Origin of the sequence: Methanooceanicella nereidis, assembly GCF_021023085.1 — an archaeon.
GTDB lineage: Archaea > Halobacteriota > Methanocellia > Methanocellales > Methanocellaceae > Methanooceanicella > Methanooceanicella nereidis.
Genome location: NZ_PGCK01000004.1, coordinates 1 through 57671, shown reverse-complemented (window position 1 = coordinate 57671; position 57671 = coordinate 1). Strand labels below are relative to the sequence as shown.

Genomic DNA, 57671 nt, shown 5'->3' with positions numbered 1-57671 from the left:
TTTATCCTTCTTTTCGTATAGATCCCGTCTCCCTCGATTATCAGTAACGGCCTTACATATGCCTGTTTCATGGAGACTATCTGCTCAAAGAGGTTCCTGTTGGCATCGAAGATGGTGCTTAGAAAGTCATCCGCTGTCTTACGCTCCACGCATACGCGGTCGGATAAAATGTAATCTCCCACATCAAGCGTCTTCACTTTTATGCTAGCGTTCATGCTTTCAAGCTCTTTTACGACAGAGGACCGCATTTCCCTGGAATCCACATAGATCTCTATAGAATCCGATGGCTGTTCCCGGACGACATTCTCCGTCTCCTTTTTCTCTTCCTCTTTAAATTCCCCGAGCTTCATCTGTCCTGCAGGGACTACCATGTCATTTTCCCGGCCCGTCTCGCTCCCTCCGTCTATCCCCTGAGCAGGGTTTTCTATCTTTTCTACAATATCGCTCATATTCTGGCCGTCTTTCATGTTCTGCATGGTACGGTACATCTTTTTCTCTTTCCTCTGGCTGATAAAATAAGAGCCCTCGTCGCGGGTGCCCTTTGACATCAGGACTACTACCCGCCCGACAGCGTTCCTGCCGGTCCTGCCTCTCCTCTGTATGCTTCTGATCTCGGAAGGCACCGGCTCATAGAATAGTACCATATCCGTTGAAGGTATGTCGAGGCCTTCTTCGGCCACGGATGTCGCTATCAGGGTGTTATATTCCCCCGAGCGGAAAGCGTTGAGTATCTCCACCTGCTTTTTCTGGCTCAGTCCTTTATCGTTCAGTTTTGAAGCCTGGCCGACAAACCTTACGGGCTTGATTCCCGGCACACCTGCAAGGGTATTCGCCACTACGTCCGCGGTATCCCTGAAGTTCGTAAAGACGATGATCTTAGATGAAGGTTTATTAAAAAGCTGTTCAAGGACTATCTCCTTCACCTTTTCAGTCTTGGGGTTAGTCTCATCGGCATTATCAGCTACATAAATGGCTTTCTTGAGCCTTATGTCGTCCATCAGGCGCCTGGATGCCTTGCTGCCTCCCTTCCCCGATACTTCCTGCTTAAGCCTGTCGAAATATCTTTTTAAGGGGAGAACTCCCTGCGTCTGGATAAGGTCTACGGCATGCTCCACCTTCATGACCTCGGCGAGGATCGACACGGCCTTATAGCTTTCCGGGCTGCCTCCCTGTGCTATGTTCGCCTGAAGCCTTTGCTGGAGCATCAGCAGTTCCTTCTTATTGAGGTTAATATTACTGGAATAGATGACGCCCATCTCTTTCAGCTTTGTGAGGCGGTCGTCCATGATGGCCTCGAGCAGTATCCTGATCTCGTTGGCTTTATCCGGCACTCCGACCTTGACCCATTCGACATCCTTGTCATGGATATAAGGCGAGACGTCGGGATCGTCCTCCGTCTTTACCTCCACCCTTTCTATGAACAGGTTATTCTTTACCTCTAATATTTTATCGGGAGTGCTTCCCGGGGATGCCGTTATTCCCAGTACGAGCGGGTCGGAGGACTGCTCAAAGTATTTTTTAGCTATATACACATAAGAGTAATTACCTGTAGCCCTGTGGGACTCGTCGAAAACCACGAGCCTGACGTCTTTCAGGTCAAACCGCCTGCACATGATGTCATTTTCGATGACCTGGGGAGTAGAGACTATGACAGTGGACTCTTTCCATATCTCTTCTCTTTTCTCCGGGGATATGCTGCCGGTGAACACGGCTATCTTTTCCGGAGGCAAAGTCATTACCCTTCTGAAAAACGCGGCATGCTGCTCTACCAGCGGCTTTGTGGGAGAGAGTATCAGCACTTTGGATCCTTCGTGCCCGTAAAGCCTGTTGACCATGACGATAAGGGCTATTATTGTCTTGCCGAGGCCTGTCGGCAGCACGACTAAACATGACTTATCGAGTGCCCTGTCTGCCAGCGATAATTGATATGACCTGCTGGCGACTGTCTCCGGTACTATCAGAGGGTGGCTTATGAATTCCGACATGCCTGTGGCTATGTGGTTTCTCTGCCAATATATAACTTGCTAGAGCGCGATGAAATTATTATATCATCATGACCAGTGTCATGAAAGCGCCGGAAAGCAGCGGTATAGCGAGATTATCGTCTATGGTGAACCCGAGGATACGCCACGGGAAAGCATCTGCAATTACCGCGCCAATAGCTCCGGCAGCCGCGGCAAGTACGGTGATCGCGGGATAGAACAGGATCGCGATCGAGAAACAGATAGTGAACATGACCGCCATCAGTATGGGTGATTTAAAATTTTTTAACGAATAGGTAATGTCATCTATAGCTGTCTTGAAAATATTCTTCCCGGGCTTCGTGTCATAAGTACGGACTGCCGCCTTCCTGTTGCCTCGATACATGCTCAGTACGGCTCCCGCAAGGCCTGTCAGCGCATCGCCTATGTCGAGGAATAATAACGCTGCGACAGCGATATTCTTTTCGAACACGAGCACCGCTATGAACGTAGAGAGCAAAGCATAGAAGTAAGCTGCGACGGTGCCTTTCTCTTCATGGCCCCTCAGCAGGATCCCCGGAAATATGCTAATGCCTGACAGCCTGATAGCCTCGAGGACAAAAGCCACAGCTACGGCGATGCCAAGAAATATGATCATTATGTCCCGGGGGATGAAAAAATAATATAACAGAGGTATGAAGAAGCCGCTCGCGTGTATGGACTTCCTCGACACCTCTTTTAGAAAAAGGTCTTTGTCAAAGGGCATTATTATACTCTTTTCCCATACTCCGTTATGGGCTTGTTGCTCATGATGAGCCCGCCCAGTATGGGTACAAGGTCTTTTACAGGTGCCCTGACCTGGACCATCGAGTCCCTGTCCCTTATGGTGACGGTGTCGTCCTTCTCTATCGTGTCATAATCTATGGTCACGCAGAACGGGGTGCCCGCCTCATCGTTACGCCTGTACCTCTTTCCTATCGTTCCCGATTCGTCGTACTCGACGAAGAATCCGGCGCATTTAAGATCACGCGCTATGCTCTGTGCTTTGCCCGTAAGCGGCTCCCTGCTGAGAAGAGGCAATACGGCGACCGTTATCGGGGCCACGCCTCTTGCAAATCGCATGACGACGCGTTCCTCTCCGTCGGCTATGTCCTCATCGTAGGCGTGTTCAAGTACCGAGTACAGAGTCCTGTCAATCCCATAAGATGGCTCGACTACGTGCGGAATGATGTTCTCGCCGCTTACGTCGACCTCGACCGTCTTATGCTCGAAGAGGCTGCTGTCGATGATTATTTCCTCGCCGTCTATGTCAAGCTTCACTTCGGGCTTATCCAGCTCATCCTGTGACATAGATTTTAATGCGGCCATTATCTTGCCCGCCTTACCCTTATACCTGGGACCGATGACTCCCATGTTCGGGGTGACGACAGTCTTCATGACCTTCTTGGGGGTCTCATACGGCAGGAACACTGACAGGTCTACCTCGCTGCGGTTCTGGTGTGCGGTAAGGTCGTAGTTGGTACGGTCCGCTATGCCCACGATCTCTACCCATCCGAACCTGTCGAGCAGGACTTCCGCGTCCCAGCAGTCCGTGGCGTAATGCGCCCTTTCGTTCTTCAAATGCTGCCTGAACCTGAGGCGATTTTCGTCAATGCCCACGCTCACGAGGAACTGGTGTGTGAGCGCTACATAATAAGCGAGATACTGGTTGGCTATCGTGCCGTTAGCTACCGCTTCGCCTACGGTCATCTTCTTCGGCTCCGCGCCGGTCTCCTGGCAAGGCTCGTCATATAGCGGCAGCACAAGGTCCTTGACGGCATCGAAATTGGGATGCTTATCCTTGAACTCCGGGTTGACGAATACTTCCGCTTCAGCCTGTGTGAACTCCCTGAGCCTTATGACTCCCTGCCTGGGGGATATCTCGTTCCTGTACGACTTTCCTATCTGTGTGACGCCGAACGGGAGCTTTTCTCTGTAGAACCTTAACAGCCTCGGGAAGTCTACGAACATTCCCTGTGCGGTCTCCGGGCGCAGGTAGCCTCTCTTTTTCTGGCCGGGGCCTATCCATGTGGTGAACATAAGGTTAAAATCATAAACGTCGCCCAGCGCGCCGCCGCACTCCGGGCACTTGATGTTGTGCTTGTGAATGAGGTCGGTCATCTGCTGCTTGCTCAGGCCGTCCGGTATCTCCATCTGGCCCTTAATGATGTGGTCAGCCCTGAAAGATTCCTTACATTTTTCACAGGTGGTCATAGGATCAGCAAAGCCGCCCACGTGGCCTGACGCCTCAAAGATGGCCTCGACGCCTATGGTCGGTGCCTCGATCTCATAAAAACCCTCGCCGACGCAGTAAAACTTTCTCCACGCGTCCTCGATCTTCCTCTTTAATGTCGCGCCGAGAGGCCCGTAATCATAAAAGCCTGAGGCGCCTCCGTATATCTCAAAAGACGGCCATATGAACCCCCTGTTCTTGGCAAGCTCAAAGACCTTATCATACTTATCCATGTTCTCTCCTCTAGATGAAAGTTAACGCTCAAAAAATACTGTATTATCGGATATATCTTTTTGGATGGTAGAGAGAGTATACAATTTGTCATCATTGATCAATGTGTCTCATTTCCCCGATATTTGATATGTGCGAGATCATGGCCTTTAAGGCGAAAAGGATATGCCGCTTAATGCCCGATGGCAGCGACCTGCCCGTAAAAGGCATCTTTAAATAACGATCGATGGCCCCATTACAGAATTTTTAAAAGAACAATGACCTAAAAATACTGTCAAATAAAAAGATGACCGCCATTATGGCGGTACAAAATTTTTCCATAGCTTACACTATTGGAAAAATTTTTTCTCAACCCCCCACTTTGACTATAGCGAGCGCCGGGCCTTTTCCCCCTTGGCACGGCGCGTGTAAATGTAACAAGTGCGATCTTTGTGATAAGTATTATGTTACTTTATTACCGCAGGCTGTCTATATTACAGCTTTATCTTCAGAGTGGCTGCTGCTGAGCATCGTGCTCGGGTCGACGTTAAACATTTCCTTGAACGCGTTAGGGTTGAACCTTAACTTAAGCTTCGGCCTTCCCGGACCCTTGTTGTGCATGGATTCGGTGTATATGAGTCCCGCGCGGCGCATCTCGTATATGCGTCTGGAGAATGTCTCAACACTTGCGATCCCAAGTTTCAGCCCCGCTTCCCTTAAGTCCTTGTACAGGATATTGCTGTTAGCGCATGCCATTATGAATACGGACGTCGAGTCCCTGAAGGTATTCTTAATAGCGCTGAACCGTGGCTGGTTCACCTGGTCCATCATCTTTTCGAAGTCATTGGCGATATCTTCACCACATTGCTCCTTAATATTGGCTACTAATTCCTGAGAAGTGGAAATTTTTGTCATAATATATACCAAATCTTTTTTTACACTTAAATATTACGTTAATAGTAAAAAATTTCAAATAAAACTATTAACATTTTAAAAATTTTACTTAAATATTATAATTAATTTTACAACTTTTCCATATCGCCATTGCTTGTATATTAATCGGCAGTTTAAAAACCTATGGCTATAGAGGTACTAATCTCTTCATCTATTTAATTATTATGATTTGTTTGGCGAGAGGCATCATACAATAAATTTATATAATACCATATAAGCAAAAACTTAGAGATGATTATGGAACGGGGGCAGCAAAAAGCAAAAATGGACGTGAAACTTTTCGGGTATTATCCTGAGGCTCACTGTCTCACATGCCAGTCATTCCAGACATGCGGCGGGCAGTCGCACCTGGAAGATGAAGACAATGTAAAGAAATATTTACTGGATAAGTATGGCGACAGCATACAGGTATCGCTGGTAAACGTATTCTCTGAAGATGTTATGGGCTTCCCGGAGGTAACGGCATCCATCAAAAAGAACGGGCTCATGCTTCCGATAGTCATGATAGAGGGCAGGATAGTGCTGTTCGGCCATAAAGCCACCAACGAAGCCATATGCGAGGCAATTGATTCTGCGATGGCCGGCGCCTGAAATCAGGCCTTTTCTCGGGCATGGGCTAGTATAGCAACCTTTTCTTCGAATAATCGAAGGATTGTTGTTTTAATTTTTAAATAAGTATATTTTTTTATATATACTAATCAAGTAAGACAGCTTATGAAAACAGTCTCCATTGTCATCCCCACACTAAATGAAGAAGAGGGCATTGCCGAAGTCATCAATGCCATTCCCGTAAGAATCCTGAGAGATCAAGGTTACGATCCGGATATTGTCATTGTAGACGGCCGCTCGACTGACAGGACCGTGGAGATAGCGCGGTCGCTGGGAGCGCGCATTTTATACGATGAGCGGAAAGGCAAGGGGATGGCCATCGAGTCAGCTTTCAAACAGGTCCATTCTGATTATGTCATCATGCTTGACGGGGACAACACGTACCCTCCCGCGCATGTGCCGGAGATCCTCGAATGCTTAAAGTATTATGAGGTCGTGCTTGGCTCCAGGCTGTCGGGCAGGATCGATAAGGGCGCCATCACCCGGCTGAACCTTGCAGGGAACCATATGCTGACATGGCTGGCCAATCGCCTGTATAAGTCGAACATCACTGACCTATGCACAGGCTACTGGGGGTTCCGAGGATATGTCACGAACCAGATAAGGATATATGCGGCAGGGTTTGATCTGGAGGCCAACATTTTTACCGAGTGCGTAAAACACGGCTTTACAATAGGGGAGATACCTATCCATTACCGTGTCAGGAAAAGCATCTCAAAGCTCCGCCCCTCCGACGGCATAATGATAGCCGAGTCACTTGTGCTTAACGCGGGCGACCTTATAAGCGTCGCCGGCTCCATGTGGATGAGAAAGATGTACAGCAAGCATCTTATCTCAGGTAAAAGCCTTCGCAAAAGAAACGTAAAGATGAATGAAGCTTTTTCCGTAAAGCTCGGGACATATGGTAAAAAATAGCAGATATCAAATGTCATGTCCTGGTAATTGGATGGGTCATATTATCTTGACCTTTATGCTGTACATGGGGGTAATGCATTTTCATCTCAAAGAATATTCAAAGATCTCAAAGATTTTTTTAAAATGTAACGTTGAGTCTTTGAGAAGTCCTTTGGATATTTGAGATGAAAATGCATTATATCCGTTATACCATTGAACATCAATATCATCACTATTTAAGAAATAATCCCATTAACCAGAGAACATAAGATACACATTACTTAATATCTTATGATCATTCAATCACTCATACCGGCTTTCAATACGAAATTATATTAAATGGGAGAGCGGTAATATCTACGGTTATCATATCTATGGGCTGCCGCACGTTCTCAAAAACGGTTACGCGGCCGTAGGAGATGGATGCGAGGGATCACAATGGTTAAGATCATGGCAAAAAAGCTATCCAATAAGAAAGTGATGGGGACCGACGGGTCTGAGATGGGGATCCTGTATAATATTACCGTAGACCTAAGGACAGGCGACCTTGTCGACCTGCTTATACGTCCGGACATGACACTGAATGTCGAAAACTACCGCATGGAAGACGGGTTAGTGCACATACCTTTCACGGCTGTAAGGGCTGTAAAAGACTTTATTGTTGTTGATAAGAAAGCTTCGACCATTTAAGGCTCTAGTCCGGTCACATGAAAAAAAAATTTTTATTTTTACCCACGGCGCTACCATTTTATATTCTATTTCTGCTGGTGCCGTTCTTTCTCTTAGCGATCGTCGCCCTGTTCGGGTACGATGCCAGCTCCATGACCGAAAAAGTGCTGGGCTTGACGTCTCCGGTCTCTCTGGCGATATATCTGGCGATATTGCTCGGCAGCCTGGTGAACATCCCCGTATATGACTTTAAAAGCTCCTCAGACACCGAGCCAAAGTTTGTTTCATATATGGGCATGAGGTACCCGCTCCCGGTATGGCACGGTCATAAGACCGTGATCGCGATCAACCTGGGAGGATGCATAATATCCGGGGCACTGGGAATTTATCTGGCATGGACCATGCCGTTGTTGCCTCTGCTGCTGACCGTGATAATTGTGGCGCTGGCAGTATACGCCACCGCACAGCCAGTCAGGAGCGTCGGCGTTATTGTGCCGGTATGGATACCCCCTGTAGTGTCCATAATAACCTCGTTCATAGCCATATACCTGTACGCGGACGGCAACAATTTCTTCGACCTTGCCAGGATGGCTTTTCCTGCCGGTGTCTTCGGCACTATCGCAGGCGCGAACGTGCTTCATGCAAAGAGCATTCGAAGGCTTGGCGCCAGCGTGGTGAGCGCGGGCGGAGTGGGCACTTTTGAAAGTATACTTATCACGGGCATGATCTCCACGATCATCGCCGCCCTGCTCGGGGGAGCAGCTTAGCGGTATTTTCCCTCTTTTATTCTATCATCTTTTTCACCACTAAGGGCACGAAGGCGAACAAGGACCACAAAAAATTTTTTTTGTTTATGTTACCTTCTAAAAATGTTCTTTGTGGTCCTTGTTCGCCTTCGTGCCCTTAGTGGTAAAAAAGTAGCGTGACTTTATTGCCTTTGCGATCGACCTGGTCCATGATGAACTAACATCTTTAAAAAACTGATCGTGTTTTATATATGCCTTTCAAGCATTAAAATAAAGAAATGGAGGATGTAGAATCACTCTACATTGATCCTCTTTTTGCTCTTTGTTCTCTTTTCCTTCTTTAATGTGACCTCGAGGACGCCGTTCTTGTAAGTCGCCTTTGCGCTATCGAGGTCTACGTTCGCGGGCAACTCAACGGTCTCATTATAGCTTCTTGGCCCGCGCGAGGCCTTTATCAGAAGCTCACGCCCTGATACGTCAAGATCTACGTCTTCCTTTTCTATGCCGGGCATCTCGGCGACGATGTGTACCGTGTCCTCTGTGTCAAAAACGTCGATGAGCGGTCTTCTCTCGCCTATCTCCATCTGGGTCTTACCGGGGTATACGTTCCCGAACTCTCTGACCTCCGGCTCTTCACCGGGTCTCTGGCTGTATGAGAACCCGTATATGAACGGGGTTTCGGTACCCATTTTTGGCTCTGCGGCCTCCATTTCTTTTATCATCTGGTTGAATATCTCATCGAAGTCCCTGAACAGGTCAAATGGGTCTCTTCGTCTTCTCATTTTATTTTATCCTCCTGATCAAAAAAATATCCCGGATACCCTGCGGTATCCGCTCTGTCCTAAAATGCTGCCTTAGGCTCGATCTTCTTTTTCTCTTCCTTTTCCGGCTTTTTTTCAGCCTTTAAGGCACTGGACTCCTCTGCTTCCTCTTCGATGTCCGTCGTCAATCTTGCGAACTCATCCGCGAGTTTCTCATAACGGTGCATCATATCTCTTGAGGTGGTCGGCTTCACTTTCTTGAGCGCCGCATCGAAGTGCTTCATCGATATCTTGATCTTATCTGCGTTCTGCTTTGCCTGTTCGGGCGTCATCCCTGTGGTTATATGATCCCTTATGGCCAGCATCGACGCTTCACGGCAAACTGCCTCGATATCAGCGCCCACGTAATGCGGTGTGCGCCTGGCAAGATCCTCGACGTTCACGTCCTTGTCTATCGGCTTACCCTTCAAGTGTATCTTGAATATGTCGACACGCGACTTTTCGTCCGGCGGGGCTATGTAAAGGAGCCTGTCCAGCCTTCCCGGCCTCAGGAGCGCCGTATCCACCATGTCCGGCCTGTTCGTGGCCGCGAGGACGACTACGTTCTGTAGCTCTTCCAGCCCGTCCAGCTCCGTCAGCATCTGGCTGACCACTCTCTCGGTTACGTGAGAGTCAAAGCTCTGTCCCCTGGTAGGTGCGATGGCATCGATCTCGTCGAAGAATATTATCGTCGGCGCGTTCTGCCTCGCCTTGCGGAAAGTCTCCCTTACGGCTTTTTCCGATTCGCCGACATACTTCGAGAGCACTTCCGGCCCCTTTATGCTGATAAAGTTGGCCTCGGACTCGTTCGCCACAGCCTTAGCCAGGAGCGTCTTGCCCGTTCCCGGTGGCCCGAATATTAGAATGCCCTTTGGCGGCCTTGTATTGACCACCTGGAACACCTCTTTATACTTTAAAGGCCACTCGACCGATTCCCTGAGCTCCTGCTTAACCTTATCAAGGCCGCCAACATCTTCCCATTTAATGTTAGGGACCTCGACGAACACTTCTCTCATAGCCGAGGGCTCGACGTTCTTTAACGCCTCAGAGAAGTCCTCGTTCGTTATCTGCAGGTTATCAAGGATGTCCGAGGGGATCTCCTTCTCGATGTCGATCTCCGGGAGTATCTTACGGAGCGCATGCATGGCAGCTTCTTTACACAGGGCAGCCAGGTCGGCCCCTACGAACCCGTGGGTTATCTCGGCGAACCTGTCCAGGTTGACATTTCCGGCAAGCGGCATGCCTCTCGTGTGGACATGTAATATCTCGAGACGGCCGTTCTTATCCGGAACGCCTATCTCTATTTCCCTGTCAAACCTGCCGCCCCTTCTCAGTGCGGGGTCAACCGCGTTAGGCCTGTTCGTCGCCGCTACGACAACGACCTGGCCGCGGGCCTGAAGCCCGTCCATCAGCGAGAGAAGCTGTGCGACCACCCTTCTTTCGACCTCCCCCGTGACCTCTTCACGCTTCGGGGCTATCGAATCGATCTCGTCTATGAATATGATCGAAGGCGCGTTATCCTCCGCCTCTTTGAAGATGTCCCTGAGCTGCTTCTCCGACTCGCCATAATATTTGGACATGATCTCGGGGCCGCTGATGTTAATGAAATGGGCGTCAGTCTCGCTGGCTACCGCCTTCGCGATCATTGTCTTACCCGTGCCCGGCGGGCCATACAGGAGTACGCCCTTCGGCGGGTCGATGCCCAGCTTCTGGAAAAGCTCAGGATGCCTGAGCGGGAGCTCAATCATCTCCCTGACAAGGCCTATCTCTCTCCTTAAGCCTCCTATGTCCTCATAGGATACCCTTGGCACCTTTTCAATTCTCTCCGATACCGGCTTATCGCTTATAGTGATCTCTGTCCTTCTGTCAGGTATGACAGTCCCGGACGGCCTCGTGTTTGTGACCACGAACGTCATCGGGCTGCCCAGCATCTCTACCCTTATGGTCTGGCCTTTCGATACGGGCCTTCCTTCGAGTAGTTTTTGTAAATAGTATTCCCCTCCCGTTATCCTGATGGGCTGGGTAGGTGCGAGAGTGACCTTCTCTGCTGGCTTTGCCTGTATCTTTCTTACCTTTACGCGGTCGTCTATGCCGACCTTGGCGTTAGCCCTTATGGTCCCGTCTATAAGTATGACCCCTTTACCTTCTTCGCTCGGATATCCGGGCCATACTACGGCTGTCGCGGTCGCTCCCTTGCCTTCTATCTCTATGATGTCACCGCTGACCATGCCCAGCTGTCTCATCGTCTCCATATCGATACGGGCTATGCCTCTGCCCACATCTCTATGGTAGGCTTCCTGTACGCGCAGGGTTACTTCGGATTTTTCAGCCATTTAAATTCTCACCTCTCTAAAGCATTCGTAATTATAATCCCTATTCTTCGATGTCTCGAATTTTCCGTGATTTTTCCCGGATACTCTCAATATTTTGTCAGATATTGTGCGTCTTTCTTCTCTCATGCAATGCTCCATAGGCCCTTTTCATATGTCAGTAGGCCTCTTTTCATAAGCTTTGCAAGCTCTGACCTGGCAACGTTGTCCGGTATATGTAGCCTGCTAACGATCTCGTCATAGCTAGTGGGGCCGCGTACCAGCATATATAGAAGCTCTGCCTCTATCTGGTCGGCGGCGATCTCGTTTATGATATCTATGCACATCCCTGTGATCTCGGACATCATGCCCTGTACCGATCTCTGAGCTTCCTGAAGCTCTATGCTCGACCTGTTAAGCCTCTGGAACTCCTCGTATAAGTGTTTCAAAGAGTACTCAAGGTCTTTCTTTAGCGCTACCTCTTCGGCGTATTTATCGTGAAGCATTTTTTGCTCGTCCGCTTCTATGTCCACCCTGCTAACATTTACCCGGAACATGAGGGGCGATATGGACACCTCTATCCGTACGTTGTTAGCGATCTCGTAGTATTTTCGCCTCTGCTGGTCGTAAAAACTTTCAACGAGCCCGGCATCCTCAAGTATCTTAAGGTGGTCGATGATCGCCTTTGGGGATACTTTTAGCTCCTCCGATATCTCCGTGACATAGCAGGGACGGTAAGACAGCAGCGTCAGTATATTACGCCTGTTCTCGTTTCCCAGTATGTCAAGCAGGTATGCCATATCCATACTATCAATTACATTTTGTTAGTATTACTTGTATATAAAATTTTCTATCAGAACGGCCGGATATGCGCTTACTAAATTTATCAAAAAATTAAATCGAGGTCAGTAAAGACGATCGATATAAAAATAAAAGGTTTTAACTATCAACATCCGCAGGCTGCGTTATTTTGCTGGGAAACACAGTTCCCGTTCTCGCCGTCACAGCCATCGCATGAGGCACATTCGCCATTCTGGACGGTCGAGTAGTAGTAATCATCATAATACCCACCATCGCCGCAGCAACAGCAGCAGCCAGTGACTGAGAGCGCGATTGCGATCAATAAAATTCCGATAGCGATCTTTTTCATCATAAAATCCACCTCAATGCCATATACCTTTTAACCTTATATAAATATTGTTTAAAAAGGCATCGATAGGCCAACTGTCAATGATTGAGTATAAAAAGTTATTGGCTCCGTGTTTCTGTGAAATTAGTTTTACATGTACCCGCTAATTACCTTAAATGAACTACCCTTTGTAGTGTGAGCGATTAGTTTGCTGGGTAATAATATTCTTGCTTTATAGGATGAAATGATGGCGATCTTATGCCGTACATGGATTGGAGATATTTCCATCTCAAAGGCTTAACGCCTTTTTAGATAAACGTCTACCATTGAGCTCGTTGAGTCTTTGAGATTAAGAAATGACGATATGCTCACATCATAAAACAACAAATTTATGACACACGGCATTTGGAAATACGGAAAATTCGAAATAAAAAAGATTAAAAATGAAATATTAACGCCACGGGGCGTCAAATTCCATTTCGTCACTGCCTTGTCGATAGGGGATAGTTGGGCGCCTCGTCAGTTATCATGATGTCGTGCGGGTGGCTTTCAGTCATGCCCGACGGTGTCACTCTTATGAACTTTGATTTTTCTCTCATTTCCTTTATGTTCATTGCGCCGCAGTAGCCCATAGAGGACTTGACCCCTCCTATAAGCTGGTAGATAATGTCGCTGACAGTGCCCCTGTACGGGATGGCGCCTTCCACCCCTTCCGGTACGAATTTCGTCTTTCCCAGCTCGCGATTCGAATCCTGGAAATACCTGTCCGAGCATTCGCCGCCCGCCATTGCGCCGAGCGATCCCATGCCCCTGTACTGTTTGTATCTTCTTCCCTTTATCGTGATGAGCCTTCCGGGGGCTTCCCTGGTGCCTGCCATCAGGTTGCCGAGCATTATGGATTCAGCGCCGGCTGCTATTGCCTTGGCGATGTCTCCGGAGAACCTGACCCCTCCGTCTGCTATTATCGGGACGCCATGCTCTTTCGCGACATCCACGGCCTCTGCTATTGCCGTAAGCTGAGGCACTCCGACTCCAGCCACGATCCTGGTCGTGCATATGGAACCGGGGCCGACTCCTACCTTGATGCCATCGGCGAACCCTATCAGTTCCTGGGCTGCATCGCCTGTAGCGATGTTGCCTACCACGACATCTGCCGAGACCATCTTCTTAATGCGCCTTGCCGACTCGACCACTCTCATGTTATGCGCATGGGCACAGTCGACACATATCGCGTCCACTCCCGCCTTATCCAGGGCCATCGCTCTCTCTATGTCGAATGGGCCAACAGCGGCGGCTACGCAAAGCTGGTCATTGCCATTCTTATTTGCGTTGGGGTACTGTCTCTTCTCGAGGATGTTCTGCATCGTGATGATGCCGATGAGGGTCCCATCCTCGTTAATGATGGGCAGCCTCTCGATCTTATTCTCATACATGATGTCGATGGCTTCGTCGATCTTCACTTCTTCTGTCGCCGTTACGACATCCCTTGTCATGACATCGCTGATCTTTTTATTGGGATCGGTCTTTACTATCGGCCTTATATCCCTGCGGCTGATAATGCCTACGAGCCTTCCTTCATCGATGATAGGTATGCCGCTAATGCTCTGCTCCTTCATTATTCTCCATACCATGCCTATAGTCTGGCCCGGGCTGGCTGTGGTCACCTCTCTCATGAGGATCTCTTCGCCGCGCTTTACCTTCCTTACTTCCTCTACCTGCTGTTCTCTGGGCATGTTACGGTGAATGACTCCTATGCCGCCTTCGCGGGCCATCGCTATCGCCATCTCGGACTCGGTGACGGTATCCATGGCTGCGCTGACGATAGGTACGTTTAAGCTGATATTCTTTGAAAACCTGGACTTTACATCAGTGTGATCTGGTTCCACATAGGACCTGCTTGGGACCAGCAAAACATCATCAAATGTGATTCCTTGGGGGGCATCTAATTTTTTTAAGAACACGGTAAATCACCATATACCCTTTTGGGTAACTATAGCAGAATCTAGTATTAATAAATTTCTCCAAATAGTGCTTTTATAATAACCTGGCTTTTAATGGCATGAGGTTTACGTTTCCTTATTTAATGAGCTGTCATATGCTATCGTATAACATGCGATGATTATTATTTATTTAAAATTATTATGTAATATTTATTTTAAAATGAAAATTATGCTCCAGTATGCTTTATCGTTCCCGATCACGGCCATTTAGCCCTTATGATATTTAGCGCTCAATATTACTTAACAGATGAGAAAGCGCGCTATGGAAACGGTTCGTATGCGGATGGAGTATTAAAAAGCCAAAATCTAAAGAGAATTAAAAAGGTGTTTAGTTTATCATGCTCTTGAGCTTTGTCACGAGCTCGGACCTTATGCCGTCGTTCCTGTCGCCGCCGCACACGAGGCCGCGCACGCCTATTATGTCGGGATCGATCCTGTTTATCATCTCGATGTCATCGAATTTTATGGAGCCTGCAAGCGCGCACTTGAGCCCGTTCTTGTGGGCGAGGCCGCAAAATGCGTTAAGCTCTTCCTCATCCATGAACTCGAATGTAGATTTTCCGTCCTTGATGCCCGTGTCGACCATGACGACATCGCATCCAGCCTTCTTTGCCACGGGCGGAAGCTTTAGCGCCGGTATTGAGCCTATCCGTGAGTAGTCCGAGTATGCTGAAGCTACGACTATCCTGCCGGGGTCATACGACTTTACTGACTTTACTATGCCAGAGAGGACTTCAAAGGCTTCTTCCTCAGTGTGGATGTCATAGAGGCCTACTTTGATATACTGGGCCCCTGATACCGCAGCGCCCAGCGCGGCAAGAGATGCCGTTCCCGGCTTATAGTTGAAGTCACCGATCGTCGCACTTAGAGGCTTTGAGACTTTTGATTTTATTGACTGTATCACCCACGGGAAATTGGCACCAAGCGAACCTTCTTTTGGGTTCTTGACATCTATGATGTCCGCGCCTCCCATTTCCGAAGTGATCGCCTCTTCGACATTTATCGGACTGACTAATAGCTTCATGCAAAACACCTTATATCATTTTGATATATAACCCTTACCATCGGCTCAATCCCGATAAGCGATTAAGCTATCAAGAAAGAGATCTTTTATAAATAAAGTCCCGGTCAAGCTGCTATTACAGGTATCCCAGCAGAAATGCCGAAGCCAGAAGGGCAAGTACTATGCCTGTGAACACTTTTATCTTTACCCGGTGCTTGTGCCTGAACTCGTCGACCTTTTCCGGCTTCATTCCGAGCGTGATGATCAGGCCGATGAATAAAAGAGGAAGTATTACGCCCATGTTATAGATCAGAAGATATGCGAGCAGGCTTCCGGTGTCTTTCGTGTAGATCATCGCTCCCAGTATCGCTATGTATATGCCGCCCACGCAAGGCATTTTGATCAGGCCGAATACCAGCCCAAGAATAAAGTTTGCTATGACGTGAAATTTATTATAGAATGGCTTGAACTTCCTTAAGAATTGCTTAAACACGGAATCTCTGCTGCCGTATTTGTATGTCTCGTACGCGTCGTAGAATTCCCACAGGGATAGCAGTCCCAGTATCACTATCAAAGCTGTCCTTATCATCTCCTCAAAAGACGGGATATACTCCAGCAACGTGAGGAAACCTATCCCCATGAGTATGTAGACGACCAGAAGCCCTGCGCAGAATGATAATATCCTTATCAATATTTCCCCATGGCTTCCTTTTGAAGAGAGGGTTGCTGTGGCGATGAAGACCATTATCGCAAGCAGGCAGGGGTTGACTCCCGCCGCAAGCCCTGCTAAAAATACTGTGATGGCAGAAAGCTTTTTTATAAGCATCGTCGGCGTTTCAGGACAGATGATGGTTTGCTTTCCATCAGAGTCTATATATTCGATGACCTGGGCTGGCAGATATTTTACGTTATTGTCGATAGTGACATTGCAGGTAACGCAGTGTCTCTCTCCGGGCAGGATCGTGCCGCTCCATGATCCATCGCCGGATACTATCTTCACACCCTCGCATATGCCTCCGGATAAGTTGATCCTGAGGGGCTCGTTCCCGATATTGGTGATGCATGTCTGAACGCGAATAATGTCCCTTTCATTTTCTATTCTTTCTACCGTTCTTTCCATTTCCAGGGGCGGTTTATACTTTATGGCTTCCCCCAGTTTACTCTTTAGTATCTCCTTAAGCTCCCGCGTGTCGCCTCCAAAATCTTCGAACCTTATGACGGTATGGTTATCTATTATGATGGCAGGCACGGAAGAGATCCCAAATTTCCGTACATATTCCATGCCTTCCGGCGAGTGAAAATCCGTCTCCTTTAGATTTATCCTGATGCCGGTGCTTTTTTGCGACTCCTCTATCGTTTGCCTGATCACCGGCTCCGACTGCTCGCAATTAAAACAGCTTTTACTATAGATGTATATCACATTGACATCGCGCTTCAGGCCCGTCCCGCCGGCATCAGTCAGCGGCATGGACGATGTGTATATGGAAAATACCTGTGATAACAGTAGTAAGAGCGCTATCAGCAACAGTGGCTTCCTTATCAGCTGATTGAAGGGCTTCGATAGATTCATCCAAACAATACAGGATTGTCATATATTTATAAAATTATATTTTTATATGCGAATCATCAAGACATCATATCAAACTAAATACTGCCCGCTCAAATAGTATCTTATTATTTTAGCGCATCATATTAATAAAATAAATTAAACAAATATATTGATGTTCTATTATTGCCGGGAAATTCCCGCAAAGTTGAGGCAGGACCATGAAGTCTCATGAGGGGCAGGATATAACGGACAGGTCTGTCACGCAGGGCAAGTATGCCAGGATAAAGAAGCTCTTCAGGGAAAGAAAACATTTTTTTTCCAGGCTATTGAATTCGCTCGACGAAGGCATACTCATTGTCCGGGGAGATCGAATACCCGTTATAAATGAGACGTTCATGAAAATATTCGAAATCGACCATAGGCCTTCAAAGATCGGGGAGATACCCCGCTCCGAGATATTTTGTAAGATGCTCCCCGATATTCGCCGCGCAGGCTCTGAAAAGATAATGCTAAAAAGGACATATTCGGGTGTGACCTCAAAAGGGGGGATCGTCACCGTTGACGTGTCGATAGGGCCTATCGATCACGATGGCAGGCCTTGTGTCCTTTGCAGGTCCATGTTACCGGTAATGCGCGAGCAATATGATGACCAATTTATGAGGCAGACATGGGAAGATTTTGCCGAGGACGCCCCGGTAGGGATCTTTATTACAAAGGGCATGAAAGTCCTGTATTTGAATAAGCTCTGCGCAAAAATGCTGGGTAGAAAGAAAGAAGATCTGCTCGGATGCGCTTTGATGAGCATATACTTACCGGAGGAAAAAGAAGCCATCGTCTTAAAATGCGAGGATGCCGTTAAGTCTAAAAACCCGCTGGAATTAGAGTTCAAGGTGATGGGAGGAACCGGCGAGTACAGCTGGATATATCTTAAGGCCATACCTATATTCGAAAATCGCTACGGGGTCCCGTACTATCAAGGAATAACGATCGACGTCTCAAAGCGAAGAATGGCCGAGAAGATCATGCTCAGGCGAAGCAGGCAGCTTGAGGTATTATCATACACAGGCCAGCAGATAAATAAGGTGTTAAAGATCGACGTCGTGATGCGTACGCTGGTCAGGTCAGCCATGGAGCTGACAGGCGCGGAATCAGGCGCCTCTGGCCTTGTCAGCGACGGGAAAATGGTTTTTACAGAGTATAATAAAAAAGGAGATATCCTGCCCGTACATTATCTATTCGTTCCGGGATACGGCGTGCCGGGGCTGGTCCTGGAAACAAAGAAGCCGTACATAAGCAATGACACCGGGCATGACCCTCACGTTATCCAGGAGATCCGTAAGGAGCTCGGGTTCTATAATATGGTGGACGTGCCGATATTGAACCGGAACGGCGATGTCCTGGGGTGTTTTGAGATACATAATAAATCGGGCCATCTTCCGTTCGACGACGAGGACGTTAATATGCTCAACGGGCTGGCGGCCAGCGCTGCGATAGCTCTTGAGAACTCCGGGATGATGAACGACCTGGAAAAGGCTGAAAAGAACCTAAGGCAAACCGCCTCCGAATTACAGGCTGTGCTTGACGCATTTCCCGACATTTACATCAGGCTGGGCAAGGATGGGACAATACTTGATTATCATTCGGGAAGCAATAGGGGAATATCATCCGGGCCGGATAGCCACATCGGCAGAAAAATAAAAGAGATAATACCGGCAGAGGTGTACGAAAAGGTTAAAGACGCCATAAAAAAGGCGTATGATACGGGGTCAATAGTCAGTACAGAATACTCGACGGTGGAAAACGGAGAAAGGCATGTGTTCGAGGCCAGGCTGGTCCCGTTCATCGAGGATCAGATACTGTCCGTAATAAGGGACATAACCGATCAAAAACATGCGGAAGAAGCCCTCAGGTCGAGCGAAGAAAAGTTCAGGGTACTGGCCGAGACAGTGGGGTCAGCTATCCTGATATTTAACAATGACAGGTTTTGCTATGCTAACCCTGCGTCCGAGCGTATAACCGGATATGGGCGGGATGAACTATTATCTATGAATTTTTGGGAAAAGGTCCATCCCCTTGACAGGGAAATGGTGATCGAAAGAGGATCAAGGAGGCTTCGCGGCGAGGACGTCCTTTCCAGGTACCAGTTCAGGATCATAGCGAAGTGCGGGGAGGTCAAATGGCTGGACGTGACGTCGTGCATGATAAAATATAATAACAGGCCTTCTATCCTTGCAACCTGCTTTGATATCACTGACATCAAAAGGGCGCAAGAGCGTATCATGGAGGCGGAACGTTATGCAAGAAGCCTTATCGAGGCAAACCTGGACGCGCTTGTCACGATCGACAGGTCAGGGCTTATAACCGATGTCAATAAGGCTACAGAGCAGCTTACGGGGTTCTCCAGGGAAGAGCTCATCGGCACCGATTTTTCAAGATATTTCACCGAGCCCGAAAAAGCTGTCACAGGATATCAGATGGTTTTCACCCGGGGTATAGTAAGGGATTATCCCCTCGAGATAAGGAATAAGGACCGCACCGTCACGCCCGTATCCTATAATGCTTCGATATACCGTGATTCTAATGGGACCATTGCCGGAGTGTTCGCGTCCGCAAGGGATCTCACAGAGCTGAAAAAGGCTACGGAAGAGGTCGAACGCGCTAAGGACTTTGCCGAGCTATACCTTGATATTATGAGCCATGATATCAATAATTCTAATCACGCAGGACTGGGATTTTTAGAGCTGGCAGAGATGGATTCCGCCACGTCCCCCTCTCAAAAACTATACCTAGAAAAGGCCGCGGACGCGTTTAAAAGCAGTTCCGAGATAATCGAGAGCGTTAGGAAGATACAAAAAATTAGCCAGGAAACACTGTCCATAGAAAAAATTGACCTTGACGAGAGCATAAAAGAAGCCATAGAACGGTCGTCGCAGCCTGACTTTAAACAGGTCAAGATCGATTATAGGCCGGTGCAGGGGTTCTGTGTAATGGCTAACAGCCTTCTTGCGGAAGTCTTCATTAACCTTATAGGGAACTCTATCAAACACTCACAAGGCGACGTTGAAATTTACATCCGTATAGAGAAAGAGTTACGGGACGGGATAGAGATGTATAACATCATTGTGGAAGATAATGGTCCCGGCATACCTGACTCATTAAAGCCTTTCATTTTCCAGCGCTTTGAACGCGGCCCCACAAAAGCACGCGGAAAAGGCCTGGGGCTATACATAGTAAAAATGCTGATCGAGAATATGCGGGGCGAGGTATGCATCAGAGATCGAGTCCCTGGAGATAGCAATAAGGGATCCAGTTTCATAGTCACTCTGCCGGCATGCGAAGAATAAAGTCATTAATGGCTCACAGGTCCATAATTTTTTTTAAAGAATATGATAACATTCTAAAAAAAGTCCTTTATGCACCCTTTGTGATGAAAAATAGGGGTGCTATAAAACAGTGGAAATTCGGGCGGGTCATTAACACGTTTTTTCGTAAAAATCCGGATACTGACAAACAGTGATCATCAGTATCGGACTTTTTTCAGATCAAACAGGCTACTATCCTGCTAAAAAGCCCATAACTTTTAATTTCCGATTTAGTACGGTTATAAATAACTTAAAGTTATATGGGATACCATGATGCGGTGCATACTGGCATGCGACCTTAAAGGCGGTATCGTTGTCAGGGGAGTTAAAGGCGAACGTGACCGTTATAGGCCGATAAGCGAGTCAAGCACTATCGTCGGCACGTCCATACCGGAAGAAGTCATTAAGGCGATCCGGCCGAAAGAGACTTACATAGCCGATCTTGACCGTATTACGGGCGCAGGCGGCAATTTAGGGACAATAGCATCCCTTTCGAGGTTCACCCGGACGATGTCGGACACAGGCGCGTCGACACTGCATGACGTGGAAGAGACCCGTAAGGTCTCAGACGCGGTCATACTGGGCACCGAGACCGCATCGATGGAACTTATTCGAGAATGTCAGGGAAAGGGCGTCTACGTCAGCCTTGACATGAAACATGGAAAAATGATGTCCAGGGACCCTGTCTTTAATGCCGGGCCAATAGGATCCTTAAAGATGCTGAACGAGGTAGACCTTGCAGGCATAATCCTGCTTGATGTAGGTCGTGTCGGTTCCGGCGAAGGAATAGACCTTGAAATGATGAAAAACGCCGTCTCCATGTCAAAGCATAAGGTCATCGCCGGTGGAGGCGTCAGGGACGTCGACGATCTTTTGTCGCTTGAAAAATGCGGTGCAGACGGCGCGATAATCGCTTCCGCTGTCCACTTCGGCAAAGTGCCGCTGGAAATGCTGCGAGGTTAACATGGTGCTTGTAGATGAAAAACAATTTTACGAAAACCTGAAAAGTTATGATAATATCCTGTTCCTGTGCCACAGGAACGCAGACGCTGACTCAGCAGGTAGCGCATACGCCCTCTGGAGACTGTTTGGCGGCACCATCGGCGTCCAGGACAGCATGAGCACCATGGCTTCAATGTTATGCGACAGGCTTAAGGTCAACGTCGTGATCAGGCCTAAACTATCGAATTATGACATCGTCGTCGTGGTCGATACCTCTAACCTTGTACAGACCGGCTATAAGGAAATAAAAAAATTCGCGGTCATTGACCATCATAAGCCCGGGGACCTTATCGGCGCGTGTGAGCTCGCTCTGTCAAGAATGGCCTCGTCCACGTCCGAGCTCGTCTACTCAGTCTACATGAAGAACGGCATATCTCTGGATAGCGATGTGGCGTTCGCGCTCGTCCTGGCAGTTGTCACGGATACCGGCCATTTCCGGTACGCACAGCCCGATGTCTTTGACATGGTCGGGGAAATGCTGCGCAGCGGCGGCATTAATTATGCAGACATATCCGAGTTCCTGTCACAGGTGCCTGTAGACCTGTCATGCAGGATCGCCATGCTGAAAGCGGCATCAAGGCTGAACCTAACGAGGTCGGGAGACTTTTTGATCGCGGATACTAAAGTGAGCTCGTTCGGGGCCCAATCCGCAACGTCATTGATAAGCCTCGGGGCCGATGTGGTATTCGTAGGATCCGAAAAAGAGGGCGAAAAGAGGATCTCCGGTCGTGTCAGGCGCGGCATAGACCTGGACCTGTCTGCATTGCTTGCGGAAGTGGGGACAAAGTTCGGAGGAAGCGGCGGCGGCCATGCGGCGGCGGCCGGCGTAGTCATAAAAGGCGATCTTGATAAGGCGCTTAAGGAATGCGTATCTATGGCTGAAAAGGCTCTTACTGGTTTACGGCCTCAGCCTCAACCTCGACGTCCCCTTTGCTGACCTCGTGCCAGTCGCTGCCGTCAAATACGATGACGTAATCGGCCACGTTTTTAAGGGCTATCGATAATCCCGGCTCAGCACCGAACACAATAGTCTCCTTGCCGTACATGTTCGCCTTTGAAAGCACGGGCTTAAAATCCGCGTCCCTTGTCACTATCGCCAGAGTGTCGATATTCTGGTTGAACACGAGCTCCATGGCATCGACGGCAAGCCTCACGTCGACATCGCCCGAGCCTATGATCGGCTCGAATCCCTGGTTCTCTATGGCTTCCACAAGCTTATCGGAAGCATACTGGTTGAGGAATACTTTACCCACTTTGATGTCGCCGTATCTTTTCATGATGTCCCTTACCACCTCAAGGTCTATCTGGAACTCTTTCCTTAGCATGTTAGGGCCGTCCACCAGGAGCGCAATGCGTTTTCTGTCTTTGCCTTTATCTTTAAAAAAAGAGCTCTTTATCTTATCGAGTTTAAAAGGATTTTTAATAGGCGCAATAATAGAATTTTTTATGGGTGTCATTATTAAAGCTCCGATATCAATATGATAATTAAATATTTACTGAAAGTTAAAGCTTATAAAGATATAATACTGTCGCAAAATCCGAACGGCTTGAGGATAAGGCTGTCCTGCCGCAAACGGCTTTTAAGCATGCGTCGGCGTTAAAATGTAAGACATGACAATGCCATAAAAATAAAAACACCATAGCAATGAAGCTATGGTATTAAAACCTATCAGGGCTGCCGGCTATTTTTTTGGCACTGCAGAGAGCCTGTTCATGGCGTTTACAAGAGCTTCGACAGAGGCCATGACTATGTCCTCCCGTGCGGCCCTGGCTGTGACCATTCTTCCTTTACTGTCCTCTACGCCTACCATGACCTCGGCAAGGGCATCAGAACCTCCCGTGATGGCATCGATCCTGAACTCCTTCAGCCTCATCTCATTGCCGTCCACAAGGCTTTCCACGGCCTTCAATGCGGCATCCACGGGACCGACTCCGGTCATCGCTCCCACGTAAGGTTTGCCGTCCAGGGTCAGGCGGACCGTTGCTGTCGAAGTGACCCTGTTACCGGTCATCACGGACAGCTCTTCGAGCATGATCCTTTTCTCCGTATGCGCCACCTCGCCCATCACTGCCTCTGTGATGGCATAGAGGTCGACATCGGTGACCTTTTTACCCTTGTCCCCCAGGTCTTTTACCCTCTCCAGTATGGCGTTCAGCTCCTTATCCGAAGGCTCCAGCCCCGCATCGTTAAGGATCTTCTTGACCGCATGCTTGCCGGTATGCTTGCCAAGCACAAGCCTGCGCTGGTGGCCGACCATCTCGGGGGTCATTATGCCCGGCTCAAAGGTCTTGCTTTCCTTAATTACGCCATGGCTGTGAATACCCGACTCATGGGAGAAGGCGTTAGCGCCTATTATGGGCTGTGTCGGCGGTATCTGTATCCCCGAATACCTCTCTATGAGGCGCGCGGTCTCGACAAGATATTTAGTCTTGATACCCGTCTCAAGCCCGTATACAGACTCCAGGGTCATCACCGTCTGGGAAAGGTCAGCGTTGCCGGCGCGTTCTCCCAGGCTATTCATGGTGACCTGTATCTGGCTCGCCCCGGATTCCACCGCAGCCAGGCTGTTTGCCACTGCAAGTCCGAAATCGTTGTGGCAGTGTACGGCTATAGGTATCCGGACCGACCTGTACACGTCCGATACGAGCATCCTCATGGTCGGGGGCGAAGAAACGCCGACGGTATCTGGAATGTTTATGATGTCGGCTCCCGCGTCCTCGACGGCTCTGGCGATACTTATGAGATAGTCCGTATCCGTTCTGGTGGCGTCCATCGCCGAGAACATGCATTCGAGGCCATGCCCCTTAATGTACTCTACGGCGTTTATCGCCATTTCTACGACCTCTTCGCGGGTTTTTTTGATAGTGTGCTCACGCTGGATGTCGGATGTGGATACAAAAGTATGCACCATTTTAACATCGGAGTCGATGCAAGCGTCAATGTCTGCTTTTATGACGCGCGCGAGGCCGCAAACGGTACAGTCCAGGCCAAGTGATGCGATATCCTTTACAGAGGCTTTATCGCCTGCAGAAGATATGGGAAAACCCGCTTCGATGACATCCACGCCAAGCCTGTCAAGCTGTCGGGCGATGTCTATTTTCATTTCAGGTGTGAAAGACACACCGGGCGTCTGCTCTCCGTCGCGGAGAGTCGTGTCAAAAATCTGTATGTTCTTATGTGGTATGTTCTCTAGTTCGATCTTATAAAAAACGATCCCTCATGTGAATCACATTTGGTAATATGGTTTTGAGTATATAACATTTCCCATTATAATCCGTTATATTTTCCTAATTATCATTTAGGAAGTTTTATTGACGTATTGCGAAATTGATGCCAATTTTTTTGATTATGGTTGATTTAAGGCTGAAATTGTATAATTTGTACATACAGACATGTTGTATTGGTTTATATACATGGTTGCAATTAAAATATTCTAGCGCAGTAGGAACCTGGCACTAAAGTTGCAAGCTATATACCCCCCAAATTTTGCTTCTAACAACCGGGTTCCTGCGGTTGCGTTAAAAAATCATGCTGGTATGCTCATGGAGATCTTAAAGACAATATCATATGCAGGGACAATGGAAGTCCTTACATCTCTTGGAAAAGGGCCGAAACGCTTCACTGAAATAATGTTCGAGACAAAGCTCAACCCGGGCATCCTGAACAGGGTGCTTAAGACTCTTATCAATTCTGGCATTGTCTCAAGATGCGCAAACGAAGAGGATGGCTACGAACTCACCACTAAAGGCATAAAGATCTCACTATACATCCTGAAGATAGTAGAAGTCTCAGAAAGCCAGAAGCCGGTCCACAGGGAACTTATTACGTTACTCACAGGCAGACTCGAACAGATGAGCAGCACGGCATAGATGCCGTGTTCACTCTTAAGGCTGAGAAAAACTATCAAAAGGGCCTGTAACGACATCGTTCGGCTTTGTGATATTACAAATATCGTCAACGGCCGAATTTAAAAGTTGCAGTTCCTCCTCAAAACCGCAAAGGTCCTGCATGACCGTCTGACGGTCGATCATATCGGGGTATATTTCAGTGACCCCGATAATGTTGTTGTCATCGTCCATGATCGGATGGACCATGACCTTATACCAGCGATCAGCACAGGGAAGCGTGTTCCTCATGGACACCTCGAAATCTCCCTGAGGCGGACATACCATCGGGCAAAAATCACACGGCGAAGAAGACCTTTCCAGCGCCTCATAGCAGCATTTTCCCGTGAGGTCACCCATTTTCGCCCTGGCGACATAGTTCTGGGAAGTGATGATAAAGTCTTTACCGATCACAAGTAAGCCATTGCATACCGCATCTAAAAACCCGTTCTCTGCGACAGTTCTTTTGAACTCCGCGTCAAAAAGGTCCTCGGCCTCTTTTGACCTGTCATCACTGCTCTGGTGATCGACACCCATAGGTCTGTCTACGAACTCTTGCATATCTATCAGCATTAAAATTTATATAAACCGGAAAAGGTCCAATTATTAACTTACCTGTAGAATCTATATACCTTTCCTACTATTTTATTAACTGCTATTTTATAATTACATATATGTAATCCTGCCGACGTTCCCGTAAAAATTTATGGGGTTTAAGAGTTTTAGATTGACATCGACAGGATTTCACACGCCGGCGTAAAAAGCCAACTATTATATTCAAGTACCAATATACCGCTGGAACATGGCTGAAAGGTCCGGGCATATATCCATAGGTCATATCATTCTCATAATAATCCTGTCAGCCGTCATCTCCATATCGTTTCTGCTCCCGCTATACGTCCACGAAGAGGTCGTAAAGAGCGTGGGGAACTACGCGCCTCTGTACCTTTACGAACATTCTCCCTATGGGAGGATCGTGGTCGAAGTGCATTATTCCCCCGATGCGAAGCCGTCGGGCGAGGCGCTTGAAAGCCTGCGGTACATGCTGCAGCAATATACGGGAAAACAGGTCATAGTGGAACAGTTCCAGGATATTGACCCGGTGATAGTGCCAAAAAAGATCGACGAGGATAACATCTTTGACTTCGGAGAATCAGTCCTTAAGGACAGCGGCCATTATCATATGGGATGGATATCTGGCGATATTCCTATATACGTACTATACGTCAATTCTACCGCCCCTGACGCGCAGATCAAAAAGGATAATGCGGTCGCCGGCGTATCCTATAGGGCGAACTCATTCGTCATTTTCAAGAACAACATCGCCATAGACAGTATCGAAAGGTCTGTGTTGATCCACGAGACGGGCCATTTGCTGGGGCTGGACCATGATAATGATCCTTCATGCGTGATGACCTCTGTTCTAGTACAGAAACCCTCGTGGCTGGCAGGAAAAGGCTCGCCCCCATACGAATTTTGTGATGATCATATGGCAGAGCTTGATGATAGGCGGAGGAACCCGTTTTATGCCGCCTTCAAGAATTATGGTAGAATAGTAAGTTTATTTTTACCGGATTAGAAGACCATGTCGCCCGTCACGAACGCTTTTGTCCTTTTGTCGCGGGGATTATTAAAAATATCTTCTATGCTGCCCGTCTCTACGAGATTTCCTTCATACAGGAACGTGGCTTTATTTGCCAATCTTTTCGCCTGATGCAGGTTATGCGTCACAATGATGACCGTCGTACCGAACTTTTCATTGACGTCATTGACGGCTTTCTCGATAATGGCCACGTTTAACGGGTCAAGGCTCGCGGTAGGCTCGTCCAGCAATAATATCCTGGGCTTCAGGACGTATGCCCTTGCGAACGCCACGCGCTGGGCTTCGCCTCCCGATAGATCTTTTGCATACTGGCGCTCCTTACCGGAAAGGTCAAGCAACTCCATAACGTCTTTTATTCTTTTTTCTATTTTAGACTTACTCTCATGCCTTAATTTAAGCCCGTACGCAATATTATCGTAGACGTTCATCGAGAACACTATTGGCTTCTGGAAGACCATTGACATTGACATTCGAGTCTCCATTATGTGGCCGGACCACACATCCTTGCCGTCGATGTAAACTTTTCCTCTGTCGGGTATGTCGAGCATGTTGATAAGCCTTAATAGCGTCGTCTTACCGGCGCCGCTTGGCCCTATGACGGCCATGATATCTCCGCTGTCTATCTTTAAATTAACATTATTTAGAATAGCCCTGTCACCGGCTATTCTCGTCAGGTTCTCGACAGTGACGCTGCTCAACGCGAAGAGCCTCCTTTTTTCATGTTCATGATCATGTTAATGATGAACGACACTGAAAGTAGTATGATCCCGAGGGCTATTGCCATACCATAGTCTCCTTTTCTGGTCTCGAGCACTATCGACGTGGTCAAGACCCTGGTACTCCAGCGGATATCTCCTCCGACTATCATCACGGCACCGACTTCGGCTATGGCCCTTCCGAACCCTGCAAGTATCGCGACGATGATCGCCTGGCGGGCCTCGTTCAACACTATGATGGCCGTGTTCACCTTATTTGCTCCCAGTGAGATCACCGTATCAATGATAGTCTTATCTACTGCTTTTGTGGCCGTTATCGTGAGCCCGGTGATAATGGGCGTGACAAGAACGAACTGGGCGATCACCATTGCGGTGGGCGTGAACAGGACGCCGAACGTTCCAAGCGGCCCCGCTCTGGATATCAACAGGTATACGACCAATCCTGCTACGACAGGCGGAAGTCCCATTAAGGTGAATATTACGTTCTTCAGGGCATTTTTCATCGGAAACTCATTGAGGGTTATCCATGTTCCCAGGGGAATCCCGACAAGGGCCGCAAGTAAAACCGCAACTCCGGAAACCTCGAGGGATAAAATAGTGATGTCTATGACCTCGGGGTTTAAGCTTGCGATAAGTTCAACAGCCCGTAATATCCCTTCGATAATGTAACCCAATTCAATAACCCCTGATTATTTTCAAATTCCAGGTAAAATTTTTACATAATAAATAATCGCCGGGCAACATATAGTTTTTTATATGCGCCCGGGCGCGTTTGCGGTTTTAGGTGTGAATTGTTAATAATGATCTTTTTATGTATCGGATATGGAGCCTGCTATAGAAAGTACAAATGCTTGCTTAATATACTTTTCGTAATCATATTTAGTTACATTTTAATTTTTTAAGCAGGTTAATAAAATTTTATGAAAACAGGAATGAGCATATCCTGGGGAAGCAGGGTCCCGTGGTCTCCCATTCCTCCAATGATTTCATGCCCTCCATGGTCGGACAGTAATATGACGAGCGTACCGGGCCTTATTTCCTCAAAGAATTTCCCGACCAGCATGTCGGCATGCTGTATCGCCATCAAGGATCTTTCAGAGTACGGGCCTGTAAGATGCATCGTCCTGTCAGTATTTTTTAAATGGACGTACAGGAGCCTTGTATCGTTTTTATATTCCTGAATGGCCCTTTCCATGATCTCATCGTCGGCATTACCGTCACCATCACCGTCGGGTACCCTGATTATCCCTTCTTTCATGCTTATCGGAGGCTTCACGCCGTCGATCCATAGCGCTTTTATGCCTGACTCTCCGGCATAGTCAAAGTCCGTCTTCACCAGTATCGTCCTGTTCTCCCACATGTCGACACCGTTCTTTTCCGGCGATACTCCCGTGACCATGGCTGCTGAGTTCACGACCGATATCGACGGGTATACGCTTGAGGCCGCGATAGGCTTGCCAAGTGACGATATATTATATACGGCTTTGTTTTCGTCCGCCCACATGTATCGGTACAGTCCCAGCGAATCAATATAAAAAACGACGACCTGAGAAGCATTTAAGCTGGCGAGGCTTTTTCCGTCAAAGTTTTCGCAGGGCATTCCCAGGGCTTCACATGCCGTGGGCGCAATATCCATTATCGTATACACCGGCCTGTAACCGGTCTCGACGAAAACCGGGCCCGCAGGCAGATCATATCCCCATGCTTTCAAGTCCAGATTGTCTGTCACCAGTACCGGCACGTACCATAAAGAATGATACGCGGCCTCTGTCCAGTCTATCTTTTTATAACCGGCAGTAATGCTTTTGACCGGGTATTTTCCCGCTCTCCAAAATAGCCTCTCTATCGGGACGCCTTCCGTTCCATATGATGTCCATGTGTATTTTTCAAGGCCCGTATATGATGAAAGGTTGAACTCCACAGGGGGGCTATCGTATGAAAAGATGCTGATACATGGTGCCCGGGAAGTGACTGCGGACGCCGCCTGCAATAGCAATAGGGCTATAATAATAAAGTATACGGGACGGGCAGTCATCAATCTTAATTATATTGTATAAGAAAATGATGATTTCCAGATTTATTCACGGCCTGCCCTGGATCTCCGTATCGGATGTAAAAAGTAAAGTTTTCAATCTTCCTGCTCGATCTTTATCTCAAGCGTCTTCCATTCTTCCACATCGTCCAGAGTTTCTACCATACCTTTGATCGTGGCCGCTATTATCTTCTGGACGAACTTGTTCATTGGGATCTTTTTACCGTCTGCTACTAACTCTATTTTCATATGATCACCGATCAATTACTATAGATATAGTATGTTAATTTTCATAAATAAAATGATTTGTCCTTTATACCTGCCGGAAGCCGGCATCATCAGGATTTCCGGCACGATACAGAAACAGAAGCTTTATGGATATAGACCTCAATTACTTCTTTTATGCCTCTGGAATCGGGTTTCATAAAAAAGACTGGTATAGAAAGCGCGCTGGATATATTTTTAAATTCATTCGAACCCTCCGGCAAAGTGGAGACCGTGAAACTCGAGCATGCCGACTACAGGGTACTGTCAAAGGATGTCGTATCCCCCAGAGACGTACCTCACTACGACCGGAGCGCAATGGACGGGTTCGCAGTAAAGGCCTCGGATACCTTTGGCAGCAGTAAGGATGCAGGCGTATTTTTGAAATTGACAGAAAAAGACAGGATGATCGAGGGAGAATGCAGGCAGGTACATACGGGAAGCCCTATCCCGGAAGGCGCCGATGCGGTTGTCATGATCGAGAATACAGAGCCTGCCGGACCGGAGATAGAAGTTCTGGGCCAGGTCTCCCCCGGACAAAACATCGGCTTTAAAGGAGAAGACGTAAAAAAAGGCGATGTCGTCTTTTGCAAAGGCAGACAGCTTAAGCCTTCTGACGCAGGGCTTCTGGCGTCGATGGGCTTCACAGAGGTCGAAGTTTACGCGAAGCCCCGCGTAATGATAATCCCTACGGGAGAGGAGATCGTTAAAAGGGGCATCACACCTGGTCCCGGACAGATGAACGAGAGCAACGGCGTGATGAACTATCTTTATGTTAAAAGGTATGGCGGCGAGCCCACTATTCATGACATCGTCTCCGATAAAAAAGAGTTGCTGACGGAAGCGCTCATCGAGGGCATCGGCTACGACCTGATAGTGACCACTGGCGGCAGCTCGGTCGGAAAGAGAGACCTTATTGCCGACGTGGTCTCATCCATGGGAAAAGTGCTGGTACACGGTGTAGCGATAAAGCCCGGCAAGCCTGTTGCTCTTGGCTATGTGGAGCACGGGGGCAAGAGAACGCCCATAGTCTGCCTTCCCGGATATCCGGCCGCATGTGCCATAGACTCTATGGTATTTGCGGACCCTGCCGTGAAAAAACTGGGCCATATGCCGCAGTCTAAATACCGGACAGAGAAGGCGGTCCTGACCAGGAAAATATTTTCTGAGGCTGGCTTCAGGTCGTACACGCGCGTGATACTCGAAGACGGAAAGGCTACGCCGCTGAGGACAAAGGGCGCCGGTATTCTTAGCTCTGTCTCACAGGCTGACGGGTATGTGATAATCCCTGAAGACGTCGAAGGCTACGAAGCCGGGGATCAGGTAGAGGTGACTTATCTTGAGTGAAAGAAAAGAGTTCAGGACCCTTGTATCGCTAGAAGACGCAAAAAAAGCGCTGATCCCGTTCTATAAAAGGGACATCGAGGAAGTGCCCCTTAACGAATGTTACAATAGAGTCCTTGCAAGGAACGTATACTCGAGGGTGGACGTTCCCGGATTTGACCGGGCCTCTATGGATGGGTTTGCCGTAAAGGCAAAGGATACATGGGGAGCGGACGAAGAGTCACCTCGTCCGCTCCGGATTAAGGGCATTATCCATGCTGGTGATAAGCCCGATATTTCCGTAGAGCCATCCACTGCCGTGGAGATAGCCACCGGTGCAGTAATGCCCCGCGGCGCCAACGCCGTTGTCATGGTCGAGAACACGGATACTTCGGGCGAGGATGTGAACGTCAGGAAACCTGTATCCCCCGGGGAGAACGTCATGCATACGGGAGCAGATATCATGATGGGAGAGCTGGCGCTCAGGGCAGGTACCCGTCTTACATCAAGGGAGATCAGCGTGCTCGCTGCTGTCGGGCTGGACCGCGTCGCTGTATATAAAAAGCCGAGAGTCGGCATAATATCTACCGGCAACGAGCTGATGATGCCGGGAACGATACTGGAGCCCGGCCAGATATATGACGTGAACGCTTATGCTGTCGGTGCAGGAGTGATCGAGAACGGCGGGGAGCCCGTATATCTGGGCATCATACGTGACGTCTATGAAGATTTTCAAAAGGCAGTGGTCGAGGCGACTAAAAAGTACGACATAGTGGTGACGTCGGGAAGCACGTCGGCAGGCGCCTCGGACATGATGTTCAGCACCGTGGGAAGCTTTGGCAAGGTCCTGGTCCACGGTATCAAGATAAAGCCCGGTAAGCCCACTATCATCGGCGAGGCTAACGACAGGCCTTTCATAGGCCTTCCGGGATATCCTTCATCCGCCATAACCATATTTAACGAGGTCGTCGCCCCCATGATAAGGCACATGAGCGGCTATCCTGAAAAGGCGAGGCGCGAGGTCACCGCAAGGATGGCCGTCAGGGTACGCTCCGAGGGCGGCAGGGAAGTGCTATTGCCCGTAGGGCTGATAAATGAAAAAGACGCGCTGTCGGCTTATCCCATAGAAAAAGGCTCCGGCGCCGTATCATCGCTGCTTGACGCTGACGGATATATAGAGATCAGCGAGGACACTCACGTCATAGATGAAGGCGATAAAGTATCCGTAAAACTCTTCTCAGAGGAGATCACTTTCCCGGACCTGCTGATGATCGGCAGCCACTGTCTGGGCATCGACATCATCACGGAGATGATGTCAGAGAAGGGCTATACCGTGCGCTCAATAAACGTCGGCTCGATGGGCGGCTTCCGGGCTATAAGAAAAGGCATAGCAGATGCCGCAGGCGTACATCTGCTGGACGAGTCGGGCGTTTACAATGAGCCTTTCCTTCGGTCGCTTAACGTGGAGGATGCGGTGTTAATAAAAGGATATGTGCGCGAACAGGGGCTCATATTACCGAAGGGTAACCCGTCGGGTATAAAGGGCCTGGAAGACCTCCCCGGAAAGCAGTTCATTAACCGGACCAAAGGCTCAGGTACGCGGACACTTCTTGACATGGAGCTTAAAAAGATCGCCGAAGGCCGCGGCACGACTCTACAGGTCCTGACAGAGTCAATACCCGGATATGACGTCGAGGCAAAGACGCATAATGCGGTCGCTTCGGCCATACTGATGGGAAAGGCGGACGCAGGGCTCGGGATCAAGACAGTGGCTGAACAGAACGGCCTGGATTTCATACCCTTAAGGGACGAGGAATACGACTTCGTAGTGAAGGCCTCAAGTATGAACAAGCCTGCAGTCATCGCATTTATGGATATATTAAGGTCCGCGGAATTTAAAAAGAGGATAGCAGAACTCGGATATAAGCCGCAGGCTTGATATTTTTATTCATCTATAGCGCTGTTTATCCCTAACTTTTTTATTTACCTGGTCATCGTCGAATATCCCGTCGTGTGAAGGATTTTTTTATGCCTGAAAGCCATGGGGCTTAAAGCCAAAAATAACCGGGGAACACTTTAAAATTTCTAATTATTTTTTTGTTACAATACTTATTTATCACTTAGGCTTCCAGAATAAAATCAGAGTATTATTTGTTTTAATTCAGGTGCATAACATGGTGGATGATAACGTTTTAGATAATGAGATACAGCTCGTCGTTTTTAAGCTCGGGAGCGAAGAGTTCGGCGTTGATATATCTCAGGTAAAAGAAATAATCCGCGTCGGCGACATCACCCGCATCCCCGGATCACCGCCTTTCGTGGACGGTGTCATAAACCTTCGCGGCCAGGTCACCACCGTGGTCAATCTGCGCTCCAGGCTCGGGCTTGGGGGAAAAAATGCCGACTCAAACGCCAGGATCATGATAATGGAAGTCCAGAAGAATACTGTCGGGGTCATAGTGGATTCTGTGGCCGAGGTGAAATATATGTCCTCAAAAGATATCGAGCCGCTTCCCGAAGCGCTTTCATCTTCCATAAGCTCGGAATACATACAGGGTGTGGGAAAACTATCCGGCAGGCTGCTCATTCTCGTGAACCTTAAACAGATAATCCTTGACGATACGCTAAAACTATCCCGCGGCGTTGCCGCATAGACCGTATCCTAATATTTTTAAATGATCATCCTCTTTAGTATTATCAAACATCCTGTCACGGATATTATTCATGTTTTCATAATATTCTTGCCGCGTTTTTAGATTATATGTGGCTTTGTCATATGCCATAAACCCGAAATATATTTAGTATTGTAATACTAACAGTGATACTCCATATAGAACTATTTGTACTATGGGGTTAAGGGTTTTATTACCCGGTTTTAAATGTGGGTGCAATTGCATTCAGATCGTGATACTATGGCGCTTATCGATAAAAATAAACACGGCAGAATGATGGCGCTGCTGGCGCTGTCCTTCGCAGGGTTTGCGGCTTCATTCTCCGGACATCTTATCGCTTCCAATCTCGGCACATACATGAGCGCATTCGGCTCGACTAACTTCCAGATAGGGCTGGTAATAGGGTCTCTGGCCATTGCCGAGGTTCTGTTCAAGACTCCTTTCGGCATACTCGCTGACCGGCATGGCAGGCTGAAGTTCATGATAGGCGGGTTTGTGATGCTCGTCATCGTATCCCTGCTATACCCGGTATTCCAGGACCCTGCAGTCCTATTCACCATACGCTTCGTGCAGGGAATAGCCATCGGCGCGTTCTCCACCACCTCGGTGGCATTGGTCGCAGATCTTTTTGCCGACCGCAAAGGAGAGGCCATGGGCACTTATAATTCCATTAAAGGCGCTGGATACGCTCTCGGCCCGATCGCCGGCGGTTTGATCATCCAGTATATGGGATTCAATGAAATGTTCATCCTTTGTGCGATCGTGGGCGCCGTTGCTCTCATTCTGGCCATAATGTTCGTAAAAGAAGGATACGATCCCGCGGTCCAAAAGAAGAGGTCGGCGGGGATGATGCTAAGGGAAGGCTCACGGTTTGACTATCTTAGCTGCTATTTTATAGGCATGAGCGGAATGCTGGTTTTTTATTCTATAATATCCTTCCTTCCCGTGTACGGCTCATCGAAGGGCATCGACACGGGCACGACCGGCCTGATACTAGGCGTCCAGGCCGTGGTATACGTCCTCGCTCAATACTACTGCGGAAAGTTCGCCGACACATACGGCTCGAGGCTTCCGCTGTTCATCGGGTCCATTCTCTTAACGTCCGCATTGCTGATGATCACTCTGATACCTTCGGCTCCGGTATGGTTCGCAGCCGTGATACTTTCGGGCACAGGCATAGCAGCCCTATGGGTAGTATCGAACTCCTATCTCGCATACGCCGCACCTGCAGCGATCATGGGCACGGTCATGGGGCTTTCAGGGACGTTCAAGGAGGTAGGCGACGGCGGAGGGCCTGTGCTTGTGGGATTCCTGGGGGATGTATGGGGCTTACAGGCGGCGTTCCTGTTCTGCATACTGTTCACCATCCTATCTTTCCTGCTCACGTTCGGGCTTGACGATGAGATCGGCGTAAAGACTAAGCAGAAACAGGCTCCGGCTATAATGCCGCAAGCACAAAAATAAGCCTGCGACTTTTTTACTTTATTTATAATGACCTATGAGAAAAGCTATTTATCATTCGGACTAAACGATTTCCGATAAACATGGCTATCACAGGACGAACCATTGTCGAGATCATCGGCCTCCTACTGCTCCTCGTTCTAAGCTCGTCTTTTTTAAAAGGAAGGTTATTGACCGAGAATCAAAGGAAGGCGTTCATTATTTTACTCGTGGTCATGCTAGTTGTACTTATATTGACCTAGGTGTTCTGTCCTGTAATTTATTACTGTGCATACTGGTTCATCTTTAATCAAGCTCATCACAAAGGCAACTAAGGTACACTATTTTTCACCACGAAGCGCTCTATGGGCTCCAGGGACCACTATTTTTCACCACGAAGGGCGCTAAGGGCTCGAGGGTCCACAATTTTATAAGTATATGTTACTTTCTAAAAAAGTCCTTTGTGTACCCTTGTTTGCCTTTGTGCGCTTTGTGGTGGAAGCTAGTGTACCCTCGAGCCCTTAGCGCCCTTCATGGTGAAAAAACCGTGTACTTAGTTGCCTTTGTGGTGAAAGAGAAGATATATTAAAACCATGAATAAACGGGACTGACTCCTATATACCCTTCATATCCTGATAAGCACGGACCATTCCCACCGGGCCGACCATGTAAACATCTTCAAGGGGCGTCGCATATCTAATATTAAGGCCGGTCTCCTCTGCCTGCATCCTTCTGGGCCCGGTCACTATTATGGATTCCGGGCTTATTGGCTCCCGGACATATGCTCCATGCCCGCCGTCGTTGAATATCTCTTCGTTGGTCAGAGTTGCGTTCGCAAGCCTCTCAATATAGTCTTTCATTTTATTCGGCGTTAAAGAGAACGTGTGATGCTCGAAAATCCCGACGATAGAGCCGTCCTCAGTTATCGATGCGGCAGTGGTGTGGCCGTTCCCGACATCCATCACAATGGCTGGCAGCTTCGCCCCGTACATTCCGCCGAATATCCCGGCTATCTTCGTGTCCATGACAAGGACGTTATGGTATCCCTGGTCATGCAGGGACCTTATGACAGCGCTGGCTCTCGTAAATACCGGAGTTTCTCTGGTGATGATAAAATCCCTGAAAGTGGCTCCTTTTTTTATTATGCCTGCTATCTGTTCGAACCGGAACTCCCTGTCGCTCATTCCTTTTGGCGCGGAGCCATGGTCCTGCACAGCTACCGCAACAACAAGATCCCGGGGGCCGGGAAGCTCATAGTTCATGGCCTTAAATGAAGACCTGAACGAATCCATATCCACATCGCGGAGCGTGAACTTCGAGTAGTCTTCCCTCATATCGGCTTCGGCGCCGATCTCAATGCCGCGCTCTTTGACCTGCTCGAGGTCATCCCTCACCGTGCGCGCAGCATCCTCTGTCATCACCACTCTGAATTTTTTAGCATGGTTGACCAGCGCCATCGATATGGCACCGCCTCCCATAGTATACCCGTCACAAAAGATATCTTTGCCGGCCTTCCTTATCCCGGAAGCAAAAAGCCTGGTGGGAGCCGGCATGACCACCTTGGCCTTAAAATCCTTTAACTTATCATCGATCACAAGAACGTCCTGTGTGCCCGAGCCGACGTCAAGGGCGAATATCTCCATTATACTATGGTCACCTCTCCGGTGACGTTTATATCGACTTCGATATCATCCAGAAGTATACGGTTTGATATGATCGTTCCTTTTTCTTTCTTTATCCTGGTTATAAGGTCGAGCGAATCTGTCCTGACATGAATATTAGACTTATCTGCTTCAGAGAACACAATCTCAGGCACGTTCATGACGTCAGTGCCTTTCTTTATGGCGATCTTGACCGGCGAGATGATACTGTTCCACTCCTTTAGCGTCTCTTTGGAGCGCTCGATATTCTCGCGGGCACGTTTCTCTATAAGGCTAATATTGGCACGAGTCGTCTTCATTCGCCTCGCAATGTCTTCCTGGGTAAGCCCGGCCTGCCTTAACCTGAGCACCATTATTTGTCTTTTAGTGAGGAATGATTTATTAGCCATTAAGCATTCATATGCACATTATAGCCTTATATTTTTGTGTGATGTCCATGGATACCGTCAAAGAATATTCTTCCATCAAGATCACCCGGGAAGGCAGGACCGAGACATCCGACCCGGTGATCGTCGAACAGTCGATCGAGCTTCTTATTAACGGCATGAAACTATCCTCGATCGTTACCACCCCGGAAGATCATAAAGAACTTGCAGTAGGATACCTGCTGACGGAAGGCGTCGTAGAGTCCATGAACGATATACTCTCCGTAAAAGAAGAAAACGGCTGCGTAGACGTCAGAGTGAAGTCCTTTGAACGAACGGACATCATGTTCGAGATACGCTCTGCCGGAATAGGGGTCGTAAGGGGAAACCGGGACGACGGTATCAGAATACCTCCCGGTCAAAGGTTCTCAATAAACACCATACTGAACAGCCTCAAGTTCCTGTACTCCGAGACACACGACATCACCCGCGGCGCCCACACCGCATGCCTCATAGATGCAGACGGTAACCTAAAATACAGGGCACTGGACGTCGGCAGGCACAACGCCATAGATAAGGTAGTCGGGGCTGCAAGCCTCGCAGGTGACGATCTTAGTAAAATGTTCCTGCTGTCATCGGGGAGACAGCCCGCAGGCATGGTCATGAAAGCTATCCGCGTAGGGATCCCTCTAGTCGTATCAAAAGCCGCGCCTATTAGCTCGGGCATTGACTGCGCGCTCAGGGCGAACCTGACCCTGGCATGCTTTGCAGATAAAGAGAAAGTGAAAGTCTTTTCCTGCCCGGAGAGAATAATCGTTAAGGCAGATGAATGATCAGACTATAAAATTTTAAATGAAAAGACTCCTGGTTGATCTTAACACATTTTTATCCACTAGCGCACGAAGGCGACGAAGGTGCACTAAACTGTTAACCACGAAGCGCACGAAGGCGACGAAGGTGCACTAAACTGTTAACCACGAAGCGCACGAAGGCGACGAAGGTGCACTATACTGTTAACCACGAAGCGCACGAAGGCGACGAAGGTGCACTATACTGTTAACCACGAAGCGCACGAAGGCGACGAAGGTGCACTAAACTGTTAACCACGAAGCGCACGAAGGCGACGAAGGTGCACAATTTTTTTTTAAAAAATGATCATCTTCTAAAAGAGGTACTTTGTGTTCCTTGTTCGCCTTTGTGCGCTTTGTGGTTGGATGCCGTGTTCCTTGTTCGCCTTTGTGCGCTTCGTGGTTAACAGTTTAGTGCACTTCGTTGCCTTTGTGGTGAAAATCGATAAAACACCAGCCTTTTTACTTTTCGAACTCGAGCAGCGCCGACCTTTCTTTTACGAGTTCCGGTATCCTTTCCTTACCGACGATCTCCAGTTCGGCAGGCGTTATCTCAAACAATTTCATCAGAGTCTCATCTTTGTCATGAGTGTAGTCCACGACGCTTTCATCCACGACGTCAAGCCTGGCCTGCACTTCCTGAAGGGCTTTTTCCGCGCCTTCGCCTATAATGGCTATGGCGATATTGTTCCCGCCCTCTTTAACGCCCATCTCGAGAGCTTTCTCTATCTGCCTTCTTCCCCTGAGGTATAGCATTACCTCCATACCCATATCTCTCGCGAGATTCCTGTTATTCTTAAAGGACTCCACGGCTTTTATCACAGAGAACTCCATATGGGGGCGGCCTGCCACTCTATCTGCGTTTACAGCCTGCACGATAATGCCATATTTTTTGCCGATCTCAGCCAGAGACTTTAAAAATGATCTCACGTCGGATATGTTAGCTTTTCCGCCGGTGATAAGGACGTCCGTCATCAAACCATAATCGTGGTCAAAAAAGATAAAATTATTCATCGAAGCTGAAAAGGGTGCTCTGTCCGGTCCTGGTTTGCTCCGGCTCTTCAGGCGCCACATGGTCGACCTTTCTTCCAAGCTGGCCCAATATGCCGGCAGCGAGCTTTTCTCCTATCGCGGGTATCGCGGCAAGGCTCTTCAGGTCGGCACCCTTTAGCTTTTCGCGGCTGGTATACCCTGCATCGTACAGGCTTCTGGCCCTTACCCTTCCCACTCCTGAAAGCTCTATCAGGTCTAACAGCTCGCGGCTGGCACCGTTCTCCAGCCTGATTCCTAGCTCTCTTGAAAGCCTCGTGACGGGGGCTCCTGTCATGCCAGATATCTCGGCCGTCGCATGCATGAGCCACACGCACGTGTCCATGAGATTCCTTATGTCGCCGGGCCCGATGCCGTAGAACGAGGTTATCTCCTCCTCGCTCTTTTCGTTTATCCACATCTCGGCGAGCGCAGCGGTCTTGACGCTTGACAGGAATTGCTCGAAATCTATCTCGTCCGCATAGCTATCGGGGATATCGATCAGAAAATCGCTAATATGCTGGTCCGTATATTTTGCTATCCACGAGTAGTCGTTCCTTTTCAGGTAAAGCTGCTTTATGTCCGGCGTCGAGCATATCAGGTGTAACATCCCGAATTCGGTGTTATCATCCTTTTTCTTCTTCGCCGACTCAAGCCCTTTAACTATAATGGACGATGACAGCGGGTCGATATAAAGCCTGGATGTGAGCTTGCCCAGTTCAGTGGCCTTTAAGCTCCCCCCTTTGCTCTCCACGATCATGTTCTCGACCTTTAAAAAGTCAAGGACATTATCCAGGACAGAGGACAGGTCACCTCTCTGGTATGCGAAGAAAGTGGTATCCATGAACTCTTTTATATCATCCCTGCTCCTGCAGAAGTCAGTGGCCACCGCCGACAGCACATGGGCTCTCATCGCTGGCTCGGTCCCGAGACGGGAAGTGATCTGCTCCGGCCCGGCAAGAACATAGTTCTCCATAAGCTCTTCGAACTCGTCATAGTTCTTAGCTATAAGGACCGCTTCACCATACGGGTCAAGCCTTGGCCTGCCCGCACGGCCCGCCATCTGTTTATACTCAAGCACCGGTATCGGCACGCTCCCGTAGTTAACATCAAAGCGCTTATAATCCCTTATTATGACCCTTCTGGCGGGCAGGTTAAGCCCTGCAGCAAGTGTCGGCGTACACGCTATTACCTTAATTATGTTCTTCTTGAACGAGTCCTCCACAATCCGCCTGTGCTCGCTCTTCAGGCCTGCATGATGGAAGGCCACGCCGCATGCGACGCAGTTCGCCAGCTTTTCGCATATGTCGGTCTCCGCATGGCTCATGACCTGCTGCCTTATCTTTAGAAAATCAGCCTTTTGCTCATCAGTTAATTTCTTCGAGAGAGACCTCGCGAGCTTCTGTGCTATGCTCTCGCTGCTTTTACGCGTATTCGCGAACACGAGGCACTGACCCCCTTCCTCCAGAGTGTCCGTCACAAGGGAAAGCACTTCGTCGGGTCCGGCGGAGTTTAACACTCTTTTATCATTCGTGAACTTGATAGCCCTGCCGAAGAACACTCCCTCTTTCAGCTTCGTCGGCCTCCATTCGCTGAGGACAAGCTCTGCTTTCATCCATTTTGCCAGGGACTTCGCGTTGCCGATGGTCGCAGAAAGCGCCAGCACCTGTATGTCCGGGTTAAGCTTCATCAGCTTCGCTATGGTGACCTCTAGAGTGGGGCCCCTGTTGGCCGAATCTATGAGATGCACCTCATCGGCCACGACCACGGAAAGGTTCGAGAGCCATGTGGCCCCGTTCCGTAATAATGAGTCTGTCTTTTCCGAAGTGGCAACTATTATGTCCTTTTCTCCCAGCCACTCGTCCTTTGAGTCATAATCCCCTGTCGCGATACCGACCCTGACCCCGCCCTCTTTTATGTTAAGGTTTGAGAATTCGACGAACCTGTCATACTTCTCGGATGCCAGGGCTTTAAGAGGGACGATGTATATCGCCTTGCCTCCGCGCGCGACCGACCTTATCATCGCCATCTCTGCCAGCAGGGTCTTACCGCTCGCCGTAGGTATCGCCGCCAGAAGGTTTTTTCCCTCGATTAAGCCCTTCTTCACGGCCTCTGCCTGAGGCTCATATAGTTCGGTTATCCCTGAGCCAATATAAAAGTCCTTTAAGGCATCGGGCATGTCAAGTTCGGCTATTTTCATATAAAGGGATTTGATGCGGCTATACTAAATCATGTTTTCCCTAGGTCATTGAAAGTTTTAATCGCCATCTACCCGGCTTTCAATTATCAGCACATAGATGATATTGAGTTATGAGGCATCGTGATGCAGGAATCGGACATATTAAAGGAAGAGGCGAAAAGGGTCTTTGATCTTGATGACTACCGGCAGGGTAAGAAGCTGACACCGAACGAGGTGCCGGTGTATGAGTCTAAAGACCATCGCATAAGGCTCTGGACTGTCATGATGGGGCAGACGCTGCCGTTCCATAAGCATACCGACTCGGAGTGTATAATGATCGTCATGGGCGGCATGGGCGAGTACCGCTCTGCCGAGAATGAGCCGCTGATGGTAGACGAAGGCATGATGATGGTATCGCCTCCGGGAAGATCCCACGGGATCAAGAACGTGGGGAATAGCCCTCTGGTAGTGCTCACGATAGAAGGTCCGGGAAAATTCGATAACAGGCTGCTGTGAAGGGCGCCTAAATACTCTTTGCTAGGTCCTGTAATTTCCACAATTTATGTTTCTGTTCTACTGTGATCAAGCCTACCACAAAGGCAACTAAGGACGCTATTTTTCACCACGAAGCGCACAAAGGCAAGTAAGGTACACAAATTTTTTAAGTATATGTTAATCTTCTTAAAAGTCCTTTGTGAACCCTTGTGCCCATAGCGCCCTTCTTGGTGGAAAACTGGTGGTCCTTATTCGCCTTCGTGCGCATTGCGGTGAAAATGGGGATATAATAAAATTATGAATTAATGGGACTCACAGTTCACGGCATGAACTCTTTTTGTATCTCTATTATATCGGCAGAATCTTTAGCCGCGGCATATGCCTCCAGAGGCTCTCTGTTCAGCGCGAAGAACGTCTCTCCCCACTTGAACCTGGAAGCGACCTCAAATGCCTGTTCCTTATACCCAAGAATGTACAGGGCGGCAACGAACGCTTCAGCGGAATTGAACATGAAAGGCCTCCCGTAGTTCATCGGGTTCGCCGCGAGCATATAGGGCAGGGCACGGTTCTCCATATGCTTGACCTTTAGCATGGGGAACACCCTTTCCACCTCTTCCCATGTGCAGTCAAGTACCACTATGCCCTTTTGGGCATATTGCCTGTCTGCCGGCGATATGGCTTTGCCCGCCGTCGGATCAAGCAGGATCGCGCCGAAAGGAAGCTTCTCTATGGACTCATACATCGTGACGAGGCCGAATTGTTTCATACGCCTGGCAGTGCACTTTTTCGGGTCGTCCTGCCTGGCATGGTACACGTACAGTCTCGCTTTTTCTCCTTCCATAGAAAATCGTTTTATAGGATAATACTGATTATGCTTTATATTTGCTGTCCTACGGAGAACATTTTATGGTCTTTAAAAAAATGAAGGCTATATGGGAGCTAACCAGGCTGGAACACGGCCTAATCTATGCTTTTAGCCTTGTCATCAGCTTAATGATCGCTTACAGAGGCATGCCTGACCTTCAGGTGGCGCTAGCAGGAAGCCTTGCAGCGATATTCGCCGAGATGGGAGCATTCGCCCTGAATGATTATTATGACGTAGAGGTCGATATAAAGAATAACCGGACTGATCGTCCTATCGTCAGGGGAGATATTACGAAGAACGAAGCCCTCTGGCTTACTGTCATCACTTTCATACTAAGCATAATATCGATCACATTCATGAATAACATCGGGGCCATCATAGTGCTCATACTCCTGATAGCCTTCAGCATACTGTACAACGTAAAACTTAAGGAGTACGGGATATGGGGCAATATTTACATCAGCTTCACCATGGCATCCCCTTTCCTGTTCGCCAGCGTCCTCTTTGAGAATTCATATGTTCTTTATGTGCTTTCCGCGATAGCGTTCCTGATAGGCGTCGGCAGGGAGATCATGAAAGGAATAATGGACGTAGAAGGCGATGCGCTGAGGGATGTTAAGACGATAGCGCGTGTCTATGGGGAGGAAAAGGCAAAATACATGGCCGTAGGACTTTACGCGGCGGGGATGGTACTGGCGCCGCTGCCGTTCTTTTTCGAGAGCCTGGACCCGTCATATTACCTTGACCCGGTATATGCAGTATTTGCAGCAGCATCGTTAGCCGTGCTCACATGGGTATGCGTAAAGCTGCTCGGGAGCCATGATATTAAGACGGTCGGAAAAATGAGAAAGGTGACGATGGTGGCAATGATCCTGGCACTGCTAGGATTTTTGCTGGGCGCCCTCATATGAGGCTCATGCTACAAGCTTGACCATGTTAGAATCGTTATGTGCGGCCACGTATTCGTCGATTGTCCTTTTATCTACCTCTTCGACAGTGACGATATAGTATGACGATGACCATAGCCCGTCTGACAGCGCAGCCTTGATCTCCGGGAATTTCAACACAAGAAAAGACCATGTCAGGTTCTTGAGCGCTTTGACGATGCTGTAAGGCGACTCCATCGGGCTTGCCGCTATATTAAGCCTTATATGATCGGGATACACGTCAATATCGCTTGCCAGAAGCTCTCTTGACTTTGATATCTCCCGTATGGTGCTCTCAATGTAGTCCTTTATCGGACCTATAAAAACAGGTCTCCTGTTCTTCGTTATCAGCACGATGTGATAGTTTATGCTGAACACACCGCGACTCACTTCAATAGCTGAAATGGCTATATACCCCCAAGATATGGATATATGATGGCTTGATTTATAAAAGTATTGTTATTCATTATTTCACGATTAATTGGTTATATACACCAGAATAAACCTCAGAATCACGGGGCATGATTATACATATGCGGATATACAAAATTATTATCACAGGATGTTAGCTTATGTCCACGGGAGGTATTCTGTCCAGGTTTCATCCGGAAGGCATACCATATCCGCTTTCACGGGTTTATCTGTTCATAAGCTCCTCGCACGTATTTATCGACTTTTACAGGAGCGTTTCCGCCCAGGTATTGAAGAAAGTGTCCTCCGGAAGGATACTTGACATCGGCACGGGACCGGGAAGGCTGCCGATCATGATAGCGTCCAGGAATAATTATGTTCATGTCACCGGGATAGACCTGTCCGCAGATATGGTAAAGATCGCGTCTGATGCCGCCAGAGATGATGGGCTGGGCAACGTGGTCTTTAAGGTCGGAAATGCTAACTCGCTGCCGTTCGATGACAGGGAGTTCGACCTTGTCATCAGCACGCTATCCTTTCATCACTGGAAACAGCCTGACATAGCGCTCGACGAGATATATCGTGTCCTCAGGCACGGGGGAGAGGCCTGGATATACGATATGCCCCGGAAGATCGATCCCGAGCGTTTTGTGAATCTAAAGCGCAAGTACGGGTTTTTCAGAAGCTGGCTTTTACGGTTACACTCCTTTACGGAACCTTTCTACAACGAGAAGGAGCTTTCGAGGCTGGCCGGGTCCTCAAGGTTCAAAGAGCATACGATAGACTACATGGGAATAGCTTACAGGCTAAGGCTGTATAAAAATGGTAAAAATAGCTTGATAAGCCATAAATAGGCTTATCTTACGACTGTTTCTTTAAGCTTTTCGATACCGCCGTTCTCGTAGACCGCGTTACCGACTATTATGGTATCGGCATATTTTGCCATTTCCTCGGCTTTCTCCCTGGAGTTTATGCCGCCGCCATAGTACAGGACGGACTTATCCAGCTTTTCCTTGACGGCCTTCACGACCGCAGGGTCTCCGTAAGTACCGCTATACTCGATGTACACCACTGGGAAGTGGAAGAACCTGTCCGCGCATTCCGCATATGCAGCGACCTCTTTTACAGGTATATCGGTCTTTGCCTTGGTAACTATCGCTACCGCAGAGCGGGGATTTAATACAATGTATGCTTCAGGGATGATCCTATCCCAGTCCACTTTATAATGCTGCACCCATTCCTTATGGGCGCCCATTATCCAGAATGAGACATCCGTATTAATGATCGACGGCACGAAAATGAAATCAAGGTCATCCCTAAGACCGTCGATGTTGGCCGGCTCAAGCACTTTGGGGATGCTGTATTCCTTCAGCATGCCCACTAAGTTCGCTACGTTCTCTTTCGTGATGTTCTGGGTACCCGAGACCATGATGGCATCAGTGCCAGAATCTACTATCGCTGCGACGTCCTTTGGAGTTATCGGCTTGTCCGGGTCAAGTTTGGTGATGTGTCTCCATTTCCTCCAGTCAATCATTATGATCCCTGCTAAATACTTTTTAAAGATAAATTGTTCTCATTAACACTCGATACGACTTAATATTTATCCTGTCAGCGCATGATACGCTCAATGGGCACAATGAGAATATCCCTTGCCCCTACGTCCTTTAGCTCGTTGATGAGTTTATATATCTCTTTTTCAGGCACGACCGCATGAACTGCGCACATCGGTGACGTGGACTCGACCTTCATCACTGTCGGCCCTGACATGCCCGGTATCTTTTTCTTCACCATATCGAGCGACGATACCGGTACGTTCATCATGAGATACCTCTTGCCCTTCGCCTCGATCACGCTTTCCAGCGCCCTCGTTATCTCCGATATCTTCCTGCCGTCCTTCGCCATGCTTTCTTTGCTGGCTATAAGCTTTTGGGTCGTGCGGAGCACGTGAGCTATGATCTTAAGGTGGTTTATGGACAGCGTGGTACCGCTGGAAGTGAGGTCTACGATCGCGTCAGCGACCCCTATGTGCGGGGTTATCTCCGTGGCGCCTGAGACTTCGACGACGTGCACGTTGATGCCTTTTGACGAAAAGAACTTCTTTGTGATCTCCGGGAATTCCGTGGCTATTTTTTTACCTTCGAGATCCTCTATCTTTTCTATGTCCGAGTCGTCCGGAACAGCGACCACGAGGTCCGCCCTGCCCATTCCCATATCGAGCAAGACTTCTATGTCGCATCCTGACTCATGAATGAAGTCCACTCCCGTGATACCCATGTCCGCTGCCCCGTACTCGACGTATTCGGGGATATCCCTTGACCTGGCGAAGAGAAGAGTGATCTCATCGTCGACGGTCTTTGCGAAAAGGCTTCTGTCGGAATGGTCTATTATATGCAGTCCGGCCTGCTCGAAAATATTCATAATGGGTTCATAGACTCTTCCTTTATTGGGGAGTGCAATCCTTACCATATATTATCGAAGTTAATAACACCAGGTTAGATATAAGTTTTTAGATTATACGGAAAATAGATGATAATTCAGGACAAAATAGACTTATCTTAGAGGAAAAAAGTACGACTGACCACGATTCATAAAAGGTCCCGGAGGTATCATGTCAGCAGGCCGGACAGAAAAGGGCGTAGAGATGCTCATCCGTGAGCTGAAATACGCGGCAGACAGGGAGTTGCGCATAGAAGCGATAATAGCACTGGGCAGTTCGGGCGATCCCCGTGCCATCGGGCCTCTCATCGAGGCGTTGAATTTTGAGGATGCTGACATCAGGAGAGAGGCCGCGATAGCCCTTGGCTGCATCGGCGATACACGAGTGGTCGGTCCCCTCATCGAAGCTTTAAAAAGCTCATATAGCGGCCTCAGGATAAGTTCCGCCATAGCACTGGGCAGCATCGGCGATCCCCGCGCTGTGGAACCTTTGATCGAAGGGCTGAAGGACAGGGATGAGGCTGTGCGCCAAAACGCTGCATGGGCTCTCGGAAAGATCGGCGATCCCCGCGCTGTGCTTCCTCTTATTCGGGTGTTGAAAGACAAATTCGAGGAAGTCAGGGAAAACACCGCATGGGCTCTTGGAAACATCGGTGACGGTCGTGCAGTGGAACCGTTGATCGAAACCTTAAATGACGGCGATGACGCGGTTCGAAGAAGCGTGGTTATAGCTCTCGGCACGATAAATGATGCGCGTGCAATAGGCCCGCTGGTCCAATCCCTCAAGGACAGGGATGAGGCGATAAGGCGCGAGGCCGTGATAGCGTTCATTAATTTTAAAGAAAAAGCAGTGATCCCTCTCATTAACGGTTTAAAGGATAAGAACGAGATGGTAAGGCAAAACTCCGCGTGGGCGCTGGGCGAGATCCGCGACCAGAGGGCGGTCGGTCCGCTCATCGAGACTCTCAAGGATAGTAACAAATCCGTACGGTGGGACGCCGCGTGGGCACTCGTCAGGATAGGCGATGAAGGGGCGGTCGAGGCTCTTATCGAAGCTATGAAAAGCGATAACCGGTTCGTCAGGCTTAACGCTATATGGGCGCTGGGCGAGATACGCGATAAAAGGGCAGTCGAGCCTTTAATAGAAGCCCTGAAGGACAGAAATGACATTTTCAGAAAAGCCGCGATAGTGGCGCTGGGCAGCATCGGCGACACGAGAGCCATAAAGCCGCTTATAGAAGCAATACGCCAGGGCGATGAGGCGATCCAGCAGGAAGCCGCCATTTCCTTTAACAATATAGGGAAAGAATCGGTCGGCACCCTGATGGAAGCGCTTAACGATGAGGATTACAGGGTCCGTAAGGTGGCAGCATTATCACTGGGCGACCTGGGAGATCCTCGGGCTATTGACCCGCTTGTAAAAGCGCTGAAAGATAATGACCAGGCTGTCAGGTGGGATGCCGCGTGGGCGCTGGTAAAACTTGGAAATAAAGGCTCTATAACTTCTCTTCTGGAAGCGCTAAAGGACGAAGACCCGGACATGCGGCTTAAAGCGGCATGGGCGCTGGGCGAGATCGGGAACCCTGTGGCAATAATGCCGCTGATAGGGGCGTTAAAGGACGAGGATAATTATGTCAGGAATAACTCTTCGATGTCCCTGGCTGTCATTTTTGAATCCGTCATCAAGCAGCTTAAGAGCGAAGATTTTGTCACGCGCGGAAATGCGGCCATATACACGCTTCAGTTACTTGACCCTCTTATCAGGTCACTGGACGATGACAATATCATGGTCAGGACAGCGGTCGTGGGCGCTTTTGTAAGGATGATGGAACCGCTCCTGAACGTGCTTCACGAGGTCCGCGCAGGCGCCGTAGAAGCGGTCATTCGCAGGATAATAGGCCCGCTGATCAGGGCGCTAAAGGACGAGAGGAGAAAAGGGCGGCTTCAGGAATCAGACGCGCTAAGGCTAATATCTAACGAGTATGTAATAGGGGCACTGACCAAGGCCTTGAAAGACACGGACCCGGATATCCGCGGTAATGCTGCTATCACAATGCTGGTGATCCTCGACCCGCTGATCAAGGCATTGAACGACGAGAACAACGATGTAAGGAGAAAGGCCATCTATGCGTTCCTGGAACTTACCGGGCCGTTATTAAAAGTGCTCATGGAATTGCATGAGAACGCCGCAGACGTTTTCATTCGCAGGATAATAGGCCCGCTGACCAGGGCGCTCAACGACGATGACATGTATGTCAGGAGCAATTCCGCCATCACGATGTTCAGGATGGTCGAGCAGATCACGCCGATGCTGAATACAGGCGGGGAAGGATTGCGTATCAGCGCGGCAATGAACCTGGGCAAAATTAAGGATGTAAGAGCCACCACATCACTGGTCCCCTCATTAAAAGATGAAAATGAGAATATAAGGCGCGAGGCGGCGATATCTCTGGGGGTGCTGGGAGATCCCAGGGCAGTTGCGCCGCTCATAGAGGCCCTGGACGACCCGAGCATGCTGGTAAGGCGTGAAGCCGCGTGGGCTCTGGTGAGCATAGGGGATCTAGCTGTAATGCCTCTCATAAAAGCCGCGAACGAGGGCACGTGTACGTATAAATGGGAACTTGTCTGGGCGCTGGGGGAGTTAAAGGACCCCAGGGCTATAGAGACATTATTGCTGTCCTTGAAGGATAGCGATGAAAGGGTGCGCCGCGAAGCTGCGTGGGCGCTGAGATTCGTCAGCGACGTCAGGACCGTAGAGCTCTTAAAACGCGCTGTGGAAGAAAACGCCGACCTAAAGGAAGCGATGATAGCGTTCAAGAGCATGGGTGATGCCGATACTCTGGACTCGATACTAAAAGCGCTGACAGAAAAAGTTGAACAGATGAAGGTAGCCGAGATAGAAGCTCTGAAAGTCCCGAAATAAGGCATCACAGGAAATACAGTATACACGGCACTAATAACACTCCCATAAGGCATGTTTTTCTAACATCGATGATATGCGAGGCTACTCCTATGAGCGTCGATATGACGAACACCATCAATCCCAGTGTCCCGGTCATCAACAGGCACATGGTAGTCAGGAAAACGAGCACGGTCCTGTTCAGTCCGGAATAATCGAGTCGTGAGAATAGTCCTGCAAATGTGCTGCCTGCCGTAAGCATGAGCAGATAGGAGGTCACTCCTGCAGCACAAATTATCACCAGGAACAGAATAAACGTATCGAAGTTGATCTCGCCTCCAAGCAGCTCCTGGGCTGCCACGACCGCCCCGCTCCTGGGTCTCATTATGACGAAAAGCGCGACCAGGGAAAATATCGCTCCTGCCGTACTTACACCCGATATGGACACAATATGCTTTTTATCAGAGTCATCATCTCTCGATCCCGAAAATATGCCTGTGATGGTAGTCGCGACACCGGCGCTCACTCCCGGGAACCATGAGACCAGGGCACCTGATGCCGTACCTATCAACGCGCCTTTCACGATGTCCCTTCCCTGTAAAGTGATCATTTTGTCAGCCTGTCTCGGGATATTTGAAGAAGACCATAAGCTCATCATCAGGGCCGGAGCACCAAAAAGCCCGGAAAGCAGCGGTAAAAGCATGGTAGGCGCGCCAATGTTCACCAGCGGGGAGATAAGCGGCTCGAGGATGAAGGCAGTAATGCCGAGAAAGCCGCTGGTCAGAAATATTATGGACGCCCAGGATACCTGCCTGAGCCTGTCACGTATGTCCGGAAAAGGTCCGCGACCTTTACTGGACAGAAGTACGAAGACCGAGATTAAAATAAGTACTGCTGCCATGTTCTTTTGTAATGTCCCGTAATATGACATGAAGAAATATGCCAGCGGGGCAAGCAGCAACAATGATATAGGAATGGCGAGGCCGCTGCCCATTGCCGATAGCCTTATCGCCTCTATGCCTTTCCCGTCTAGTAACATCCTGTGTCCCGGCATTACGGCCATTGTCGTCGCATCGTCCGGTGCGCCTAGAAATATCGCCGGAATAATATCGAAGAAGCTCTGGGATATCGTGCTGGCTATGATGATCACTGCAACATATAGTTCTGCCATTCCCGATGTCACCAGGGCAGGTGACATTCCCAGCAGTATGGCGGATGTATTGTTGACATGGACGCCCGGAAGCAGGCCGGCAAAGATCCCTATGATAATGCCGGTCAGGACCGATAGCGATAAAAGTGGCAATGATAGTTCGATCACATATTATACTTAATTGCAAAATATTAAAAATTAGTGGTAACTCTTATGATCCTAAAACTAACGCGGATGATGTCGTCGCAGGCTCAGAGTTTATCTTTTTAACATCCTCGATAGAGTAGACGGTGCCATCCGCTCTGATGTATGCAGGCTCCGTATCGATGTCTATCACTGCAATGCCGTTCTCAGGCTTTACTATGTCCATGTCGGGCCATACCTGCCCTTTCCTGACGATCGACCGCTCCACAACTATGCTCGTGGCGTTCGTGACTACCTGTAACTGTTGCGGCGCAACCTCATCGCCGGGCAGCAACAGCTTTCCGGGCTCGTACCATGCCACCCATACTGTCCTGTTATCCTTATTGTATTTGTAGAGGCGGATACTGTCGTCAGAAGTAGGGACGCGCTCGACGGACGTGTAATCTCCTATGTTCTTATTAAGCTGCTTGAGGGCGTAGAATAACGGTCTTAGCTCTATGATCGTACGCTCCTGGTCCGAAGTGCTTATATTGGTCAGCGCCATCCCTCCCCACGGGGATATTCCGGAAGCTCCCCTGTAAAGCTCGGACTTGAATAAGGTGAGATCTTCCATTAAAGCCGTATCAATGAGCATAACGTCCTGTTCAGAGGCCACAATGACCTTTTTCACCATGTCGGAAGCGACGAAGCTCTGTGTCCAGTTTCTCGTATCTTTATCCCCCTCTATCAGCCTCTGGAAAAATTTTGACAGGCGGTAACGGTCCTCTTCTGTCGCAGGAGGTATCAGTATGCCCATCCTGGACGGCTCTTTATCCCATACCGTGGCCGGACCCCATGCAATGAAGGGCGTAGCGGCGGTGTCCCCGATAATTACTGGCTTCTTATACCCTCTCTGATCCATCTCATAGTCAAGCCATTTTACGGTCTTTTCGATCTCGTAAGGGTCACCGACTGCATGAAAGTTCACAGCGTCAAAAATATCCGGCCTGTCAAGGACTTTCCTTATGTCCGATAAAGAGTGGCTCATAATACGCTTATCAACGCTGTCGAAACTGGCCTCGTAATCGCCAGGGCCCGGGTCATCCTTGAACGCGGTCGTCACAATGAATGCCGCATGTGTCACTATCACGTCATCTGACGCATTATGCGCAGCCCTGTATGCCCTTTCCAGCATGATGATGTAATCGTAGGCCGGCTCTGGCTCCAGGTCCGAAAACTGGCTGCCGATCTCATATAACATTACGGGCTCTTTCAGGCCTGGCATATCATCTGTCCCGTCCTTATCATATCGTTCGACAATGGCCCTGACCCATTTTTCATAGTCGTCAAGGTTCTCCGGCTTAGGCGAATAGTTCCTTATCGGGTCTTTTATTGCCCAGGATCCTTCGGTCTTTAGGGTTATGACCAAATCCTTGAATCCCGCGTCCTGGTATTCCCTGACGAACCTGTCCATGCGCCGAAAATCTATCGGGGAATACCTGGTCTCCTGCATCCTTTCCCAGGAGATCTCATCGGGATAGTATTTTACTGCATCAACACCGAGCTCAGAAAAAGTCTCCGCCATCCCGGGCATGGCGTACTCGATGCCGATGATTATACTGCCGTTATAAACCTTACTAATAATGTCATTTTGTTCAGGCGGCATTCCTGTTAGCGTTTTTTCCTGTTCTGCCATCAGGCATCCGCCAGCTGTCACAAAGCCGGCCAGTATGATGACTATCAATAATATGGCAGTTATCTTAGAGTCCTTAAATATCATTGCTCCTTACCCAGGCATCCCACGACAGCTTTTCCTTACCGTCGCTACTTTTTATCAAACCCATACTTTTGAAAGGTTCCTCTATGTCCTGGTCATACATAAAACTCCAAATGACAAATTCTTTGTCCACGGATTCAGTGAGCCTGAAAAAAGCCGAGACGAACTCTGCCTGCTCCTGCTCGCCGCTTTCCCAGCCGGCAATGTCTATTTCGCTGAACCATCCTGTCTCGGTGAACGCTATGGGCTTTTCCGTATGAAGCCTGATCTCGGTATAGTAATCTGAAGGTATCTCTGACGGGTCTTTGTACCTTAATCCCGGATAAGTTGTGAAAGCTATCATGTCCGCCTGCGGGAATTTTTCTAAAAGCTCCCACTGGGCATTGGAGGCATTCCACGGGCCGGCAAATAAGCTTTTATCGATACCTTTCATCTTTTCCAGCTGGAAGACGGTGAATATCTTTGTGTCAGGCGAAACAGCCTTTATGGCATAATATGAATCGTTGAAGAGGCTGACGAACTTATCGAAGTCCTCGGGGGATCTTTCGTATAGCGTATTGATCTCTATGCCCATGCCTATATATGCCGGCTTATTCTTTTTCGCGAACGAGACTATGCTTTCCTTATACGTTTTTTTGACGCTATCGTCTAAAGGCCTGTTGAGGCTGCCGTCTCCCGAATATATATTTACCAGAACGACGGGTAAATAATCATATTCCGAAGCCCCGTAGATCAGAAATTCCGGACCTGTACCGCCTTCTCTGGACAATTCTATCCAGTCGCCGGCCCATGTGACGATCTCACCGGTCATCTTTGTCCTTTCGAGAAAATCCATCACATCGGCCTGTTCCCAGCTTTTAGGACTGAGGCTCACGCCTTTTAAATAAGGCTTATCGACAGGGGTTTTATCATTTTGCGGTACTTCTTTCTGTCCTGCACAGCCCGAAATCGTTACAGCCATAAAAATGATCACTATCGTGAATAAGCTCAAAGCCGGGTGTTTGATCATATCGGATACTCATGAATGTTGAGCCCGACTTTATTTAAGATTTCCGATAATAAACTAATAAAAGGTATTCTGATCAGATATTATTATGTTATATATTGAAAATAATCCTAAGTAACAAAGTATGCTTAATTTAATTATTTTCATTCTAATATCTATCACATTATATTTTTATGAATACAGTTCTTAACCGAAAATGATAATAATCACTATGAGAGCTGGGAATTTCCATTCTTTCCGCTTACCCAAGAGTATAAACTATTTCAAAATTATGCATCGATAAAGTGTACACTATAATGATCGTAAAATGAAAAACCTGAAGAAAAAGAAAAGATCGCAAGCCCTTTCGGGCTCGCATTAAGCTTATTTATCTCCTTAAGACCTGCTTGCCTGAGGGGGTGTTAAGAACGACCTCTAAGGGCATCTTGCCTGCTACGGTGTGGGTAGCGCAGGAGAAGCACGGGTCGTATGCCCTGATGACCATTTCCATCCTGTTGAGGATACCCTCTGCCGGGGTCGGGGTGTCGATGATCTTCTGGGCGGTGTTCTTCAGGCCTACGTTCATTGCCTTGTTGTTGTGGGCAGTTGCGACGATGATGTTGGCCTTGGTGATAATGCCGTTCTCATCAGTGTCGTAGTCGTGCATGAGGGTGCCTCTCGGTGCCTCAATGACTCCTACTCCAGTGCCTGCGCGTGCCTTGACTGGTACGCGGAGTTCCTTGCCGGTGATGGCCGGGTCGGACAGCATCTCGACTGCTCTCTCAGACGAGTATAACAGTTCAATGAGCCTTGCGTAGTGGTACAGGAGGGTCAGCTGTGCCGGCCTGCCGAATGCCTTTCTGAACTCCTGGAGCTCAGCGTTGGCGAGCGGGGTGCTGATCTGGTCACAGGCATTTATCCTGGACAGCGGGGACACACGGTACATGCCGTTCTCCCAGCCCATCTCCTTCCAGTACGGTGCCTTCAGGTAAGAGTGCGGGTAAACGTACTCTGCTATGTAGTTGAGGTAGTCCTTCGGGTCAAATTCCTTGATGGTCGCGCCGTCCTTGCCGATAAGCCTTAACTGACCGTCGTACAGTTCGAGGTTACCGTTCTTGACAAGACCGAGGTGCATGGAATCTGCTTCGCCGAGGATCTTGATCGCGTCTATGTACTGGTTGAATATTGGCTTTGCAAGTGCGAGAGTTGCCTTGGAGAACTCTACTGCTTCCTTGGCCATCGGTAAGAGCCTGTCGACATCTGCCTGGGTAAGTCCCTTGGTTATGCCTCCCGGAACTGAGGTGACCGGGGATATGGACCTGCCTGCGGTCGCTTCGACGATCTGCTGGCCGACTTTCCTGAACTTGACTGCCTGTACGGCGAGCTCAGGGTTTGCGGCTATGATGCCGAATACGTTCCTCTGCTCAGGGCTTGCGTCCGGGCCGAACACGAAGTCCGGTGCTGCGAGGAAGTAGAAGTGCAGCGAGTGGGAGTGTATGAACTGGCCGTACTGCATGAGCTCACGGAGGAGCTTTGCGGTCGGGGCGGTCTCAACACCGAAGCATGCGTCTACTGCCTTGGCTCCTGCCAGGTGGTGAGATACGGGGCAGATACCGCAGATCTGGGTGACGGTCCTGGGGGCCTCTTCTACCGGCCTGCCGACGAGGAACTTCTCGAATCCCCTTACTTCCATGATGTTAAGCCTTGCGTCGCTGACCTTGCCGCTGTCATCGACATCGATCGTGACCTGTGCGTGGCCTTCAATTCTTGATACTGGTGCGATTTTGATCTGTTTTACCATTGTGATCACCTTATTTCTTAGCTGCTGTCTTCTCGATAGCCTTCTTGTTCAGTAACGAGGATGGTAAGGTGTACTTGTAGAAGTTACCTATCGGGTCGTATATGTCCGCGACCATTGCGTCGAGGTCAGTGTTCGGATCGTCGTCGAGACCGTAGCATGATGTTACTGCAGAGATCATCGCTGCACCCTGCTCTACGGAGTTCTCACACGGGCCGAAGCAGCCACGGCATGCTGCGCCTGCGGTGGGGCATCTTGCGCCACAGCCTGCCCTGGTGGCAGAGCCGCTGCAGAGGTATCCCTGCTCGAACAGGCACTTCTTGTCGTCCACGGTGCCCTCGAATGGCCTGAGGATCTTCTTGAGGTTCCTCTCGGACTTCTCTCTGGGACACTCGTCACATACAGACTTCGTGCTGAGCTCGTACGGTGCGCCGCCGAGTAATGATAATATTGCAGCGCCGATCATCGCGGGGTTCGGTCCGCAGCCCGGGATCATGACATCTACCTTGACGTAGTCGCCTACTGCTCTCATTTCGGGCAGTATGGTCGGGAGACCGTCCATGTACGGGTTCCTGCCTATCTCGTTCTTAGTGCTCTTCGTGGTCACGTAGACCTCACTAAGAAGCTCCTCTGTGGTGAATAAGTTAGCAAGACCGGGGTTTCCGCCGAAGCATGCGCAGCTTCCGAGTGCGATAAGTATGTCGCAGTTCTTCCTGATCTCGAGAAGCTCGTGGAGGTTGTCGCTGTTCCTGACACCACCGGATACTATACCTACAGTCGCCTTTGGCGGGTGCTTTACATCCATTAAAACCGGGATATAAGCGAACTCGATTTTCTCTAAAACGGGCAACAGTGTCTCGTGAAGGTCAAGTACCGATATTTCACAACCGGCACATGCGCCCAGCCAAGACTCAATTACTTTTACCTTTCCCATTGTTTTCACTCCATTGATCTGTAATCAAGACTTAAACCAGAATCGGCTTTCCCATAACCGATAACATCATCGATGTTCAGGTTTAGTACTAGATAACTTGACAACTGGTGGTATATAAAACTTTAGTTATAATTGAAAAGTTTTTCACCTTCAATAATATTATATAATTATATTTATAATTATATTATGGCCTACCAGCTCGTTCATTTGCCTGTTATTTTAGTGCAGGCATATGACCTCTTTCTTTAACCTTTTGTTCAGTCCGGTTCTATTGCCAGGCATGAGGTCCACAGTAATATATATTATGTGTCTGGTACATTAGATAGGTTGTCCACGGTGTAAAATGGCGGCTATATATATTTACATAGAGTAAGACTGCAGACCCCGGATTTTCTCGTCCGAAAAGCTTATAAGTTTATAAGAATAAATAGTATATTACATTATAAATTATAGTTACGATAGATTTTTTGCTTATATATTATAAGTATAATCATTATTTTTATTAATAATCATAGAAAAAGTTTATATTCTAAAAGCATTGAATATTGTACTTATAGTGGATAGGCAACCCATACTAAAAGCCCAGCGAATACGTATTAAATTTATTTTCAATTCGAATAACGTTGCCTAATAAACCCTAAAAATATAAAAGGAGGTTAAACAAAGGCGATACGAATAAAAAAGGGAATAAAGGTGGCTGTATTCAGCATAGATCAATTAGGGAAAAATATTTAAAAATCAAGTGACATGTTTAGATATTCATTTATAGAAAAATGGCTAGGTGGGTTGGCATTTTCATTACAGCAATCTATTTATAGATTGTTAAGCATACAAAACCAACCAACTTATAAAAAACCAAAAGGCTGGTGCGTAACGTGACCACGTTATCGTTGGATATTCAAAGTAGAACCTGTACTGGTTGTAATAATTGCGTTGTTGCCTGCCCTGTCAATGCATTAGAGTTGACTGTCGCCAACCCGGTGACCAAAAAGAAGACTTATAATGTATTGAACGGAAAGGCAGTGGTTATCGATGAGGAAGTCTGCAACGGTTGCGGCGTTTGCTTAGAGGTATGTCCTCAAAGAGCGATCACACTTACAACAGAGTAGAGTTTGTATAGGAGGAGGAATTACTTGTTTCCCAGTTATGCAAAAAAAATAGAAGACAATAAGTTAAGTGTCGAGCAGAAGCTACTGACCGAAAAATTAAACCTGGTAGTTGATCTCGACCGCTGTACTGGTTGTGGAGTTTGTATTGATGCATGCCCCGAAGAGGCCGTTTCCGAAGGCCCGCTCGGAGCAGTGAACAGGGGTAAGGCACAGACCTCTAAGGTCGATGTCGACCCGAAGAAGTGCTCCTACTGTGGAGTATGCACAATACTGTGTC

Annotated in this window: 52 protein-coding genes (1 of these 52 running past the window's edge); 21 read left to right on the top strand and 31 right to left on the bottom strand. The window is 48.6% G+C overall.

What is annotated here, in order from left to right; translation table 11 throughout:
- From CUJ83_RS05965 to CUJ83_RS05950, 4 genes are all read right to left on the bottom strand, one after another.
- On the bottom strand, positions 1 to 1985 hold the 5' portion of the coding sequence (locus CUJ83_RS05965; RefSeq protein ID WP_230741377.1) for a DEAD/DEAH box helicase. The gene continues 379 nt to the left of window position 1, outside the view; only the first 1985 of its 2364 coding nucleotides appear in the window; it begins with the start codon at positions 1983 to 1985; its stop codon lies beyond the left edge, outside the window.
- Positions 1986 to 2043: 58 nt separating this feature from the next.
- Positions 2044 to 2727, bottom strand: coding sequence for a diacylglycerol/polyprenol kinase family protein (locus tag CUJ83_RS05960; protein ID WP_230741376.1), 684 nt, complete (start codon positions 2725 to 2727; stop codon positions 2044 to 2046).
- Between the two features lie 2 nt (positions 2728 to 2729).
- On the bottom strand, positions 2730 to 4466 hold the full coding sequence (gene glyS / locus CUJ83_RS05955; protein ID WP_230741375.1) for a glycine--tRNA ligase: 1737 nt from the start codon (positions 4464 to 4466) through the stop codon (positions 2730 to 2732).
- Between the two features lie 466 nt (positions 4467 to 4932).
- Positions 4933 to 5358 (bottom strand): transcriptional regulator TbsP domain-containing protein, encoded by a 426-nt coding sequence (locus CUJ83_RS05950; protein WP_230741374.1) that lies wholly within the window; start codon positions 5356 to 5358, stop codon positions 4933 to 4935.
- 270 nt (positions 5359 to 5628) lie between these two features.
- Here CUJ83_RS05950 and CUJ83_RS05945 point away from each other — a divergent pair, with 270 nt between their 5' ends.
- The 4 genes from CUJ83_RS05945 (at position 5629) to CUJ83_RS05930 (ending at position 8336) form a co-directional block, all read left to right on the top strand.
- Positions 5629 to 5988, top strand: coding sequence for a hypothetical protein (locus tag CUJ83_RS05945; RefSeq protein ID WP_230741373.1), 360 nt, complete (start codon positions 5629 to 5631; stop codon positions 5986 to 5988).
- Positions 5989 to 6111: 123 nt separating this feature from the next.
- A complete protein-coding gene (locus CUJ83_RS05940; RefSeq protein WP_230741372.1) occupies positions 6112 to 6921 on the top strand; it encodes a glycosyltransferase family 2 protein in 810 nt (269 codons plus the stop codon).
- Positions 6922 to 7338: 417 nt separating this feature from the next.
- Positions 7339 to 7590, top strand: coding sequence for a PRC-barrel domain-containing protein (locus CUJ83_RS05935; RefSeq protein WP_230741371.1), 252 nt, complete (start codon positions 7339 to 7341; stop codon positions 7588 to 7590).
- 77 nt (positions 7591 to 7667) lie between these two features.
- Positions 7668 to 8336 (top strand): DUF1614 domain-containing protein, encoded by a 669-nt coding sequence (locus CUJ83_RS05930; protein ID WP_230741370.1) that lies wholly within the window; start codon positions 7668 to 7670, stop codon positions 8334 to 8336.
- Between the two features lie 272 nt (positions 8337 to 8608).
- Here the strand turns inward: CUJ83_RS05930 and hsp20 are convergent, their stop codons facing one another.
- From hsp20 to CUJ83_RS05895, 7 genes are all read right to left on the bottom strand, one after another.
- Positions 8609 to 9097: an archaeal heat shock protein Hsp20 gene (gene hsp20, locus CUJ83_RS05925; RefSeq protein WP_230741369.1), complete on the bottom strand. Its 489-nt coding sequence runs from the start codon at positions 9095 to 9097 to the stop codon at positions 8609 to 8611.
- Between the two features lie 59 nt (positions 9098 to 9156).
- Positions 9157 to 11448, bottom strand: a complete 2292-nt coding sequence (locus CUJ83_RS05920; protein WP_230741368.1) for a CDC48 family AAA ATPase — start codon at positions 11446 to 11448, stop codon at positions 9157 to 9159.
- Positions 11449 to 11570: 122 nt separating this feature from the next.
- On the bottom strand, positions 11571 to 12230 hold the full coding sequence (locus CUJ83_RS05915) for an ArsR/SmtB family transcription factor (RefSeq protein ID WP_230741367.1): 660 nt from the start codon (positions 12228 to 12230) through the stop codon (positions 11571 to 11573).
- 140 nt (positions 12231 to 12370) lie between these two features.
- Positions 12371 to 12577 carry a hypothetical protein gene (locus tag CUJ83_RS05910; RefSeq protein ID WP_230741366.1) on the bottom strand — a complete coding sequence of 69 codons (207 nt, stop codon included), beginning with the start codon at positions 12575 to 12577 and terminating at the stop codon, positions 12371 to 12373.
- Between the two features lie 458 nt (positions 12578 to 13035).
- The gene (guaB, locus tag CUJ83_RS05905; protein WP_369423885.1) at positions 13036 to 14514 is read right to left on the bottom strand and encodes an IMP dehydrogenase; all 1479 of its coding nucleotides are present in this window, start codon (positions 14512 to 14514) and stop codon (positions 13036 to 13038) included.
- Positions 14515 to 14881: 367 nt separating this feature from the next.
- Positions 14882 to 15577: a (5-formylfuran-3-yl)methyl phosphate synthase gene (locus tag CUJ83_RS05900; protein ID WP_230741364.1), complete on the bottom strand. Its 696-nt coding sequence runs from the start codon at positions 15575 to 15577 to the stop codon at positions 14882 to 14884.
- 115 nt (positions 15578 to 15692) lie between these two features.
- The gene (locus CUJ83_RS05895; RefSeq protein WP_230741363.1) at positions 15693 to 17126 is read right to left on the bottom strand and encodes a cytochrome c biogenesis protein; all 1434 of its coding nucleotides are present in this window, start codon (positions 17124 to 17126) and stop codon (positions 15693 to 15695) included.
- A gap of 197 nt (positions 17127 to 17323) precedes the next feature.
- Here CUJ83_RS05895 and CUJ83_RS05890 point away from each other — a divergent pair, with 197 nt between their 5' ends.
- The 3 genes from CUJ83_RS05890 to CUJ83_RS05880 all read left to right on the top strand — a co-directional run bounded on the left by CUJ83_RS05890 (position 17324) and on the right by CUJ83_RS05880 (position 22406).
- Positions 17324 to 20449, top strand: a complete 3126-nt coding sequence (locus CUJ83_RS05890) for a PAS domain S-box protein (protein ID WP_230741362.1) — start codon at positions 17324 to 17326, stop codon at positions 20447 to 20449.
- A gap of 288 nt (positions 20450 to 20737) precedes the next feature.
- Positions 20738 to 21430 (top strand): HisA/HisF-related TIM barrel protein, encoded by a 693-nt coding sequence (locus CUJ83_RS05885; protein ID WP_230741361.1) that lies wholly within the window; start codon positions 20738 to 20740, stop codon positions 21428 to 21430.
- Between the two features lies 1 nt (position 21431).
- Positions 21432 to 22406 carry a DHH family phosphoesterase gene (locus tag CUJ83_RS05880; RefSeq protein ID WP_230741360.1) on the top strand — a complete coding sequence of 325 codons (975 nt, stop codon included), beginning with the start codon at positions 21432 to 21434 and terminating at the stop codon, positions 22404 to 22406.
- On the opposite strand, the gene CUJ83_RS05875 is transcribed toward CUJ83_RS05880, so the two are convergent.
- Together CUJ83_RS05875 and CUJ83_RS05870 are read right to left on the bottom strand one after the other, a co-directional pair.
- The gene (locus tag CUJ83_RS05875) at positions 22360 to 22926 is read right to left on the bottom strand and encodes a TIGR00288 family NYN domain-containing protein (RefSeq protein ID WP_230741359.1); all 567 of its coding nucleotides are present in this window, start codon (positions 22924 to 22926) and stop codon (positions 22360 to 22362) included. The genes CUJ83_RS05880 and CUJ83_RS05875 overlap by 47 nt on opposite strands.
- 225 nt (positions 22927 to 23151) lie before the next feature.
- Complete coding sequence (locus CUJ83_RS05870; protein WP_439651962.1) at positions 23152 to 24654, bottom strand: 2-isopropylmalate synthase; 1503 nt, start codon at positions 24652 to 24654, stop codon at positions 23152 to 23154.
- Positions 24655 to 25012: 358 nt separating this feature from the next.
- On the opposite strand from CUJ83_RS05870, the gene CUJ83_RS05865 reads away from it, so the two are divergent.
- Positions 25013 to 25339 carry a winged helix-turn-helix transcriptional regulator gene (locus tag CUJ83_RS05865; RefSeq protein ID WP_230741357.1) on the top strand — a complete coding sequence of 109 codons (327 nt, stop codon included), beginning with the start codon at positions 25013 to 25015 and terminating at the stop codon, positions 25337 to 25339.
- 15 nt (positions 25340 to 25354) lie between these two features.
- Here CUJ83_RS05865 and CUJ83_RS05860 read toward each other — a convergent pair whose 3' ends face one another.
- Positions 25355 to 25915, bottom strand: coding sequence for a hypothetical protein (locus CUJ83_RS05860; protein WP_230741356.1), 561 nt, complete (start codon positions 25913 to 25915; stop codon positions 25355 to 25357).
- A gap of 241 nt (positions 25916 to 26156) precedes the next feature.
- Here CUJ83_RS05860 and CUJ83_RS05855 point away from each other — a divergent pair, with 241 nt between their 5' ends.
- Positions 26157 to 26933: a matrixin family metalloprotease gene (locus CUJ83_RS05855; protein ID WP_230741355.1), complete on the top strand. Its 777-nt coding sequence runs from the start codon at positions 26157 to 26159 to the stop codon at positions 26931 to 26933.
- On the opposite strand, the gene CUJ83_RS05850 is transcribed toward CUJ83_RS05855, so the two are convergent.
- From CUJ83_RS05850 to CUJ83_RS05835, 4 genes are all read right to left on the bottom strand, one after another.
- Entirely contained in the window at positions 26930 to 27655 is a 726-nt protein-coding gene (locus tag CUJ83_RS05850) for an ABC transporter ATP-binding protein (protein WP_230741354.1), read from the bottom strand. The genes CUJ83_RS05855 and CUJ83_RS05850 overlap by 4 nt on opposite strands.
- Positions 27652 to 28347, bottom strand: coding sequence for an ABC transporter permease (locus CUJ83_RS05845; protein WP_230741353.1), 696 nt, complete (start codon positions 28345 to 28347; stop codon positions 27652 to 27654). Before CUJ83_RS05845 ends, CUJ83_RS05850 begins: the two co-directional genes overlap by 4 nt.
- 233 nt (positions 28348 to 28580) lie before the next feature.
- On the bottom strand, positions 28581 to 29708 hold the full coding sequence (locus CUJ83_RS05840) for an alkaline phosphatase family protein (protein WP_230741352.1): 1128 nt from the start codon (positions 29706 to 29708) through the stop codon (positions 28581 to 28583).
- Between the two features lie 93 nt (positions 29709 to 29801).
- Positions 29802 to 29954: a hypothetical protein gene (locus CUJ83_RS05835; RefSeq protein WP_230741351.1), complete on the bottom strand. Its 153-nt coding sequence runs from the start codon at positions 29952 to 29954 to the stop codon at positions 29802 to 29804.
- Between the two features lie 153 nt (positions 29955 to 30107).
- Here CUJ83_RS05835 and CUJ83_RS05830 point away from each other — a divergent pair, with 153 nt between their 5' ends.
- From CUJ83_RS05830 to CUJ83_RS05810, 5 genes are all read left to right on the top strand, one after another.
- Positions 30108 to 31316, top strand: coding sequence for a molybdopterin molybdotransferase MoeA (locus CUJ83_RS05830; RefSeq protein WP_230741350.1), 1209 nt, complete (start codon positions 30108 to 30110; stop codon positions 31314 to 31316).
- Positions 31309 to 33231, top strand: a complete 1923-nt coding sequence (locus CUJ83_RS05825; RefSeq protein WP_230741349.1) for a molybdopterin biosynthesis protein — start codon at positions 31309 to 31311, stop codon at positions 33229 to 33231. The genes CUJ83_RS05830 and CUJ83_RS05825 overlap by 8 nt, the downstream gene beginning before the upstream one ends.
- Before the next feature lie 235 nt (positions 33232 to 33466).
- Positions 33467 to 33946 carry a chemotaxis protein CheW gene (locus CUJ83_RS05820; RefSeq protein ID WP_230741348.1) on the top strand — a complete coding sequence of 160 codons (480 nt, stop codon included), beginning with the start codon at positions 33467 to 33469 and terminating at the stop codon, positions 33944 to 33946.
- A gap of 237 nt (positions 33947 to 34183) precedes the next feature.
- Positions 34184 to 35428, top strand: a complete 1245-nt coding sequence (locus CUJ83_RS05815) for an MFS transporter (protein WP_230741347.1) — start codon at positions 34184 to 34186, stop codon at positions 35426 to 35428.
- An 80-nt stretch (positions 35429 to 35508) separates the two neighbouring features.
- Positions 35509 to 35667 (top strand): hypothetical protein, encoded by a 159-nt coding sequence (locus tag CUJ83_RS05810; RefSeq protein WP_230741346.1) that lies wholly within the window; start codon positions 35509 to 35511, stop codon positions 35665 to 35667.
- Between the two features lie 351 nt (positions 35668 to 36018).
- Here CUJ83_RS05810 and CUJ83_RS05805 read toward each other — a convergent pair whose 3' ends face one another.
- Both CUJ83_RS05805 and CUJ83_RS05800 read right to left on the bottom strand, forming a co-directional pair.
- Entirely contained in the window at positions 36019 to 37047 is a 1029-nt protein-coding gene (locus tag CUJ83_RS05805) for a DUF1786 domain-containing protein (protein WP_230741345.1), read from the bottom strand.
- On the bottom strand, positions 37047 to 37454 hold the full coding sequence (locus tag CUJ83_RS05800) for a Tfx family DNA-binding protein (protein WP_230741344.1): 408 nt from the start codon (positions 37452 to 37454) through the stop codon (positions 37047 to 37049). Before CUJ83_RS05800 ends, CUJ83_RS05805 begins: the two co-directional genes overlap by 1 nt.
- Before the next feature lie 41 nt (positions 37455 to 37495).
- On the opposite strand from CUJ83_RS05800, the gene fdhD reads away from it, so the two are divergent.
- Positions 37496 to 38263 carry a formate dehydrogenase accessory sulfurtransferase FdhD gene (fdhD, locus tag CUJ83_RS05795; RefSeq protein ID WP_230741343.1) on the top strand — a complete coding sequence of 256 codons (768 nt, stop codon included), beginning with the start codon at positions 37496 to 37498 and terminating at the stop codon, positions 38261 to 38263.
- A 477-nt stretch (positions 38264 to 38740) separates the two neighbouring features.
- Here fdhD and cgi121 read toward each other — a convergent pair whose 3' ends face one another.
- Both cgi121 and CUJ83_RS05785 read right to left on the bottom strand, forming a co-directional pair.
- A complete protein-coding gene (gene cgi121 / locus CUJ83_RS05790; protein WP_230741342.1) occupies positions 38741 to 39253 on the bottom strand; it encodes a KEOPS complex subunit Cgi121 in 513 nt (170 codons plus the stop codon).
- A gap of 31 nt (positions 39254 to 39284) precedes the next feature.
- Positions 39285 to 41507, bottom strand: coding sequence for an ATP-dependent DNA helicase (locus CUJ83_RS05785; protein WP_230741341.1), 2223 nt, complete (start codon positions 41505 to 41507; stop codon positions 39285 to 39287).
- A gap of 123 nt (positions 41508 to 41630) precedes the next feature.
- Here CUJ83_RS05785 and CUJ83_RS05780 point away from each other — a divergent pair, with 123 nt between their 5' ends.
- Positions 41631 to 42002 (top strand): cupin domain-containing protein, encoded by a 372-nt coding sequence (locus CUJ83_RS05780; protein WP_230741340.1) that lies wholly within the window; start codon positions 41631 to 41633, stop codon positions 42000 to 42002.
- 298 nt (positions 42003 to 42300) lie between these two features.
- On the opposite strand, the gene CUJ83_RS05775 is transcribed toward CUJ83_RS05780, so the two are convergent.
- The gene (locus CUJ83_RS05775) at positions 42301 to 42822 is read right to left on the bottom strand and encodes a DUF367 family protein (protein ID WP_230741339.1); all 522 of its coding nucleotides are present in this window, start codon (positions 42820 to 42822) and stop codon (positions 42301 to 42303) included.
- Between the two features lie 65 nt (positions 42823 to 42887).
- On the opposite strand from CUJ83_RS05775, the gene CUJ83_RS05770 reads away from it, so the two are divergent.
- Entirely contained in the window at positions 42888 to 43757 is an 870-nt protein-coding gene (locus CUJ83_RS05770; RefSeq protein WP_230741338.1) for a UbiA family prenyltransferase, read from the top strand.
- Positions 43758 to 43760: 3 nt separating this feature from the next.
- Here CUJ83_RS05770 and tnpA read toward each other — a convergent pair whose 3' ends face one another.
- Complete coding sequence (tnpA, locus tag CUJ83_RS05765; RefSeq protein ID WP_230741337.1) at positions 43761 to 44150, bottom strand: IS200/IS605 family transposase; 390 nt, start codon at positions 44148 to 44150, stop codon at positions 43761 to 43763.
- 194 nt (positions 44151 to 44344) lie between these two features.
- On the opposite strand from tnpA, the gene CUJ83_RS05760 reads away from it, so the two are divergent.
- Entirely contained in the window at positions 44345 to 45037 is a 693-nt protein-coding gene (locus CUJ83_RS05760; protein WP_230741336.1) for a class I SAM-dependent methyltransferase, read from the top strand.
- A 2-nt stretch (positions 45038 to 45039) separates the two neighbouring features.
- Here CUJ83_RS05760 and CUJ83_RS05755 read toward each other — a convergent pair whose 3' ends face one another.
- Together CUJ83_RS05755 and hisG are read right to left on the bottom strand one after the other, a co-directional pair.
- Positions 45040 to 45717: a phosphoglycerol geranylgeranyltransferase gene (locus CUJ83_RS05755; RefSeq protein ID WP_230741335.1), complete on the bottom strand. Its 678-nt coding sequence runs from the start codon at positions 45715 to 45717 to the stop codon at positions 45040 to 45042.
- Between the two features lie 74 nt (positions 45718 to 45791).
- Positions 45792 to 46649, bottom strand: coding sequence for an ATP phosphoribosyltransferase (gene hisG, locus CUJ83_RS05750; RefSeq protein ID WP_230741334.1), 858 nt, complete (start codon positions 46647 to 46649; stop codon positions 45792 to 45794).
- Between the two features lie 142 nt (positions 46650 to 46791).
- On the opposite strand from hisG, the gene CUJ83_RS05745 reads away from it, so the two are divergent.
- The gene (locus CUJ83_RS05745) at positions 46792 to 49542 is read left to right on the top strand and encodes a HEAT repeat domain-containing protein (RefSeq protein WP_230741333.1); all 2751 of its coding nucleotides are present in this window, start codon (positions 46792 to 46794) and stop codon (positions 49540 to 49542) included.
- Between the two features lie 4 nt (positions 49543 to 49546).
- Here the strand turns inward: CUJ83_RS05745 and CUJ83_RS05740 are convergent, their stop codons facing one another.
- From CUJ83_RS05740 to CUJ83_RS05720, 5 genes are all read right to left on the bottom strand, one after another.
- Positions 49547 to 50836, bottom strand: a complete 1290-nt coding sequence (locus CUJ83_RS05740) for a tripartite tricarboxylate transporter permease (protein WP_230741332.1) — start codon at positions 50834 to 50836, stop codon at positions 49547 to 49549.
- A 43-nt stretch (positions 50837 to 50879) separates the two neighbouring features.
- Positions 50880 to 52571, bottom strand: a complete 1692-nt coding sequence (locus CUJ83_RS05735) for a glycoside hydrolase 5 family protein (protein WP_230741331.1) — start codon at positions 52569 to 52571, stop codon at positions 50880 to 50882.
- On the bottom strand, positions 52561 to 53529 hold the full coding sequence (locus CUJ83_RS05730; RefSeq protein ID WP_230741330.1) for a glycoside hydrolase family protein: 969 nt from the start codon (positions 53527 to 53529) through the stop codon (positions 52561 to 52563). The genes CUJ83_RS05735 and CUJ83_RS05730 overlap by 11 nt, the downstream gene beginning before the upstream one ends.
- A 412-nt stretch (positions 53530 to 53941) precedes the next feature.
- Positions 53942 to 55354, bottom strand: coding sequence for a Ni/Fe hydrogenase subunit alpha (locus CUJ83_RS05725; RefSeq protein ID WP_230741329.1), 1413 nt, complete (start codon positions 55352 to 55354; stop codon positions 53942 to 53944).
- 10 nt (positions 55355 to 55364) lie between these two features.
- Positions 55365 to 56285, bottom strand: a complete 921-nt coding sequence (locus CUJ83_RS05720) for an NADH-quinone oxidoreductase subunit B family protein (protein WP_230741328.1) — start codon at positions 56283 to 56285, stop codon at positions 55365 to 55367.
- An 866-nt stretch (positions 56286 to 57151) separates the two neighbouring features.
- On the opposite strand from CUJ83_RS05720, the gene CUJ83_RS05715 reads away from it, so the two are divergent.
- Positions 57152 to 57394 (top strand): 4Fe-4S binding protein, encoded by a 243-nt coding sequence (locus tag CUJ83_RS05715; RefSeq protein ID WP_369423884.1) that lies wholly within the window; start codon positions 57152 to 57154, stop codon positions 57392 to 57394.
- Between the two features lie 24 nt (positions 57395 to 57418).
- Positions 57419 to 57671: 4Fe-4S dicluster domain-containing protein (locus CUJ83_RS05710; RefSeq protein ID WP_230741326.1), on the top strand; the 253-nt coding region annotated here is incomplete at its 3' end.

Excerpts from the sequence above, each read along its gene's own strand:
- CUJ83_RS05960 (WP_230741376.1), bottom strand. The coding sequence starts at position 2,727 with ATGCCCTTTGACAAAGACCTTTTTCTAAAAGAGGTGTCGAGGAAGTCC.
- glyS (WP_230741375.1), bottom strand. The coding sequence starts at position 4,466 with ATGGATAAGTATGATAAGGTCTTTGAGCTTGCCAAGAACAGGGGGTTC.
- CUJ83_RS05950 (WP_230741374.1), bottom strand. The coding sequence starts at position 5,358 with ATGACAAAAATTTCCACTTCTCAGGAATTAGTAGCCAATATTAAGGAG.
- CUJ83_RS05945 (WP_230741373.1), top strand. The coding sequence starts at position 5,629 with ATGATTATGGAACGGGGGCAGCAAAAAGCAAAAATGGACGTGAAACTT.
- CUJ83_RS05940 (WP_230741372.1), top strand. The coding sequence starts at position 6,112 with ATGAAAACAGTCTCCATTGTCATCCCCACACTAAATGAAGAAGAGGGC.
- CUJ83_RS05935 (WP_230741371.1), top strand. The coding sequence starts at position 7,339 with ATGGTTAAGATCATGGCAAAAAAGCTATCCAATAAGAAAGTGATGGGG.
- hsp20 (WP_230741369.1), bottom strand. The coding sequence starts at position 9,097 with ATGAGAAGACGAAGAGACCCATTTGACCTGTTCAGGGACTTCGATGAG.
- CUJ83_RS05920 (WP_230741368.1), bottom strand. The coding sequence starts at position 11,448 with ATGGCTGAAAAATCCGAAGTAACCCTGCGCGTACAGGAAGCCTACCAT.
- CUJ83_RS05915 (WP_230741367.1), bottom strand. The coding sequence starts at position 12,230 with ATGGATATGGCATACCTGCTTGACATACTGGGAAACGAGAACAGGCGT.
- CUJ83_RS05910 (WP_230741366.1), bottom strand. The coding sequence starts at position 12,577 with ATGATGAAAAAGATCGCTATCGGAATTTTATTGATCGCAATCGCGCTC.
- CUJ83_RS05900 (WP_230741364.1), bottom strand. The coding sequence starts at position 15,577 with ATGAAGCTATTAGTCAGTCCGATAAATGTCGAAGAGGCGATCACTTCG.
- CUJ83_RS05895 (WP_230741363.1), bottom strand. The coding sequence starts at position 17,126 with ATGAATCTATCGAAGCCCTTCAATCAGCTGATAAGGAAGCCACTGTTG.
- CUJ83_RS05890 (WP_230741362.1), top strand. The coding sequence starts at position 17,324 with ATGAAGTCTCATGAGGGGCAGGATATAACGGACAGGTCTGTCACGCAG.
- CUJ83_RS05885 (WP_230741361.1), top strand. The coding sequence starts at position 20,738 with ATGATGCGGTGCATACTGGCATGCGACCTTAAAGGCGGTATCGTTGTC.
- CUJ83_RS05880 (WP_230741360.1), top strand. The coding sequence starts at position 21,432 with ATGGTGCTTGTAGATGAAAAACAATTTTACGAAAACCTGAAAAGTTAT.
- CUJ83_RS05875 (WP_230741359.1), bottom strand. The coding sequence starts at position 22,926 with ATGACACCCATAAAAAATTCTATTATTGCGCCTATTAAAAATCCTTTT.
- CUJ83_RS05865 (WP_230741357.1), top strand. The coding sequence starts at position 25,013 with ATGGAGATCTTAAAGACAATATCATATGCAGGGACAATGGAAGTCCTT.
- CUJ83_RS05860 (WP_230741356.1), bottom strand. The coding sequence starts at position 25,915 with ATGCAAGAGTTCGTAGACAGACCTATGGGTGTCGATCACCAGAGCAGT.
- CUJ83_RS05855 (WP_230741355.1), top strand. The coding sequence starts at position 26,157 with ATGGCTGAAAGGTCCGGGCATATATCCATAGGTCATATCATTCTCATA.
- CUJ83_RS05840 (WP_230741352.1), bottom strand. The coding sequence starts at position 29,708 with ATGACTGCCCGTCCCGTATACTTTATTATTATAGCCCTATTGCTATTG.
- CUJ83_RS05835 (WP_230741351.1), bottom strand. The coding sequence starts at position 29,954 with ATGAAAATAGAGTTAGTAGCAGACGGTAAAAAGATCCCAATGAACAAG.
- CUJ83_RS05830 (WP_230741350.1), top strand. The coding sequence starts at position 30,108 with ATGCCTCTGGAATCGGGTTTCATAAAAAAGACTGGTATAGAAAGCGCG.
- CUJ83_RS05820 (WP_230741348.1), top strand. The coding sequence starts at position 33,467 with ATGGTGGATGATAACGTTTTAGATAATGAGATACAGCTCGTCGTTTTT.
- CUJ83_RS05810 (WP_230741346.1), top strand. The coding sequence starts at position 35,509 with ATGGCTATCACAGGACGAACCATTGTCGAGATCATCGGCCTCCTACTG.
- CUJ83_RS05805 (WP_230741345.1), bottom strand. The coding sequence starts at position 37,047 with ATGGAGATATTCGCCCTTGACGTCGGCTCGGGCACACAGGACGTTCTT.
- CUJ83_RS05800 (WP_230741344.1), bottom strand. The coding sequence starts at position 37,454 with ATGGCTAATAAATCATTCCTCACTAAAAGACAAATAATGGTGCTCAGG.
- fdhD (WP_230741343.1), top strand. The coding sequence starts at position 37,496 with ATGTCCATGGATACCGTCAAAGAATATTCTTCCATCAAGATCACCCGG.
- cgi121 (WP_230741342.1), bottom strand. The coding sequence starts at position 39,253 with ATGACGGACGTCCTTATCACCGGCGGAAAAGCTAACATATCCGACGTG.
- CUJ83_RS05785 (WP_230741341.1), bottom strand. The coding sequence starts at position 41,507 with ATGAAAATAGCCGAACTTGACATGCCCGATGCCTTAAAGGACTTTTAT.
- CUJ83_RS05780 (WP_230741340.1), top strand. The coding sequence starts at position 41,631 with ATGCAGGAATCGGACATATTAAAGGAAGAGGCGAAAAGGGTCTTTGAT.
- CUJ83_RS05775 (WP_230741339.1), bottom strand. The coding sequence starts at position 42,822 with ATGGAAGGAGAAAAAGCGAGACTGTACGTGTACCATGCCAGGCAGGAC.
- CUJ83_RS05770 (WP_230741338.1), top strand. The coding sequence starts at position 42,888 with ATGGTCTTTAAAAAAATGAAGGCTATATGGGAGCTAACCAGGCTGGAA.
- CUJ83_RS05760 (WP_230741336.1), top strand. The coding sequence starts at position 44,345 with ATGTCCACGGGAGGTATTCTGTCCAGGTTTCATCCGGAAGGCATACCA.
- CUJ83_RS05755 (WP_230741335.1), bottom strand. The coding sequence starts at position 45,717 with ATGATTGACTGGAGGAAATGGAGACACATCACCAAACTTGACCCGGAC.
- hisG (WP_230741334.1), bottom strand. The coding sequence starts at position 46,649 with ATGGTAAGGATTGCACTCCCCAATAAAGGAAGAGTCTATGAACCCATT.
- CUJ83_RS05745 (WP_230741333.1), top strand. The coding sequence starts at position 46,792 with ATGTCAGCAGGCCGGACAGAAAAGGGCGTAGAGATGCTCATCCGTGAG.
- CUJ83_RS05735 (WP_230741331.1), bottom strand. The coding sequence starts at position 52,571 with ATGATATTTAAGGACTCTAAGATAACTGCCATATTATTGATAGTCATC.
- CUJ83_RS05730 (WP_230741330.1), bottom strand. The coding sequence starts at position 53,529 with ATGGCTGTAACGATTTCGGGCTGTGCAGGACAGAAAGAAGTACCGCAA.
- CUJ83_RS05725 (WP_230741329.1), bottom strand. The coding sequence starts at position 55,354 with ATGGTAAAACAGATCAAAATCGCACCAGTATCAAGAATTGAAGGCCAC.
- CUJ83_RS05720 (WP_230741328.1), bottom strand. The coding sequence starts at position 56,285 with ATGGGAAAGGTAAAAGTAATTGAGTCTTGGCTGGGCGCATGTGCCGGT.